Genomic DNA, 41,729 nt, shown 5'->3' on the forward strand with positions numbered 1-41,729 from the left:
TACGCCTCGGAAGCCTATACCCGCTTCACCGTGGCGAACGACACGGGTATCGTCGGCATCATCGAAACGCTCAGCGACGTTTTCTGGGACAAGGAGCAGGGGATGCGCGAACTGATCAAATCGCGGCGGCAAACCACGAACCTTTCCGCAGACCTGACGAGCGACCTCGAAGGGATACTGCTCATGGCCAACCTCTATGACGACGATATTCCTCTGCTGGAATTCAATTTCATGGGCGTAACGCACCCGGACGCGCTCGACACATATCGCTTCTCTCTGCAGGGCACACGCCTCATGGACGACCGCCTTGTATATGACATTACGGTTGCGCCGAAAAGCCGGCTTAGCACCGCCTTTGCCGGAGAAATATCGGTCCTTGCCGACGAATGCGCCCTGCTTGAGGTCGCGCTCGAACCGGGGGAAGCTTTTTTGTTGCCTCGGCCGTTTAGCCACAGAGGCATGACGCTCTACCAGCAGTATGATTCCTTTGACGGAAGCGCATGGCTCCCGGTCGATTATCGGGCCGAGTTCGGGTTGGACGTATCCTTTGGTCCACTCTTGTACTTTCCCACATTCAAGGCGAAGCAACTCTCCCGCATAACCGATTACGAGATAGAGGCAACACTGCCGGATTCCCTCTATGCCGAAGGGAAACGCCTCGGCATAGATCAGGAAGCCATTGCCGCCGACACGCTGCTGGACCGTGCAGGCATTGCCGTGCCGCTCGAAGAACCGGAGCGGGTAGCATACGCCGGATTAGACAGCACCATGACGCTCGAAAAAGCGTTCGAGCCCAAAGGTATTCTGGCGCGCCGAGTCATCAGGATGGGCGACAGCGAAAACAGGGATGGAAAAAGAACCGGCGTCCTTGCGAGAATAAGCGAACCCATACCGGGCCTGCGCTCGCGGTTCCGCTTCAACCGCGCGGAAGGATTCGCTCCGGGGGCAGCCGTGAAAATCGAACGGGGGCGCCTGAATCTCGAGGGCCACGGCAGGTGGAGCCATGGACGCTGGAACCACAAACTCGGACAACCATGGACCTATGGAATCAGGGGGAGCATCGGCCTGGGACCCGAGAAACGAAAGACGCTCGGCGTATCGTACTTTGACGGGATCGAAAACCGCTGGGGAGGCGAAACCGGATACTCGGAGGTTATATCCCTACCGACCATATCCAGTCTCTTCGGGATCGGGAATTATTACGACCACTTCCACAACCAGCGCATAAGCGCGTTCGGAAGGTACCGCAAGGAACGTTTCAGCATCGGGCTCTCCGCATCACGCGAGATGCCTGCTCCGGTCGAGGCAATCACGGCCTACGATCTTTTCGCCCAGCCGGGCGCTCCCCGACCGAATCCACCGGTTTCCGAGCGCAGGTTGCATTCGGTTACGCTGACCGGCTCTTATTCTTTCTCCCACATAACAGACTCCATCCTCCCCCGTTTTATGAGGCGCGGCGCTTCTTTTGGGATCGAATACGGCAAGCTGGAAGGCATGGAGGATGCCTATGTACGACTTAGCGGCAATATCTCCGGAAACTTCGACACCTTTTTCTCGCGGCGTCCCCGGCCGAACACCCTCACTATCGACCTGAGAGGAGGCGCCCGCTTCGGAGAACTCCCCATCCATCGTTTCGGGGCGATACACGGTAGTATTGGGATCGTGCGCTTGCCCAACTCATTACATACGCTGGCCGGACGTCCGTACGAAGGAGACCGGTATGTCGGATTCTTCTGGGAACAGAATTTCCGAACGATACCCTTTGAATTGCTCGGCCTGCATGGCCTGGCGCGGCGGGGCTACGGCATCATCGTCGGCGGAGGCCATGCCCAAACCTGGATATCTCCTTCCCCCCTCGTCGAACAACCCGATCTGCATCTCTCTCCAGATGGAATGCACCACGAACTAACCGTTTCGCTGGACGGCATTCTGGGCTTCTTGCGCGTGAACTTTGCCCGCCGGCTCGACAGATCAGGCCATAGCGTGGGTATTGGCATAGGCGGATCTATTTTATAGACCGCTAAAGATTTCCTCGAACCTCGTCGAACAGAGACGGTTCGGTTTGACTGGACAGATTTTCTATTCCTCTTCCCCCTCGCTTTCCCGCATCTCTTCCACCTCGATGGTCAATGTCCATTCGGGATGCGTGGAGGGCGCCGTAACCACATTGAGCACCTCGAAAACGAGTTCGTATCGAAACCCCCGTTCGCCGGTTTTTACATGCAACCATGTAACGGCATGCGGCTTGACGACAATCAGGTCCGTCGCGGCGGCAAAGGTGTATTCCGACCGGCTGCGCAGCGTAAATGGCGCATCGGATATGTTTTTGATGGCCACGTGGAGCAAGGAAGTGCCCTCCTCGTATTCCGCGGTCTTTACCGAGAGCGATGCCTCGATCAGCGGCTGCACATGCTCCGGCCTGCCGATCAGGATGTCCTTGTACCATACCGCTGTGCGGCGCATCCGTAAGGCCTCTCCGATGCCCTCAAGAGAACGATCCGCTGCAAAAACGAGCGTGACGGGCCGGTGGCCGCCTCCAGGCACATCGTACTCCCAGTCCACCAGACCATGAATGTCGGAGGTGCCAAGGATGGCGAGATTATGGTCGAGGGCGATCTGGAGTGCGTTGTCCGAATACCAGAATTCGTTGACCACTTCGATTCCATGGAACAGTCCCTCGTCGAGAAGCTGGCGATGCATGTCGGTGAGTTCTGTGATCGCATCCGGCTTTTGCGCCGGCCAACTTGGATGATTCCAGAACACGAACGCTCCTTGCCGGTTGGCCTCGCGGATTGCCTCCGTAGCATCGTCCACCATAACGGGATTGACGTCTTCCAGCAAGACGGCGTTCAAGTGCCCCGGCGGCATGGACCGCGTGATTTCCGCTCCCCGCAGGACGAGAAGGGGCTCGTTTTCCGCTTCCTCTCCGTCCGCTTCTTCGGTTTCCGCCTGTTCCTGCGCGTCCTCCACCATTCTTTCGGCCACTTGCGCAGCCAGATCGTAACTCCGGTTTCGATCCGGGTGCGGAATGTCTTCGATATGCGGCTGGTATTCGATGTGATCGGTAATCGCAAGACAATCGAGCCCGTCGCGTATCGCTTCCTGCACACGAATATCAGGCCAGACACTCCCGTCGGAGAACGCCGTGTGGGTGTGGAGGTCGCAAGTCAGCGTATGGTACCCCGGCACGTCGGGAAACTCAATGATGCGCCGTTCGGCGAGATCATGTGCATGTTGGGCGCCGGCGCCGGGAACGGTCAGCAGTAGCAGGGCGGAGAGATAGAAAAGGCAGCGCATGGGATACAGTATGGTTGTGGGTATAAAACGGTATGGAGGCAGGTGGCATCTGAGTCAGTCGCGGATCGAGAGCAGGGTCGGCAAATTCAAGCGTTGTCCTTGTCAAAAGAGCACTGCAGGGTCAGCGTATGTACGCCGTCCTCTGTCCGGCTGATTTCCATTTTGCCGCCGAGACCGGCCAACTCGCCGGTGCCCGATCCGGGCACTACATTCCCGAATGAATGAGGCGCCACACCCGGTCCCATGATACCTCCGTGCTGCAGGACGAAGGTGCCGGTTCGTCCGGCAAGGGTTCCCGTCACTTTTTCCGAAACGACATATCCCGCACCCGCTTCCGGATCGCTCAGTCCGCAAAAAAGCCCTTCGCCGGTGCTTTCCCCATCGAGGTCTCCCTGGAATTTTTTCCGAATGGTCACGCGGGTCAATTCGGGGCCTTCTTCGGGGCGGTCATAGGACGAGGCGTCCCATCCGGTGACGTCGAAAGTGGCGTGGGCTTCCATGAGATTATTTTCGGGTGTGTGTCGGCACGAGAAGGATACGTTCTGGAGAAATCATCTTATGCTATCATTATAAGTATCCGTGTCCGTTCCGCCAACCCCCACCGTTTATTGCTCTGCACAAGGTATATTGCCCGGTATGGCGCGCGAAACAGATTCAAACACATCTCCGGAAACCAATCCGTACCGGTTCTCGCCGGATAAGGTAAAAGAACCGCCGGCCACCTTCGCCGGGCGGCTTCGTTATCTTGGGCCGGGCTTTATCCTGTCGGCGTCCATTGTCGGCTCCGGCGAATTGATCGCGACCACGCGGCTGGGAGCCGAAGCCGGATTCGTAATGTTCTGGATCATCCTCGTCAGCTGCCTCGTGAAGGTGGCTGTTCAGGTGGAGTTCGGCAAGCACGCCATCTATTCCGGCCAATCCACGATGGAGGCGCTGAACAGCCTGCCGGGCCCCCGGTTCGGGAAGGCCAGCTGGACCATCTGGACCTGGCTTACCCTGATGGTGCTCAAGACGATGCAGGTCGGCGGCGTAATCGGAGGCACGGCGCTCGTACTGGCCCTCGTTTTTCCGCAAGTCCCGGTGGTGGTCTGGTGTCTTGCGGCCAGCGTAGCCGTATCGATCATTATCCAGCACGGCCGGTATGCCCCTATCGAGAAACTTTCCCTGGTGCTGATCGGCCTGTTCACGTTGCTGACCGTGTTTTGCGTCGTCGCCGTGCAGTACACGCCGTTCGGGTTTTCCACAGGGGATATTCTGGGGGGATTCGGTTTTCAGCTCCCGCCCGAGGTAGTGCTCATTGCGATCGGCGCGTTCGGTATCACGGGCGTTGGCGGCGACGAGATTCTGGCCTACAATTACTGGCTCATCGAGAAGGGGTACGCGGCGCATACCGGCCCGTACGAAGCGACCCCCGCCTGGATACGGCGGGCAAAGGGCTGGATCCGCGTCCTGTACCTGGATGCCATAGCGGCAATGATCGTATACACGGTCACCACCGCAGCGTTCTATCTGCTGGGTGCGGCGATCCTGTATCGACAGGGCCTTCTGCCCGAAGGCATGGAACTGGTGAGCACGCTTTCGCGGATGTATACGCAGAGCCTCGGGGACTGGGCAGGCGCGCTTTTCCTTGCGGGTGCGTTCACGGTGCTCTTTTCCACGTTGTTCGGCGCACTTGCCATCTGGACGCGCCTGTTCGCGGACGCTTTCGGGCAAATAGGGTGGTTCGATTTCAAGGAAACAAGGGCGCGCCGGAACGCCATCGGATGGCTGGCCTGGATCATTCCTCTGGTCTGGGCCGCGCTTTTCCTGCTCATCAAGCTCCCGGCCATCATGGTCGCCATCGGCGGAGCCATCACCACGGTCATCCTGCTGCTTGTGGTTTTCGCCGTGCTGCATTTCCGCTACCGCAATCTCCCCGAGGCGCTCAGGCCGGGGCGTGCCTATGACACGCTGTTCTGGATCAGTGTCGTTTCCATCGTGATGGTAGCGCTTTACGGCCTGATTCGCGTATTCTGAACCCATTACCCATTCCACCCCCCTCCAGGCTCCACACACACATGTCCGCCTTCCCAAAATCCGTTTCCCCAATCTATTCCCTCCGTCGAGGCTATTTCCGTTTTCTTTCTTCGGCGCTGCTTGTCGCCGCCTTCCTGTTCGGGGGCCGCTCCGCGACCGCGCAGGAAACGTGTTCCGATCTCGCCACCCTGCGCCTTCCTGACGTACGGATCGTCGAGGCTGCGGTCATAGAACCCGGCGGACAAGGCAATGAAACGGGCGATGCGCCGCATTGCCGGGTGGAAGGAGTCATAGGCCGGGAGATTCGCTTTGAACTCCTCCTGCCGGAGACCTGGAACGGACGGTTCGCGATGGGCGGCGGAGGAGGCTTTGTGGGCTCCATTCAGAATGCGGCCCGGTGGTCGGTGCATTCAGGATACGCCACAGTGGGAACCGATACCGGGCATGAAGGAGGCGGTACGGACGCCTCGTGGGCGCTCCACCACCCGGAACGCCAGATCAACTTCGGGCATCTGGCTGTGCACCGCACGGCGGAAACGGCGAAAGCGATCATCCGCGCCCATTACGGGTCGGACATCGACTATTCGTACTTCCTCGGTTGCTCGCGGGGCGGCGGGCAGGCTCTTATGGAAGCGCAGCGGTATCCGGGAGATTTCGACGGGATATCGTCCGGCGCCCCGGCCTTCGACTGGACCGGCATTATGGCGGAAAACTTCCAGAATATGCAGAAACTCTATCCCGATCCTACCCGGACCGGGACGCCGCCCCTGTCGCCGGACCACCTCTACTTTCTGGAAAAGGCCGTGCTGGACGAATGCGATGCGCTCGACGGCGTGCGTGACAGGGTTATGGAAGACCCTCGCATGTGCCCGTTCGACATCGCCTCCCTGCCGACATGTACAGGCGATGCGGACGAAGGCGCATCGCTTTGCTTTACCGGGGAGCAACTGGAAGCCTTACGGACCGTATATGCACCGCCCGTCAACGAGGAGGGACCGTTGTACGTGGGCTTCCCCTTTGGCGGAGAAGGAACTCCAGCGGGCTGGATAAACTGGATCACCGGAAAATTCGAGGGTTTGTACCGGGATTCGGGAGAAACCGCGCCGAGCCTGCAATGGGCATTCGCAATGAACTACGCGAAGTACCTTGTCTTCGCAGACCCGGACTGGGATTACGCGGGCTACGATTTCTCATCGTGGGAGCAGGACGCTTCCTACGCCTCGGCGTTCATGGACGCCACGGATCCGGACCTGAGCGACTTTGCCGGCAAAGGACACAAGTTGGTCCTGTGGCACGGTTGGTCCGACGCTGCGCTAAGCGCCCTGGCCAGTATCCGGTACTTCGAGGAAGCGGAGCGCCTCGATCCCGATGTGCGCGATTATTTCCGCCTCTTCATGATGCCCGGCGTCCTTCACTGTGGCGGCGGCCCCGGACCTGCAGAAGTGAACTGGCTGACGGTGCTGACGGACTGGGTGGAAGAGGGCAAGGCGCCCGAACGTATCGTAGCGCTGAAAAGGAATTTCGACCGGGAAGTCGTTCGGAGCCGCCCCCTGTGTCCCTGGCCGCAACGCGCCGTCTACGACGGAGAGGGCGATACCGACGACGCGGACAGCTTTGCGTGTGCGGCGCCATAGGAAACGCCGGAACGGTCCTCGCCCCGGCGTTGCTGAAAAGTGGGCCCGGTAGGGTTCGAACCTACGACCAATGGATTATGAGTCCACTGCTCTAACCACTGAGCTACGGGCCCGGACAAGGATTGCACGGCATCCTACTGCCCGACGACGCATTACGATCCGGCTACGCCCCGAACGCATTGCGCAATAACGCCAGACTCTTCGGAATCGCTACGCCAGGGTCTTCCTTCCCCTCGAATTCCAGCGAGACATACCCCCGAAAACCGGCGTCGCGCATGATCTGCGCGATGCGGTCGTAGTCCAGATCAAGCGTATACCATGTGCCTCCGCCGTAATACGTCTTGGCCTGTACGAGCACGGTGTACGGCGCCAGCATGGCCAGCTTATCGTAAGGATCCTCCAGAAAGTTGCCCGTATCCAGGGTGACCTGAAGCCAGGGCGAGTCAATGGCCTGAACGATGCGGAGCACTCCTTCGGGCGTACGCCCGAGGCCCCAATGATTCTCCAGCCCCAGGACGACCCCTTTCTCCGCAGCGTGATCGATACAGGAACCGATGGCGTCGATTACCCAATCGAAGGCTTCCTCGTCCGTATATCCTTCGAGCGGCGGTTCGATGCCCCGGTTGGCCATCAATGCATTGAATGATTCGCTCGTACCCCAGCGCCCGGTGTTTATGCGCATGGTGGGAATCCCCAATGCGGAAGCTACATCGATCTGGTGCTTTGTCCTGTCCACATTTTCCTGGCGCCTCGCTGCATCCGGCGATACAAATCCCTGATGGGTCGAAAACCCCATCAGGTCCAATCCCAACTCGATGGCCTTGCGCTTGAGCATCTGCAAATGGGCATTCTCCTCGGAACCCATCTGGACGTGGAGGATCTCCACCCCGTCAAAACCCATATCCGCGGCCTGTTCGATACAGGAAGCGATCGGGTAGTCCTCCCTCTCCCCTGCGAAACGCCAGAACGAATAGGTGGATACACCGATCCGGTTACCGGGCCCACGTCCCAACTCCATCATCGGCGCCAGCGCCTTTGCAGGAGCGGCAGCCCCCATTCCAAGAAGTCCTCCTGCGGCCGCCGCGCGGCGGACAAAATCTCTGCGGTGCATGACATTCCCCTGGCTAATTGCTCATAAAGCGAGTCGTTATATATCCCGCATGGGTACGTTTGGATACCCTGCATGTTCGCATGCAACGCGAACCCATCATCACCCGTCACCTCTCGACGAACGCAAATCCGGCCCTGTATGCAAAAAATGGGTTAAAAATCTAATTTTATGGATGCATTCTTGCATCTTTTCCTAAATTAGTTAATAAACTGGTGCGAAACTTACAGCAAAGATCATGGAAGGATCGCTGCCAAAATCCTACCCCCCAACAACGTCATGCACCGAATCGACGACATCGATGTCACCATCCTTGAACTGCTACAGGATAGCGGACGGATGAAACGCAACGCCATCGCGGAAATCGTAGGGCTTTCCGTGCCCTCCGTGAGCGATCGCATGCGCAAACTCGAAGAACGGGGAGTGATCACCGGCTATCACGCCGTGGTCGCCCCGAAGCGATTTCACATGGACATCACCTCCTTCATTCGCGTAATCGTGGACGGATCCACGAATTACGACAATTTCGTGAATGAAGTCCTTGTTTTCCCGGAAGTGCAGGAAGTGCATTCGATTACCGGGGAAGGATCTCACATACTGAAGGTGCGCTCCCGCAACACGACCACCCTCGAACAAATCCTGTCGAAAATCCAGGCATTGCCCGGAGTGCACAGCACCTCGACGAGCATTGTGCTGAGCACCTTCAAGGAAACGAGGAAAATCAAGCCGTTTACCACCGAGTTGACGGAACAATAACCCCATTTGCCCCACGCAAGCGCGAAGTCGCGCTGCGGATACCCGGCGACCATCTGACACCACCCTGTATCACACCCCCTGACGTTACCACCAAACGCTTCACACCATGTCCAAGTTGATTGACGATTATAACGTAAAGGCCGCAACCAAATTCGTGCCTGACATCAAGACTCCGATTCTTCCCATAGATATCGAGAAAATCTTTGGGGAGAATACGTTTGGTCTGGAAGCCATGAAAAGCCGTCTTCCGAAGAAAATCTACGAGCGGCTTCTCGCCACCATCGAAAACAATGAGCCGGTCGATTCGACGGTTGCGGATACCGTAGCGACGGCCATGAAAGAGTGGGCCAAGGAGCGGGGTGGAACGCACTTTACGCACTGGTTCCAACCCTTGACCGGCTCGACGGCCGAAAAGCACGACAGTTTCATCACCCCGAACAAGGGTGGAGGCGCCATTGCAGAGTTCTCCGGGAGTGACCTGATCCAGGGGGAACCGGATGCATCGAGTTTCCCGAGCGGCGGCGTGCGCGCCACCTTCGAGGCCCGAGGCTATACGGCATGGGACCCCACTTCGCCCGCGTTCCTCATCGAGAACAAAAACGGGGCCTATCTGGCAATCCCCACGGCGTTCACTTCCTGGACCGGGGAGGCGCTGGACTACAAGATCCCCCTGCTTCGCTCCGTAGCGGCGCTGGATGGCGCAGCCCGGCGCGTTCTTGAGCTCTTCGGCGTGGAGGGCGTACAGAACGTGTACTCCACCGTCGGTTCCGAGCAGGAATACTTCCTGATCGACGAGGAATATTATTACCGCCGGCCGGACCTCGTGACCACGGGGCGGACGCTCATCGGCGCCAAACCGCCGAAGGGGCACGAGCTGGACGATCATTATTTCGGAGCGATCGAAGACCGGATTCTGTCGTGCATGCTCGAAACGGAACGGGAGTTGTACCGCCTCGGAGTGCCCGTCAAAACACGCCACAACGAAGTGGCCCCGAGCCAGTACGAAATCGCGCCGATTTTCGAAAACTCGAACGTGGGCGCCGATCACCAGCACCTGATCATGCTCATGCTGCAGAAGATAGCCCGCAAGTACGGCCTCGTCTGCCTGCTGCATGAGAAACCGTTCGACGGACTGAACGGATCGGGCAAGCACAACAACTGGTCGATATCCACGAATACAGGCCTGAACCTGCTCGATCCGGGAGACGATCCTTCCCAGAACCTGCGGTTCCTGTTCTTCTGCGCCGCCGTGATCCGCGCGGTGTTCAAACATCAGGACGTGTTGCGAATCGCCGTGGCGACGGCCGGAAACGACCACCGGCTGGGCGCAAACGAAGCGCCTCCGGCCATTTTGAGCGTTTTCCTCGGCGAGGCCCTGTACGGCATCTTCAACCAGATCGCGGAAGGCTCCGCCACGTCGAACAAAGAGGGCGGTTTCCTTGGCCTTGGCAGCCCGGTCCTTCCGCATCTGCCGCGCCACTCGGGCGACCGTAATCGTACGTCTCCGTTCGCTTTCACGGGAAACAAGTTCGAATTCCGCGCGGTCGGCTCCAATCAGACGATCTCGTTTTCGAACACCGTGCTCAACGTAATCATGGCGGACACGCTGGACGAACTGGCCACGAGCCTGGAAGCCAAAATAGGCGACGGGATGGCTTTCGAAGACGCCGTGGCCAGCGTGCTTCAGGAATCCGCGCAGGAAACGAAACCCATCCTTTTCGAAGGAGACAACTACACGGAAGAATGGCATGCGGAAGCCGAACAACGCGGTCTGCTGAACCTGCGTACGACCGTCGATGCGCTCGAAAAAATGCTCGACGAGAAAAACGTGTCGCTTTTCGAGAAGACCAATGTCCTTTCGAAGACGGAACTCGAAAGCCGGTACGAAACGTGGCTCGAGCAGTACATCATCACGGTCAATATCGAAGCGGAAACCACGCAGGCCATAGCCGAAACGATGGTGCTCCCCGCAGCAGCGAAGTACTTCGGTGAGTTAACGAACACCGTTGTGCAAGCCAACCAGATCGGCGCTCCTTCCGGAGGCACGCAGGCTACGGCTGCCGCCACAGGCGCTCTCATCGACGAGCTGCGTGGAGCGGTCGACCAGTTGAAGGCTGCGAATATGACCCATATCGACGATGGGCATGCGCACGCCGTACACATGCGCGATCAGGTCATTCCGGCGATGAACGCCGTACGTCTTGCGTGCGACAAACTCGAGCGGGTCGTGCCGAACGAACTGTGGCCGATACCGACCTACCGGGAAATACTGTTCATCAGGTAGTCAGCAGTGTGTAAAAGGCCGGATCCTTGCGCCATCGCAGGGATCCGGCCCGGACACTACGGCACGCGCGCGCGGGCATCGACAGGCAGGGAATCGATCACTTCCTCCCCATCGACAAGCCACGCGGTTTCGTGCAGATGCATGCATACGCAGGCATGATTCGGCACGAGCCGGATACGGTCTCCCACTTCAAGGGTAGAGCCGCCCGATACATCGATCCAGGCATGTTCTTCGGAAAGCGCGGCGATACGGGCGTGCGGCAGGCGCTCCATGCGAAGCCCGTCGTACAGCAACTGCCCATAACCGTCCGTGCCTGCCCCCTGGTCGGAGGTGACGGTTTTCGAACCTGCATCGGCAAACAGCCGCTCCCTCCCCGATGCCGTGCGATGGCGGCTGACCACAGTCGTCAGTACGGTGAGCGCACAATCGGTTAACGCCACGGAGCCCAGAGCCACCTGCATGGCGTCGTGGAGGACATAGTTTCCGGGACGTATTTCGGTAATGCGGAAGCCCCCCTCCTCCCTGTTCTCGAACACGTGCATCGTGGGCGTCGAGCCGATGCTGATTTCGAAGGCGCCCGGTTCGGCAAGCCCTGCCTCCCTGAGCCGCCCGGCAAATCGGAGCATGGCGTCCCGTTCGTGCCGGGAAACAATCCGGATAGCTTCTTCCTTCGAAACCCCCTCCGGCGGCCCCTTGTAGACCTGTCCGGCGTGCGTAAGGATACCGGCAAGACGTATTCCGGGAGATTCAGCCACCGTGCGGGCAAGCGCTGCGGAACGTGCATCCTCCGGATCGACGCCGCAACGATTCTGACCCACGTTTACCTCGATCAATACCTCGGCGGAGACGCCGCGCGACGCAAAAAAATCAGAGGCGGCTCGAACGCCGGGGAGGGTATCGACACAGAAAGAAAGACGTGTATCGGCGTACAGATCGGCTACGCGTTCCAGCCGGTCCCGCCCGATCACAGGATACGCGATGCGTATATCGTCGAAACCGGCACGCACGAAGTGCTCGGCTTCCCCTACGGTCGCCACCGTAATGCCGCGCGCACCCGCCTGCTGTTGCATGCGGGCCAGCACCGTGGACTTGTGTGTTTTGATGTGGGGGCGCAAGCGCACTCCCTGCGCGTCGGCACGGGCCTGCATCGCTGAAATATTCGCCGCAAGGCGAGACCGCTCAATCAGCAGACAGGGGGTCGGGAGGTCGCTCAGCGTGGCCATGGATCATGCCGAAGCCGTTCTGCCGATACGCCCCATCGCCATGCGTAGCCGGTTGCGGGCCCGCTCGAGGGCTCGCCCGGCACGAAGCCGGTCAATATCTTCCCCAGTCGATTGCAACCGGCTCAACGCTCGTTCTTCGGCTGCTTTCGCCCGTTGCGTATCTATTTTGGAAACCGGCTCAGCCGTGTCCGCGAGTACCGTAACCCGGTTGTCGATCACCTCGAGAAAGCCCCCGCTCGAAGCAAAAAAGACCTGCTCTCCGTCGGAAGCCGTAACGCGTATCGCGCCAATGTCGAACGCGGCGATCATGGGAGCATGATTGAAGAGCACCTCGAACGAACCAAACCGGCCAGGCGCCTGGACCCCCCGCGCCTCTCCCTGAAAGACGCGCCGGTCCGGGGCAACGATTTCAACCTGAAGATGGGCCATAGGGACGGGGTATTATACAATCAGACCTTATACGATCAGACGCATGCGACCGGACCTTGTACGAAGCGCCGAAAAACCCGGTTGCTTGCGAGCACGCGTCCATGCCTATGCGGTCTCCTCCGCGAGCATCTTCTCGCCGGCTTCCGCAACCTCTTCGATGGAACCCTTCAGATTGAAGGCGCTTTCGGGGTATTGGTCCATCTCTCCTTCCAGAATGGCCCGGAACCCGCGAATCGAATCCTCCACCTTGACGTACTTGCCTTCAATGCCGGTGAATTGCTGGGCCACAAAAAACGGCTGGCTCATGAATCGCTGGGCGCGGCGGGCCCGCTGCACCACAAGCTTGTCTTCGTCGGACAACTCGTCCATGCCGAGAATGGCAATGATGTCCTGCAATTCCTTGTACCGTTGAAGGAGTTCCTTCACCTCCTGAGCCGTCCGGTAATGTTCCTCGCCGACGATGCGCGCATCCAGAATGCGGCTTGTCGAATCCAGCGGGTCGATAGCCGGATAAATCCCTAACGAGGCAATCTGGCGGGAAAGCACCGTCGTAGCGTCGAGGTGCGCAAAAGTGGTGGCCGGCGCGGGATCCGTAAGGTCGTCCGCCGGAACGTAAATAGCCTGGAAAGAGGTAATGGCGCCGTCCCGGGTCGAGGTGATGCGCTCCTGCAGCTCGCCCATCTCGGTGGCAAGCGTCGGCTGGTACCCTACTGCGCTCGGCATCCGACCAAGCAACGCCGAAACCTCCGAACCGGCTTGCGTGAAGCGGAAAATGTTGTCCACGAAGAGAAGTACGTCCCGGCCGCCCAGATCGCGAAAATATTCCGCGACGGTCAGGCCGGCCAGGGCTACGCGAGCACGGGCGCCGGGCGGTTCATTCATCTGCCCGAAAACAAGCGTAATGTTGGACTGCCGGAGCGCTTCGTCATCCACCTGGCTCAAATCCCAGCCCCCTTCTTCCATCGTCTGGCGAAATTCCTCGCCGTAACTCATGACGCCGGATTCAAGCATCTCGCGCAACAGATCGTTTCCCTCGCGGGTGCGTTCCCCGACCCCGGCAAAGACGGAAAGGCCCTCATGCGCCTTGGCGATATTGTTGATGAGTTCCTGGATGAGCACCGTCTTGCCCACACCGGCGCCGCCGAACAAGCCCACCTTGCCGCCCCGCGCCACCGGCTGAATAAGATCGATCACCTTGATGCCCGTTTCCAGCATCTCGATGCTGGTCTGAAGCTCCTCGAAGGCAGGCGCCTCCCGATGAATCGGGCGCCACTCGCTCACCTCAGGTTGGGGGAAGCCATCGATGGCGCGCCCCACGACATTCAGCAGCCGTCCACGAATCTCTTCGCCGACAGGCATGGCGATCGCACGGCCCGTATTCACGACCTCCGTCCCACGCGTAAGCCCGTCCGTGGAATCCATGGCGATCGTACGAACGCGATTTTCCCCGAGGTGCTGCTGCACTTCCAGGACCAGATCGTCTCCCTGATCCCGTCCGATCGTCAACGCAGAAAGAATCTCGGGGACATCGCCGGATGGAAATTCCGCGTCCACGACAGGTCCGATTATCTGAACGATCTTACCGTTCGCCATAGTGCTTGTCCGCATTAGAAATAGTATCAGCGCAAAAAACCCAAACGTATTTTACTCCTTGCGGGGATTATAGATCGCAAAGAATATGCGAAACCGAACGGGAAAGAGCGCAACAGCGCCGGGGCCTGCCGTACTGCTTCGTCATTCCTCGCCAGCGCACCCCTCGCAGCTTCTGAGCTTTGCGGACATAGGGCGTCATGAAAAAAAGGGGAGGGATTAGCTAATCCCTCCCCTTTTGGTGATGCGATGTACTTCGCCGTGGCTTACTCCCAGTCGAAGTTATACCGGATGCGAGCGTAGTAGAAGGCTCCGTTGAAGCCGAACGGGGTGAACTGGCCGTAGGTATTACCCACGCCGGCTGCGGCGCCGGGATATTCCTCCGGGAAGGTATTCAGCACGTTCTGGGCTCCGAGCGTAAACGCCAGGTAGTCCGTGAAGGAATGGGTGGCCTCGACATCGAAAAGCGTACGAGCCGGATAGTCGATCGTATTGCCGGGATCGGACTCGTAATAGGGCTGCTCGCCGTCGTAATAGCCGCCCCAGTAACTGGCGCGCACCAGGACGCTCGTTTTCTCGTTCGCGAAAGCGTGATTCACCGTCACATTCCCGCGTATGTTGGGAAGCCCTTCCTGCAGAATCCGGATCCGGGTATCGCTCAGGGTGCTGGAGTTGAAATCGGTCACCTTGGTAGAAGTCCAGTTCCAGGCGGCGCTAAACGTGGTGGTGGCGCCCGCCTGACCCTCCATCCGGTAGGAACCCACGACATCAAGGCCGCGCGTGCGCGTCTCGAAGTCGTTGATGAAGAAACGGAACCTCGCGAGCACGCCGCCGGGCCGGATGATGCCCTCTTGCAGCAGACGCTGCACATCGGCCGGACTGAGTGTGAAGTTCTGGCTCGTCGTGAGACGATCCGTCAGAGTGATCTGGAAAAAGTCCGCCGAGAGAATAAAGGGACCTTTTTCGAATACCGTGCCGAGCGCCTTGTTAACGGATTTCTCGGGCCCCAGCGGCCTGCCGCCATACTGCTCGGCCAACAACGAGGTCGAGGGAATCGTACCGTTGTTGGTAAGGTCCATGATCTCGGGATCGTAGATCGTCGAGATATTGAACGCGTTCTGCTGCCCCGGCGTGGGCGCGCGGAACCCCGTGCTTAAACTGGCGCGCAAGGCGAATGACTCGGTGAACCCTATACGCCCCGCGACTTTCCCGTTGATCGTCCTGCCGAAGTCCGAGAAATTCTCGATCCGTCCCGCGACGCTCAAGTTCCGGTCAAGCTCCAGATCCCGGTATTCGACATCCCCGTAGCCGGCGAAATTGCTGCGTGCCCAGTCGCCGACCGTAAGGGGGCCAAAGCCCGTGAAACCGTTCGATCCGGGCGTGAAGCCCTGGGTTGCGAGCGGGCCCTCGACCCAGGACGGCTCATCGCCCTGTTCGATCTCGAAGCGCTCCTGACGCCACTCGCCGCCGCCCGCGAGGTTGATCTTGTCGCTCAGGGGATAAGAGAGATCCAGGTTAAAGTTTATCTCCTGCTGGTCGTATATCCCGGGATGGAAGTACGGCGTACACTCCTGGTCGGGAACGTGCGGAGAAGCGCCCTCGTTGCTGCAGGGCTGATTGGGCCCCAGCGAAGAGTTGACCGTATTGTACATGTAGAAGTCCATGTTGGACTTGCCCCAGCTTGCGCTCGCGTCCCAGTTCATATTACCCCGGGTTCCCCGCACACCCGCCACAGCGGAGGCGTCGAGGACGTTGGCGCCGAACTGCGGGGTGAAGCCCCCCGGCAGTATCTTCTGGAAGGTGAAGCAGTTGGGATTGTTGAGCACCTCGTTCCAGGCCGCCTGATCCGACACGACGCCGTTTTCGACCCGGACTTCGGGGCAGCCGGCCGATCCGTCGAGTACGCCGTCTTGCGCATCCAGCAAGTCGCCGACCAGGAGGATGTCTTCGTCATCGGCGTTCGTGGTCCCGTACACGCCGCTGCGGGTGTTCGGATTACGGAAATAGAACCCGCCTTCGACCTGCTTGGTCACGTAGTTCCCGTGGCCGTAGGTCTCCATCTGGTCGTTGATGGGATGTCCTGCGTTGACCCACAACTTGATCTCGTTGGACACTTCGGGCGAGCCCCAGATCTGCGCGGGTTCGCGCACACGGGTATTGCCAGACGCAATGAGCCGGTTTGCGTCGTTGCGCTGAACGCTGCGGTCGGTTGGAAGCGTGTTGCCGAACTCGCCGGTCAGGTTGACAAATCCCTCCTCGCCGAGCGGAAGCCCGACGTTGGCCGATATGCTGTACATGTCTCCGTCTCCCGGCAGTACCCCGCGGTCGACCCGGTTGCTCGTATCACCCAAAAGGTTTCCGCCCGTCTTGACCTCGACGGAACCGCCGGACCGATCGTCCTTAAGCACAAAATTCATCACCCCTGCAATGGCGTCCGAACCGTACTGGGCGGCCGCACCGTCGCGCAGCACCTCGGCCTGTTCCAGGGCCAGGCCGGGAATGAGCGCGATGTCCGGGCCCTGGGAGCCGTCGGCGAGGCCGTTGCCGTACCAGGTAATCACCGCGGTGCGATGGCGGCGTTTACCATTGATCAGGACCAGGGTATGATCAGGAGCGAGGCTGCGCAGGTTCGCCGGGCGCGCAAACGTCGCCGCGTCACTGATCGGCTGAATGTTGACGTTGAACGACGGCACCACGTTGCGCAGCAGGTTGGCGAAATCCGTATCTCCCTGATCGGTGATATCGCTGCTGCGAATGATGTCGATAGGCACCATCGATTCGGTCACCGTACGAGGTTGCGCACGACTACCGACTACAGCCACTGCCTCGAGGAGAATCACGGCCTCATTCATAGTTGCATCAAGCCGGACCGTTTCTCCATCCGTCACGGTGGCTTGCATAGACACCGGCTCGTACCCGATAAGGCGAAAATCCACCATATGGGTTCCTGCAGGCACCTGCTCGATCGTATAGTTACCATCGGCGTCGGTAAGATCGCCAATATTCAATGCCGTAATGGCCACCTGCACATCGGGCAACGGCATTCCGTTCTCATCGCTTACGGTCCCTTCCAGCGAGCCCTGCGCCAAAACGGACGGGGGGGCAAGCGCCAGAAGCGCGAAGGATGCAAATGCGAGTATTATCCGGGTTTTCATGGGGAAAGGACGGATGATGTAAGAAAATTCTTCCGCAGGGGGATTTCAGGTTGAGGAATGTCCTGCATGCTTCGCTCATTAGCGCCGACCTGCACACTACGCCTTGGCATTCTTCGCAAAGAAGGACTTCTTCCTGAAACCAGCCGTATTGATAAGGTATTATGCATTTCGCACTCTATCAAGTGCATATTTGTCGAAGTTATCCCCAGCGATACGCGAGACGAAGGTAGTAGTAGCCTCCGTTGTAACTGAAGGGCGTCGACCGACTGTAGAGATTCCCTGAGACGGCTGCAGCGTCAGGGTTTCTTTCCGGATAATGATTCAGGGCGTTACGCGCACCCAGCGTCAGCGTGAGCACTTCGCCAAAATCATAAGCAGCTTCTATATCGATCAGGGCGTCTCCGCCATAGTGCCGGTCATCCGCGGCGTCGAACCAGCCGGCGTAATAGTTCAAGCGGCCCAGAAACTGCAAACGCCCCGAAATGTACCTTCCCGAGACGTTCCATCTCGTCCGGGGTAATCCCTGCTCCAGTTGCCGAATGCGCCTGTCATCGAGCACATCGGCATTCCATGAGACCACGCTGGTGATCGTGCGGTTGAAAACGAAACTGAATGTCGCCTGTCCGCGCAGAGCCATTGGGACATACGTGGCGACAATATCCATACCCTGCGTACGGGTGGAGAAATCGTTGGTGAAAAAGCGGAAATTCGCCAGGTTGCCCGCGCTGGCGATCCCCTCGGCGACAAGCGCGTCCACCTCCTCCGGAGCCAGCGCAAACACCTGGGTCAGCGCAATCCGGTCCGAAACATCGATACGAAAATAATCGGCGGTCAGATTGAAGGCTGTCCCGTCCAGCACCAGACCGACCGTGTAGTTCATGGACGTTTCAGGATCGAGCGGTCGACCGCCTCGCAATGCAGCAACCTGCGAGGTGGAAGGAATCGTACCGTTATTGACCAACCTCTTCAGATCCGGATCAAACTGGGTGGACACATTGAACGCATTCTGCTGGCCCGGGGTGGGAGCGCGAAAACCCGTACTGAAACCGGCGCGCAATGCAAGAGCATGCGCCAGTTCGTACCGACCGCTCAATTTCCCGTTCAGCGTGCCGCCGAAATCGGAAAAGTTTTCGAACCGGACGGCCCCGTCAAGACCCCATGATCTGCCTTCGCCTCCTTCTATCCCGGCATCGCCGTAGATCGCCACGTTGCTTCGATTCCACGCCCCCGAAGCAATGTCTCCAAAGCCCGGAAACCCGTTGGAGGCGCCGCTGAATCCCTGGGCGGCGTACGGACCGATCTGATACGATTCCACCTGCCCAAGGCCGATCTCGAACCGCTCGTCGCGCCATTCGGCGCCTCCGGCAAGATGCACCATATCGTTGACAGGCCAGGTCAGATCAAGATTCAGATTGATATCCTGCTGGCTGTACAGACCCGGATCGAACTCGGTAGGCGTTGCGGCGCCAAGCGACGCATTGACCGTGTTGCGGATGAAAAAGTCCACGGTGTTCATGCCGTACGACCCACTCAAATCCCAGGTAAATCCGCTGTCGGTATGTCCGCGTAAACCGGCCACGACCGACCCGTCCACAAGATCGCCGCCGAATTGGGGCGTGAATCCGCCGGGGAACCGGCTGTAGAGAGTGAAACAGTCCGGATTGTTCTCGACCGCTTCGAGGGCCGCCGCGTCGGGTACGTTGGCGATGATCGGGATCGCAGGGCAACCGCCGGCGCCGACCACGCCGGTTTCCGCCCAAACCGCGTCGCCTACGAGGAGCGAGGGAATGCCCCGCTGTCCCAGGAGACTTGCGACCTCGCCGTTCGCATCGTAGACGATGGCGTCGCGTTGCCCGGGATCATCGGGATCGGGAAAGTTCACAAGCCCGCCGTCGGCGCCGTATACATTGAGGCGGGAGACCGGATGCAGGGTATACCCCTTGAAAACCCCGACGCGGGTGTGCGGATTGCGATAGAAAAATCCGCCGGTTACCGACTTGGCGGCATAATTGGCGTGCCCGTAGAGCATGGCGCTGCGGTGAACGGGATAGCCGAAATGACTCCACACTTTCACATCGTCTTCCACGCGGGAGCGCCCCGATATCTGGGCCGGATTTTTTATATGCGTGTTGCCTGAGGCGATAAGCAGGGCGGCGTCGTCGCGTTGCACGCTTCGGCTGGTGGGCCTTGTATTGCCGTATTCGGCGCTGAAATTGAGGAACCCGGTTTCCCCCAGCGGCAAGCCGGTATGACCCGAAATCATGTACGTTTCGCCGTCGCCTTCCCCGTACCCGCCGGCATGCACTTCGACGCTGCCCCCGGAACGATCCTCTCTGAGCGCGAAGTTCATTACCCCGGCGATCGCATCGGAACCGTACTGGGCCGACGCACCGTCGCGCAACACTTCGACCTGACGCAAGGCGATGGCCGGAATCGACGAAATATCGGGCCCCTGCGCTCCGTCGGCGACGCCGTTCCCTAACCAGGTAATGATGGCCGCGCGGTGGCGGCGTTTGCCGTTGACCAGCACCAGGGTATGATCGGGGGCCAGACCGCGCAAACTGGCAGGGCGCACGATCCTCGCAGCATCGCCCACGGCCTGCGGATTCACATTGAACGACGGCGCCATCGTCCGGAGTTGATCTCCCGCATTGACATGCCCCTGGGATCGAAGCGCATCGCTGGCGATGATGTCAATGGGAACCATCGACTCGGTTACGGTACGCTGGCGCGTGCGGCTGCCGACCACGGCGACTTCATCCAACTGGAAAGGGGTCTCGACCAGATGCACATCGAGCCGGACCGTCGCGCCGTCCGTGATGAGGACCTCCGCAAATTCCGTGCGATACCCGAGGAGGCGCACTTCAACGAGATGCGAGTCGGCCGGAATACGCTCAATCCGGTAGAATCCCTCAGGGTCCGTACTGTCGCCCAGGTACAGGTCCGGCAGGACCACCTGCACATCGGCCAGCGGTGCATCCGTATCCGCGGCGCGCACGGTTCCTTCAAGCGCGCCTTGCGCCCACACCGGCAGGGGCAGAAAAAACGACAGGGCGACCACGGTTTGCCAAAATCTGTATCTCACAACCAAATTCCTTTTGCTGGTGAAATGACGTGTTCGGGTTGGGGCCTGGTTCACGAGGTGTCCCCTGCGCCAAAATGTTCGTATCCCCCTTGCTCAAGCGACAATAGCTCACCGTTCGGCATCCGCACCATCACGTCGGTCCCGGCCGTGCACCGGCCGATCACGTGACATGTTTCGGAATCCATAAGGCCCACCTCCTCGCGAGACGCAGCAAAAAGCAACTCGTAATCTTCTCCGCCAAAGAGCGCAAACACCCCGACATCCTCTCCCAATTCCTCGGCTGCGGCATACGTTTCCGGGGCGATGGTCAGGGCGTCGAGATGCAACTCGGCGCCGCATCCGCTTGCGCGGCAGATATGCCGCAGATCCGATCCGATGCCGTCCGAAAGGTCGATGAGCGCGTTCGGCCTGACGCCGCGCGCCGCCCAGTCCCGAACCACATCGAGTCTGGCGCGCGGCACAAGCTGCCGCTGAATTACATACCGGTATTTGTCGATATCCGGCGCAAAATCCTCCCCTTTTTCCTGAAGTTGCCGACGCTGTTCCAGCAGAATCCGGAGACCGGCGTAGGCGCCTCCCAGTTCGCCTGTCGTACATAGCAAATCTCCCGGAACGGCGCCCCGCCGATGCACGATGCGGGATGCTGCGGCCTCGCCGACGATCGTCACGGAAACGGTCAAACGGGCGGCCGCCGTCGTATCGCCGCCCACGACCTGCACGCCGTAGAGATCGCATGCCTTCCGCACGCCCTGGTAAAACTCCTCGATCTGCTCGACAAAAACGTTTTCCGGAAGACCCAGCCCGATCGTCGCGTACCGCGGCTCGGCATTCATGGCCGCAACGTCGCTCACACTGACGGCCATCGCCTTCGATCCCAGGTATTCCATGGGCATGACGAGGCGGTCGAAATGGACGCCCTCGACCAGCATATCGGTGGTGATCACATGTGCGCGGTCTCCTTCGATGCGATACACGGCCGCATCGTCTGAAATGCCGGTAAGCAACTCCCCGCCGGAGACTTCTCCGAGGATCCGGCGCATGGCGTCGATGAGTCCGAACTCACCGTATTCTCGAAGGGGCGTTAAAGACGAATCCCGGGCCATGAGACTATGCGGGTATGCAGAATTTACCGAGCGTCGTGGCGCGGGAGGCGCCGGTCACCGAGGGCAGATTCGTCTCCGCTCCATTCACGGCCTCGTGCGCCAACACGGCGAAACAAAGCGCCTCCTTGGCGTCGGAACGAATGCCGTACTCCCCGATCGCGCGGACGGGTATGGGGGCAAACACATTGGCGAGACGATCCATCAGATAGTGATTGCGGACGCCTCCGCCGGAAACAATGAGCGCATCCAGCGTGCAGGAATCCCGGACGAAGCGGGCATACGCCTGGTAGACGGACAGCACGGTCAGCATCGTCCCCACGGCAAGGATATCCTCCGGACCGGGGTCGTTCATTTCTTCCCGACATCGCCTGACAAGTTGTTCGGCAAACGGCTCGCCGAAATACTCGCGTCCGGTGGATTTTGGGGGTTCCCGGACAAAATACGCATCTTCCAGCAGGGCGGCCATCACCGAGTCGTCGGTGCGGCCCCTTGCGGCGCAGCGGCCCCCATCGTCGTACGGTTCACCCAATAACATGGCCGCAAGGGCGTCGATGACCATGTTGCCGGGGCCCGTATCGAAAGCGAACACGTCGCTGCGACCTGCGCCGGCAGGAAGTATCGTCATATTCGCAATCCCGCCCAGATTGAGCAACCCGCGGTTCTCCTTTTCGTCGCGAAAGCATACATAATCGAAATACGGCACGAGGGGAGCGCCTTGCCCGCCCAGCGCCATATCCGCCACCCGAAAATCGCCTACGACGGGAACCTGCAAAAGATTGGCCAGCACCGACGGGTCACCCACCTGAAGCGTGGAAGTGATATCACTGCCGGCGCAATCCACCGGAAATGGGACATGGTGGATGGTCTGGCCATGCGAACCCACCAGATCAATGTCGGATACGGCATGTCCGGCAGCGGCGGCAACGCGCTCGACAGCCTCCGCATACGCATGCGCAATGCGGACATTCAACTGGGAAATGTCGAACACGGTCGAATGCTCCGGCGTCGAGTTGGCGAGAATCAGCCGACGCAGCGCATCGGGCCAGGGCATATGATCGAACCCGAGTATGTCGAACGTGATATTCTCCCCGGCGCCTTCGAGGCGCGCCAGTACGGCGTCCACGCCGTCCAGCGACGTACCGCTCATCAAACCGACGACCATGCGGGATTTTCCTGCCTGTAATTGCCGAAGTCGCTGCATAGCCGTCAATCCTCCGCGGCTCCGGATCGCAGACGGGACGCTTTTTCCCTGAATGCCGCCGCTTGTTCAGGGCGCCGCTCGGCAAGCACATCGTAGATGCGCGCGGCTTCCTTGTACCGGTGCTGGGATGCATAAATCGCCGCAAGGGTCTCGCTGGCCACATCGTCGATATCATCGTCGAGATCCGGGACCGGTACACTCGCTGCATCGGGACGGGGCACAATCTTCGCCGACTCCAGACTGGCAATCAGACGGTCGATATCCGTGAAGGCATTCCGTTCGGGCTTCGCCGGTTCGTGCGCCATCGGATGCGCCTTCCGCGCGGCACGTTCGAGTCCGCGCAAGACCACAGGACTGGTCGGTACAAGGCGCACCGCTTCGCGCCACGCATGCAGCGCACGATCCCACTCCTCCAATGCCTCCCGGGCCTGCGCCAGCAATACGTGCGCCGTCGCATGCTCCGGCATGCGTTCGATCATATCCTGAAGGAAAGAAGCAGCCTGCCCGGCATCGCCTTCCTTGAGATATGCAACGGCTTTCTGAATGTCCGGCATCATATCGACGGTATGAAAGGCGTTAGCTGACGGACTTCCTGCGTGCTTCCCGGAATGTCCCCACAGCGACAAGCACGAAACCGACCGCAAAAAACAGCTGAAAGGCCACGGCGTCCCATTGTCCCGTACCCAGAAGATACGCCACGCCCGCCGTCGAGTAGACTCCCATGGCGAATTCCAGCGGATACGCTATACGGAGCGCAACCGACCCGGCAGGGCGCCGTCCGGCGAAACCCCCCGGCGAAACACGGCGTCCGGGGGCAGCGCCGAACTTGGGCGTACGTACGAAAGGCGTGGAGACCCCCGCAAAAGCTTCCACCACGGCGATGGTGTTACGAATGGACATGCCGACCGTACCGGCCATAAAAATCGGAAGAATGCCAAGGCGGCGCGGCCAGTCGGCGTACAACCGCCGCTGCGCAAAAATCTGCGCCAGGCTAAATCCTGCGAATCCGATCAGCCCGAGCGCCATCCATCCGAAATAGGCCTTGCCCGGGCCCACGCCGGCATGCGCCGCAGCCTGCAAGGGAACATGGAGCAATCCGGCGATCAGTACAAAGGGAAAGACCAGATGACCCGTCATGTGAAATGTACCCTGCACCTTGCGCCGGAAGGATTCCCGGGAAGTCCACAAGGTGCGCAGCAATTTGCGGGCGGTCTCGACAGACCCTTTCGTCCAGCGAAACTGCTGGGTCCGCAATCCTTCGATGGTCGAGGGGAGTTCCGCAGGCACTTCGACATCCCCCATAAATTCGATGCCCCACCCGGCAAGCTGCGCCCGGTAACTCAGATCGAGATCCTCCGCAATGGTATCGGCCTGCCACCCGCCGGCATCTACAATAGCAGCGCGCCGCCACACGCCCGCCGTACCGTTAAAATTCAAAAAGCAGTCTGCGCGGCGGCGTGCGAGTTGCTCCACCGCGAAATGGGTATCCAGGCCCACGGCCTGAATGCGCGTAAGCAATGAAGCATCCTGATTGAGATGCCCCCATCGCGCCTGTACGGCCCCAAGACGCTCATCGGCGAAGGCGGGGATGAGCCGGCGCAAAAAATCGGGGCGGGGCACAAAATCGGCGTCGAACACGGCAATGAAATCCCCCTGCGCCTGCGTCAGCCCGTATTGCAGGGCGCCTGCCTTGTATCCCTCCCGGTTCGGACGGCGAAGATGCGCGATCCGCACCCCCCGGGATGCCCCCGCGGCAATACAACGGGCAACAAGCCGCGGCGTACCGTCCGTCGAGTCGTCGAGCACCTGTATTTCGAACCGGTCCCGCGGGTAATCGAGTTGCACACAGGCGTCGATCAACCGTTCGACCACGAGCGGTTCGTTGAAAATCGGCAGCTGGACCGTCACGAACGGCCAGGGAAAAGAAGGATCGCGGGGAGGACCGGACGATGCATCCGGAATCAGGCGGCCCGCGCCTGCAGAACGCCTGCACAACCACAACAGGTTGGCGCCGTACAGGGTCAATACGGCAATCGCTATTGCATACAGAAGCGCCATGCCGGATGCAGTTTCGTGAACGAGGAAACGGCTACCAGTTGGATGTAGCCGCCTGAAAAATGTCGTCGGCGATATTGTCGAGCGCTTCGTTTGCGGCTTCTTCCTCGCCGGTAAAATCGGCCGGATCGTATTCGAACGAGGCGGAAAAACTGCGCTGGAACACTTCCTGTCCCTCCACGCGGTCCGCGTAGCCGGCGGAAACAGTAATCGAAAGCTGGTTCAGCGCCGCCCGGTACTCGCCGCCTACCGCGGCAGGACGCACGGAATACTGCCGGATTTCCGTGGTGAGTACGGCATCGGCCTGTGTTTCGTCGGTAGCCAGTTCCAGGCGGGTCTGGCGAACGAAGCGCTGTACCAGCCGCTCGGTCAACAGGCCGCCGAGATCCGGAATCGGATTGGACGTAGCGTCTTCGGTAAGCGGAATGGCGACCCTCCCGATATGCTCGGGAATGGAAGCGCCGGTGAAGCTATAGTGCCCGCAACCGGTGGACAGCAAGGCAAGCAACACACCGACGCATGCGGCGGGCATACCCATGCGGGCGCGCACAGCAACGGCGAAGTTCACAAATCCTCCTCGAATTCTTTCAGCTTACGGTAAAGGGTCCGCTCCGAAATACCAAGCGTTCTCGCCGTTTGCCTGCGGTTCCCGTTGAATGTTTTCAGGGCACGGGTGATAAGCTGGCGTTCCGCATCCTCCAGCGTGGGAAACGTCTCTTCCTCCTCTGCAACCGCCTCTTCCGGCTCGTCACGGACCCTTTCCGGCTCCTGCACATCCTGTTTGCCGTTTCCGACGTTTTCGCTGCTTCGCAGGCCCACTTCCTCATCTCCCTCGATCTCGTAGGCCACATCCTCGATCAGCGGAGGATATTCTTCCGGTTCCTCGCCGGGCACGGGGCCCCGTCTCTTCATCTCCTCCCACATCCGGCGCACTTGCGAACGAAGTTCGAGCAGCGCGCGATAGATCATCTCGCGCTCGCGGGCATCCGCCGAATCCCCCGATGTGCTGCGCACGACGGGCAACAATTCCGAACGGTCCTGCTCCGTACGCACGCCGCGCAGATACGGACGGATATCTCCGGCGGTAACCTCTTTGTCCCGGATGAGCACTTCGATCTGCTCCGCGACATTGCGCAACTCACGCACGTTCCCGGGCCAGCGATAGCGCAAGAGCAACTCGCGGGCATCATCGGAGAGATGCTTCACCGGACTGTCGTACTTCTGCGCGAAGCGGTGCAGAAACGTTTCCAGAAGCGGCAAAATGTCCCCCGAACGTTGCCGGAGCGGCGGAATCTCGACGAGCACGGTGCTGAGCCGGTAATACAGGTCCTCGCGGAATCGTCCGGCGCGCACTTCATGAGCCAGGTCCTTGTTCGTGGCCGCCACGATGCGCACATCGACCTTGTGCTCCTTCGAAGCCCCTACACGCGTGAACTTGCCGGTTTCCAGCACACGAAGAAGACGGATCTGTGCAGCGGGAGGCATTTCGCCGATCTCGTCCAGGAAAATGGTGCCGCGATCAGACTGCTCGAAGTATCCGGTGCGCCGCTCGACCGCCCCGGTGTAAGCTCCCTTCTCCGCGCCGAACAACTCCGACTCGATGAGCCCCTCCGGGATGGCGCCGCAGTTGACGATGATGAACGACTGGTGACGCCGGGCGCTGAGTCCATGGATTGCCTCTGCGATAAGCTCCTTGCCCGTGCCGCTCTCACCCTGAATGAGCACGGTGATGTCGGTCCCGGCCACCTGCCGCACGCGGTCAATGACGTTTTTCAGCGCCATCGACCGGCCGACAATGCCAAATCGCTCCTGTATCGCTTCCCGGTCCATGTGATTACGCAGCGGCGGATGCGGCAAATTCGAACAACGTCGTGCGGCCGAGCGGATCGGCAAGCAAGGTAGCGGACGTGCAGCCGGTGATGCGCACGCGCACGTATTCGCCCGGCTCGTACGTTTCCCGATCGAATACGACCATCTTGTTCGTATCCGTACGGCCGCAGAGTTGTCGGGTACTGCGTTTGCTTTCCCCCTCGACGAGCACCACATGCTCCCGGCCGACCTCCTCCCGGTTTCTTTCGAGGGAAATACGCTGTTGCAGGGCGATGATCTCGCCCAGACGCCGTTTTTTGACCTCTTCGGGGATATCGTCCTCGTACTTCCGCGCAGCGTACGTGTCCGGGCGCTCGGAATACATGAACGTATAGGCGTAATCGTACCGCACCTGCTCCATCAGCGAGAGCGTGTCCCGATGCTGTGTTTCGGTCTCGCCGCAAAAACCGGCAATGATATCCGTAGAAAGTGAAATCCCCGGCGCCAGCGTACGCGCCCGTTCGATGAGACGCAGATATTCATCCCGGGAATACGTGCGGCGCATCCGCTCGAGCACTTCCGTGTTTCCGTGTTGCACGGGAAGATGGATGTAGTTGCACACGTTGGGGCGCTCGCGATGCAGATGCAGCAAATCGTCGCTGCAATCCTTCGGATGACTGGTCGAATAACGTATCCGTAATTCCGGCGAAACGAAACTGATCCGCTGGAGCAATTCGGCAAAATCAACCGTCATGCCGTCCTGCTCGAAACGATAGGAATTCACGTTCTGTCCCAGCACGGTCACCTCCTTGTACCCCGCCTCGACCAACCGGGCGCACTCGGAGAGAATGCTCGACACCGGACGGCTGCGCTCGCGTCCTCTCGTGAAGGGCACAACGCAGAAGGAACACATGTTGTCGCAACCCCGCATGATGGACACGAATGCCGAAACGCCGTTCGTATCGTAGCGAACCGGCGCAATGTCGGCGTACGTCTCCTCGCGGGAAAGGTGTACATTGACGGCTGCCTGCCCGGTTTCGTCCGTTTCGCGGAGAAGGCGGGGCAGGTCGCGGTAGGCATCCGGCCCCACCACGAGATCGACGAGTTGCTCCTGCTCCAAGAGTCTGGTGCGCAGGCGCTCGGCCATGCATCCGAGCACACCAAGCCGAACGGGAGACGAACCTGATCCGTGGCCGTTCGAGGAGAGGCCTCTTCCGGCGCGTTTACGCCCCTGGAAATCCCGCAAGCGGCGGCGCACCTTCTGCTCCGCGTTTTCCCGGATGGCGCACGTGTTCAGCAGAACCACATCCGCCTCTGCTTCATTCCGGGTAAGCCCGAACCCGCTTTGCCGGAGCACGGACGCCACAATCTCGGAATCCGAGACATTCATCTGACACCCGTACGTCTCGATATATACCCGGCGATGCCCCTCGACCTCGACAGCGGTCGTACGCGCCTTGTCGATATCCTCGCCGGCCCGGGACGCAGCGGCCCGGGAAGCGGACATATGCTCCCTGCCGGGCGTCTTGCCCGGATCATCCAGAATTTCGATATCGGAAATCAGATCCATGGCCGCTTTCTACAGGGCGGGTGAGCGCAAAAAAACGACAGAACGGTCAAACGCCGAAACAAAAGGATGGTTCGAAAAGCGCCTGTCAGGAAATGCGGCGCAGCTACCGGTTTCGACCCGTTTCCAGCCCCCTCGCGATATATTTGCCGACCATATCGAACTCCAGATTGACCCGACCGCCCACTTCCCAGGATCCCGCATTGGTCAGTTCGGACGTATGCGGGATAACCGACACGGTAAAGGTTTCTTCGTCAAGACGCGCCACCGTGAGCGAAATGCCGTCCACGGCCACGGATCCGGCAGGAACAAGCAGGTGCGCACAGGCCGGATCGAATGCGATACGACACAAAAAACTGTCGGGCCGGCGTTCGATGGACACAACCGTTCCTGTCCCGTCCACATGCCCCTGCACCATATGCCCGTCGAGGCGCTGGTCCGGCTGCAGGGCGCGTTCGAGATTGACGCTGCTGCCCGGAACCAGTGCGCCGAGGGTGGTTTTGGCAAGAGTTTCCTCGACCGCCGTGGCCTCGAACGTTCCGTCGCCGACCCGGGTTACGGTCAGGCAAGCCCCGTTGACCGACACGCTCTGATCGACCCGGAGTTCGCCGGCGAACGAACAGGCGATGGTGAGCCGCCTCCCGCCTTCAAGAGGCTCCACAGCCTGGAGATGTCCCTGTTCCTCGATGATCCCCGTGTACATAACCTGATTCGAGTTTTCGATAGTGCGGCGATGACCGTAAGGGCGCCGCTGTATAGTGTTAACAGGCCCTAATCTTCCGGCGGCGCGTCGAGCGATCGCCGGTATCCCTTGAACACCATGTCCTCCCCGACGGATTCCCACGCGTGCTCCACGAAGGTCAACGCTTTTTCAAGGTCTTCGCGACCGATCCCCTCAATCGAAACAGGACCCGCCCCCAGCACCTTCGGCGCAAGAAACAGAAACAGGCGGTCCACGAGGTCCTCCCGCAGGAGGGATGCGGCAAGTGCAGCGCCCCCTTCGACGAGCAGGGACTGAAGCGGAAGTCCTTCGCGGCCCGCATCGCGGCCCAGCGCTTCGAGCATGGCGCCGAGTTCCAAAACGCCGTCCCGCTCCGCTACGCGCATCACGCGCCCCCCGGACCCGACCAGTGCTTCCTCATAGGGAATACGGGCCGATTCGGCTACTACCACGATCGTCTTTTCGGCCTGATCATCCGTAAAAAGTTTCAGATCGCCGGGAAGACGCCCGGTGCGGTCCAGCACGATGCGCGCGGGATGGCGCCCTTCGACATGCCGCACGGTCAGGGAAGGATTGTCTTGCCGGGCCGTCTCCGTGCCCACGAGGACGCCATCGGAGGTGGCTCGCCAGTGATGCACCAGCCGGCGGGAAGAATCGCCCGATATCCATCGGGAGGCGCCTGATGCGCCGGCGATCCGGGCATCGAGCGTCTGGGCCATCTTCAAGGTAATCAGGGGACGCTTCGTCCGGATATGGTGCATGAACGCCTCATTGAGCCGCTTGCATTCGGCCTCCAGCACGCCTTCAATCACCTCTACGCCCTGTTCGCGCAGGCGGTCTACGCTACTGCCGGCCGCCTTCAAATTCAAAAACGGGTCTCGCGCCCCGACCACTACACAGGGAATGCGTTTTTCGAGAATGAGATCGACGCACGGCGGTGTTTTCCCGTGGTGCGAACACGGCTCCAGGTTGACGTACAGGATGGCGTGCTCCAGCGCATCGCTGCCGTAGCGCCGCTCGGCGTCCCGGATAGCGTATACCTCTGCATGGGGACCACCATATTCGTGGTGCAGCCCCTGGCCAAGCAGCGTGCCGTCGGTCCCGACAAGCACCGCGCCCACCATAGGATTGGGGCTGACGAGCCCGGCGCCCTGCCGGGCCAGTTCCAGGCAGGTGGTCATCCACGTTTCGTGTGTAGGATCCGTCATATCGCTTCGGATTCGTGGCGCAACCGGCTACCCCTTGTCATGAGACGCGAGGCAACCGTGCATGGCTGAATATACGGGTGAAACGGAACCGCAGGGGAGCGGAAGCATTGACGCATGAGAATTTGCAGATCGTGGTGCAGGATCCGAATCCGATGGGGCGCACCGTATCCTACTCCGGCAGGTTCCCGCGCCTGCCCAACCCGTAGTAACAGGTCCGCAAAACCACACCCTGCCCTGTAGCTCAATTGGCAGAGCACCTGACTCTGGATCAGGGGGTTCCAGGTTCGAATCCTGGCAGGGCAGCAGAAAACTCACCGCACCGCTTCGTGCACGATCCGGGCAATCCCGGCCCCGACCTGCGAAGCAACGGCGTGGTCGTCGAATCCTTCCGTCAGAATGACCAGCACATACGACGGGGCATGCTCCGGATAGACGATCGCCGCGTCGTGGACGATGCCCGTAATCCAGCCTGTCTTGTGGGCAACCCGCGCCGTGCCCGGCAGTCCCGCCGGAATCATCTCATTGAATTCCTGATCCAGCAGGATATCCCTCATCGCTTCGCTGGCTGCGGGTGAAACCGCCTCGTTGCGGCGTATGGCGTCGAGCAGCACGGCGAGGTCCGAGGCGGTGGCCGTATTATTCAGCCCCTGTTCGAACGCCTTGATGTCTTCCACACCGCGCAGCACGCGCATCGTCCGCGTCCCCATGCCCTCCATGGTGCGCTGCACCGAGTCGGCCTGCACCAGTTCGATGATCAGGTTCGTGGCAAGGTTCGAGGACACCGTGATCATACGCTCGGCAAGATCACGGATCGGCAGCGAGCGCCCGAGGTGTTCGTAAAGCGCGTCGTCGGAGTCGTCCACGATGCGGAACGGCGAACCGTCCACGATCGACGTAAAATCGTTTTCGACCCGTAGGGAATCATCAAGAGAAAACCGGTCCTCCGCAGCCTGCCGGTACACCTCGATCAGCACGGGTACCTTCATGGTGCTTGCGGCATGAAAAACCCGGTCGCCCTGTATCGAAAAGCGCGTGCCGGTTTCCGGATCGATCAGCGCCACGGCGATCTCCGCCTCCGGCCAGGCGGAAACGAACGATTCGATCTGTGCTTGCAGGGCCTCGGAAGAGGGGCGCATGTTCTGATCCTGTTGGATACATCCCGACGCCGTCACGCACAGCGCGGCGAGAAGCGTGTGTGCGAGGAAAACGGTAAACGGACCGGCATGGGGGTGCATGGTCATCAAAAATATTTCTGCACCACTTCCTCGGGCTGGTGCCGGTCCGGGGTGCGGACGATATCCGAGTAATCGAACTCCATCGGCATACGGGTTTCGGCGGTCAGGGGGTGCGGGTCGCCGGCTTCCTGTTGCGCAGTCTCGAGAAGCCTCATCAGGCGCGTCTGCTCCTCGGCGTACGCCGGATCGTCCGCAAGATTGCGCAGCTCGTACGGGTCCGCATGCAAGTTGAAAAGCTGCGTATAGTGAATTCGGGGATAACGGATCAGCTTCCATCGATCTTCCACCACGGCCCGGTGCAGATCCTCATAGGCCAGAAAAAGATGGTCCCGCGCAGACGCATCCTCCCCCTTCCACAAGGCGGATAAATCCTGCGCATCCACCCCGGCGGGCGCCTCGACGCCGGCCATGCCCAGCACGGTGGCGAACAGATCGTGCAAATACACGAGCTCGTGGGTTTCCCCCTGCGGAATACCGGGGCCCTGCACGACAAGCGGCGTCTTTGCGCTGTGCTCGTACAGGTTCTGTTTGCCGAGCAGACCGTGCTGTCCCACTGCAAGGCCGTGATCGGACGTAAACACGATCATGGTGTTTTCGGCAAGGCCCTGCGCATCCAGTTCGCTCAGGATCCGCCCGATTTCCTCGTCCATGTGCGTAATGAGCCCGTAGTACTCGGCAAGCTGGTCGCGTATCACGTCCGGGCGCCGGGGCCACCCCGCAAGCACCTCATCCCGAACGGTCATTCTTCCGTTATGGAACGGATGGACCGGCAGGTAATTGGGAGGCAGCGGCATGCTCGTTCCTGCATAGTCCGCCGCATGGCTGGCAGGCGGCGTCCGGGGATCGTGAGGTACGGTGAAAGACACATAGGCCAGAAAGGGAGTAGCCCGATCCGATGCGCCGTAATCCTTCAGAAAATCCACGGCCGCATCGGCGAACCGCGTCGTGGAAAAGCTCTGCGTTACGGGTTCCGTGAAGCTCCTGTCCGCCTGCAGATGCTCCAGCGGTACATTGAAATGATCGGCCATTCCCCCAAAGAACACGGCGTTGCCCTCCCCGAAACTTCGCGCGAACGACGAACGGCTCTGGTGCCATTTGCCCGTGCCGAATGTCCGGTAGTCCGCCTCCCGGAGGATTTCCGGGAACGTGCGTACGGAATCCAGATTGTCGTAGACACGGAACAGGCTGCGCCCGCTCATCAGCATCGCCCGGCTGGGCGCGCATACCGCGCCGTGGTGGGCGCCCATGTTGTAGGCCCGGCGGAACGAATACCCATCCTCGACGAGGCGATCCAGGTTCGGAGTACGGATATAGCCGTTGCCGTACGCGCCGATGGCGTCGGCCTGCAGATCGTCGGCGAAGAGAAACAGGATGTTAGGGGCGGAAGCATCCGGAGCGGTATCTACCGAACAGGCCGCGGCGAAAACGGCACAGAAAGCGAAAACGCCGAGGCGCAAAAAGAAACGGTTCATGTCAGTATGCGGGCAGGTCCCGGAAAGCGGGCATCTCCTGTCAGGGATGCAGGAAGGACTAAAATATGGGAATTATATACAAAAGTGCCGGAGCGTCAAGAAATGAAGCCGCATCCGAGCAATCCGAAACCGGGCCATCACTATCTGCCGAACCGGCGTGGAAAAACGGCGCGCGCAGACAACTGACCGTGCGAAACCGCTCAACATACTAAAACACACACAAATAACACTAATTAAGGTTAGTACTCACTACATATACACAATGATATATGTATATACAGTGAGTGTCGTGCTAAACCACTACGGGATGAGCGTTACGGGGGCTTACCGAAGTAGCCACCCACCACATATCCGGGTTTCCTGCGAAATACAAGAGCGCTCCCCGCGCGAATACGCAGGCAGGTTCCCTTTACAGAGTTTCCTGCGGGAAAGCCCGGATTCCTGACACGCTCAACTTCCGAGCGTCGGTCAGGTAATTCCCATAAAATTGTCTACCTCACCTCGATATGCCCGGTTATCCGGCCCAGCAGTTTGGCCGCGTACCACCCGGTCCGCTGCTGCAGCATTACCGTGTCGTCGGGACCGCCGAGCCGCAGGCACATATCCGTAAGCCGGCTTGCGGCGGAAACCTCTCCTTCGTAGGGATTGGCGGCGATCCAGTAGAGCACCTTGATCAATTCGTCTTCGGGATGCGCATTCGCCAGATGCTCGAATACGGCGTGCGGCACCCAGCGTTCGATCCCGCTCATCTGGTACATGTCCGGAACCGCCGCCACGAACAGCACATTGCGCGCCCGCTGCACAGGGTCCCCCGTCCAGGCCGGCGGCCATACCTCCAGATCGTAGACGATGCACCGTATCGTTTCCTCGATATCCGGATACACGGGCTCGTCCAGCGCGGCCACCGGGGCCTCCAGTCCCTGATCGTAGGGAAGGGCATCGAACCGGATGTCCCGGTCGATGTCCTCCATCGTCACCTCTTCCCAGGAATCGGGGTAGTCGATGGGCGGAGGGGGCGGGGGCGCCTCGACCACTTCTTCAGATACAGCATCTGCGGTTTCGGCGGCGATGGGCGGGACGGACGCTTCCGGCGCCGAATCCTCCGGTTCTGCTCCGACACCGACAGAATCCGCCACATCCTCCGCAACCGTAACCGAATCCGCCTGCGCCCCGTACACGTCAGAGGAGTCGTTCGTTTCTGCGCCGGAGGAACGAAGCACATCGGTCAGCGACGCTACCCCGTCGGCAGGCAATCGTCCCTGCGGCAGCGCGCGGCCCGTACCTTCCGCCAGCACGCCGACCAGCACCCATGCCGCAAGGGCAGCGCCCGCCCATACCTTGCCGCGCGGCGTACCGCCTCGCTCCCGCGTATCCCATCGAAACATCTTTGCCGAGGCAAGGCACCCGGCGGCGCCGATCAGCAGCAGGGCCAGCAGGCTGAAGCCCGCCTCGCCCAGGCCGCTTCCGTTCACCGTCACCTGTATCGCCTCGACCGCATAGCGACCAGGGAAAAAAGCGGACAGATGCTGCGCCCATTCGGGCAGGCTTTCAATACGCACGGCCACCCCGCCAATGATCAGCATCGGCAGGAAAATGGACTGCCCCAGCGCCTGTACGGCCGGCACCGTGTCGGCAAGCATGGCAATGACGAGGCCCAGCCCGAGAAAAGCGAAGGACACGAACGTGAAGGCGACCCACAGCCCGGCAACATGGTCAGGAAACGGCATGCCAATTACCATGGCCGGCACAAGCTGAAGAAGGGCGGCGGAAAGCAGGACCAGGTACCGGGCCGCAACCGTCGTCAGCACCAGGTGCAGCGTGGAAACGGGCGTTGCCCGGTACCGCCGCCAGACCCCCCGCTCCCGCTCGCCCACCATGGACGTGGGCAGGCCGAAGCAGGCCCCGCCAAGCGCCGTCACGGTAAGCAGTTCTCCCATGTGGTTCACAAGAGGCACCGGTTCGTGCCGGTAGAGCACAAGGAAGGCGACCAGAAAAATCAGCGGAAAAAGATAGCCGTAGATCAGGGCCATCCTGTTCCGGTAATAGAGGCGCAGTTCGATCAGAAAAGCGTACGTCATGCCAACGGCCCTCCATGCGATCCGCCCGGCGCATCGTCTTCTTCCTGCGTCAACTCGATAAGCACCTCCTCCAGCGTCGCCCGCCGGACATGCAGTTCGACGATCCCGACGCCCGCCGTTTCCAGCCGCTTCGTCAACTCGGAGAGGGCCCCGTGTACATCCTCCGACCGGAACCGGACCGTGCAGCCCGTCTGCTCCGGATCGCGCACGCCCTCGATCCCTGCGAAGGTCTCCGGGGGCAGCGGGGCGGACGTTTCCAAATGGACCGAAGGCGCCGTGCCAAGGCTGCCCATCAGGTCGCGGGGAGCGCCCTGCGCAACGAGTCTGCCGCGGTTCATGATCGCCACGCGGTCGCACAGGGTTTCCGCTTCTTCCATGTAATGCGTCGTGAGCAGCACGGTCCGCCCCTCCGCTTTCATGTCCAGAATACGGCGGTGCAGATCGCGGCGCGAAGAGGGATCCAGACCGGTTGTGGGTTCGTCCAGCAACACCACCGCAGGCCGGTTAACGAACGCCAGCGCCAGCGCCAGCCGCCGGCGCTGCCCCCCCGACAGGGTGTGAAAGGCCGCATCGGCCTGATCCTCCAGCGCGAACCGCTGCAAGAGCACACCGGCCTCTTCCGCCACCCGGTAAAAAGAGCCGAAGAGCCGGAGCGCTTCCCGGGGCGTTATTTTTTCCTGCAAGGCGTTCGTCTGAAGCGTCGCCCCGATGTGCTGCTGCATGTCGCGCGGATCTTGCCGGGCATCGATCCCGCCTATTTGCACCACGCCCCGATCCGGCTGCCGCAATCCCAGCATGCACTCGACCGTGGTGGTCTTGCCTGCGCCGTTCGGCCCCAGCAGGCCGAAAATCTCGCCCGGGGCCACATCGAACGTCACCCCGCAGGCGGCCTGTACGCTGCCGTACGCCTTCCAGAGGTCATGAACATGTACCTGGGCGGACATCGGGGGAAACGAAGGGATGTTATAAAGAGGAACGAAACGCAGCAACGATTTGCATACCTTTCCTCCCGCCGGGATGTTCTCAGGAAAGACGTGCATACGAGGCGCTCCGCGGATGCAACCGATTGAAAATATGCCGCTCCGTTCGTATCAAGTACCCTGGTCATTATCCCCGGTATCGTATTGTCCGCCCGCACCGACTCCATGCATCATTCGTTTTTCGCCCACGCACAGGCCCTGCTGATTGCGCTGGCGGCGACGGCGGTTTCCGTCCTTCCCGCCCATGCCGACCCCCTTGACGATCCACCGGAGGAACGCCGTCCGCCCAACCTCATCTTCATCCTGGCCGACGATCTCGGCTACGGCGACCTGAGCGTCTACGGACAGAAACGCTTTACCACGCCCCGGCTGGACCGCATGGCCGAAGAAGGCACCCTATTCTCCGCATTTTATGCGGGGAATACGGTGTGCGCCCCTTCCCGCTGGTCGCTCATGACCGGCACGCACATGGGGAGCGCCCTCGTGCGGGGAAATGCGGGCGCCTCGCTGCGGGAAGAGGACCCGACCCTGCCCAAAGCACTGAAACAGGCCGGATACGCCACGGGCATGTTCGGCAAGTGGGGACTGGCCGAAGACAACGAATCCGGTTTGCCGCACCTCCAAGGCTTCGACGCCTTCCTCGGGTATTTGCGGCATGTCCATGCGCATTCCTACTACACGGATCATCTGTTCGCCATACAGAACGGCGGCACGGAGCGCATCGACGTGGATACGACCCAGTATACCCATGAGCTTTTCGTGGAAGGAGCGCTTGATTTCATCGAGGCGAACCAGGAGCAGCCGTTCTTCCTGTACCTGCCGTTTGCCCTCGTGCATGCGGAATTGCTCGTGCCGGAAGAGGATATTGCGCCGTTCCGGGACGAAAACGGGCGCAGCCGCATGGCACCGGATCCGCCCTTCCCGTGCTGCGGCGTCATCGGGACGTACCGGGGGCAGCCGACGCCGCACGCCGCGCACGCCGCCATGGTCACTCGCCTCGATAAGGACATCGGGCGTATTCTGGACCGGATCGAGGAACTGGGGCTGGGCGAGGATACCATCGTGCTCTTCACCAGCGATAACGGCCCGCACGGCGAAGGCGGGGCAGACCCCGGCTACTTCGAATCCAACGGCCCCCTCCGGGGCATCAAGCGGGACCTGTACGAAGGCGGCATCCGTGTACCGATGATCGCATGGGGGCCGGGCTATGTGCCGTCCGGGGCGGTCAGCGACCACCCCTGGGGCATGTGGGATATCTTCCCCACGCTTGCCGAGTTCGCCGGGGCGGACACGCCGCCCATGGACGGCCTTTCCATGACGGGCCTGCTCACGAATGCCGGTCCCGTTCCCATGCATCGCGCGCTCTACTGGGAGCACCGCAACAACATGGAGGCGAGATACTCCCAGGCCATTCGGCAGGGCGACTGGAAACTGCTTCGCGTCTGGACTCCGGAGCGCCAGGTGACCGAATTGTACGACCTGAGCCGCGACATTGGGGAATACCACGATCTCTCCGAACGATATCCGGATGTGGTGCAGCGCCTCGAAGCATTGATCGAGGAGGTTCGAACGGAACCGGAGATGGACGTATTCAAAAATCCCTACGAATGACAGACGGAACATTGCGCGCGGCGGGCTGGACCGCAGCGGCATTTCTTACGGCAGGAATTTTGGGCGCTTCGGTTACCGGGGCGGGCGGGATACCGCCGGATCGCCCTCTTCAAAAAAATCCCCGGAGCGACGACCGGCCCAATATCGTCCTCGTCATGGTGGACGACATGGGTTTCTCGGACCTTGGATCGTACGGCGGAGAAATCGCCACCCCGCACCTCGACCGCCTCGCGGAGGAGGGCCTGCGATTCACCCAGTTCTATAACACGAGCAAATGCTTCCCCACCAGAGCCTCCCTCATGACCGGCCTGTACGCCCACCAGGTCGGCATGGGCGAGCGGATCGACACGCTGCGGAACGGGGTGACCATTGCGGAAGTGCTGCGCGAAGCGGGTTACCGCACCTATATGACCGGGAAGTGGCACGGCCTGGAAAATCCGTTCGACCGGGGCTTCGACCGCTACTACGGACTCGTGGACGGCGCCGTCAATCATTTCAATCCCGGAGAGCAACGGCCCGGCGAGCCGCCGCCTGCACGAAAAACACCGGGGCATGTGCGCACCTGGGCAATCGACGGTCAGGTATTTCGCCCGTACACCCCCGACGATCCGGATTTCTATTCGACGGACGCCTACACGGAAAAAGCGCTCGACTACCTGAACCGGCACGAAAGCGAACACGCCGAAAAGCCTTTCTTTCTCTATATCGCCTACCAGGCTCCGCACGACCCCCTGCAAGCCCGCTCCGAGGACATCGAAAAATACCGGGGGAAATACATGGACGGATGGGATGTGCTGCGCCGCCGGCGCCATGAGCGGCAGGTTGAAATGGGTATTGTCGATCCGGAATGGACCTTGCCGGAATACGGAACCATCCTCGAACACTGGCAGCGCACCTCGACCTTCACCACCCGCTACTGGGACGACCACCTGCGCATTCTTCCCTGGGAGGAGGTCGAAGGCAAAGCGGACTGGGACCTGAAAATGGCGGTGTACGCCGCCATGGTCGACCGCGTGGACCAGCAAATGGGCCGTCTGCTGGACAAAATCCGCGAAATGGGCGAAGAGGAAAACACGCTGGTGATGTTTCTTTCCGACAACGGCGGCTCCGCGGAGATGGTGCATAACCAGCAGAACCGTGAATACCCGCCGGTCGATCCGCCGGGATCCATGGCCGCCTGGCACAGTGTGGACGCCCCGTGGGCGTTCCTGAGCAACACCCCCTTCCGGCATTACAAGAACTGGAGCCATGAGGGAGGTATCGCCACGCCGTTCATCGCCTGGTGGCCCGAGCGTATCGGGGCGGGCGGAATTACCCCTGAGATCGCACACCTTATCGATGTGATGGCGACTGCCGTAGACGCCGCCGATGCCGAATACCCGGAAATCTGGCGCAACGAACGCATTCACCCCCTTGAAGGAAAATCCCTGCTGCCCGTCTTCGAAGAGGGGGTGCGGGAAGGGCACGACGCCCTGTTCTTCGAATGGAACGGCGGAAAAGTTGTGCGCAGCGGCCGCTGGAAACTCGTCGATGCGCGGGGAGCGGATACGCACTGGGAGTTATACGATATGGAGACGGACCGCACGGAAACCCGCAATCTGGCGGCGGTCCATCCGGAGCGGGTGGAAACCCTGACAGCGATGTGGGAAGCCTGGGCAAAACGAGTGGGCGTAACGCACTAACCGGTACAAGAGATGACCAACCCCCTGAAAATCATGAAGCATATGTTCCGCCTGGCGCTCCTGCCGGCCCTGTTATGCCTGCCGGCGTTTTTCACGCATGCGGACGCCCTTGGACAAGCGCCGGAGGCGCCCCCGAACATCATCGTGCTGTTCGCCGACGACCTGGGATACGGAGACCTGAGCAGTTACGGGAATCCGACCATCCGCACGCCGCAACTCGACCGCATGGCCGACGAAGGAATCCGCCTGACCTCCTTCTATGTGACTGCGGCAGTCTGCACGCCGTCCCGGGGCGGCCTGCTCACGGGCCGCTACCCGATCCGCCACCTCCCGCATAATCTCGGGCCGGATTCGAAAAACGGGTTGCCGCTCGAAGAAACGCTGATCGGGGAACCGCTGCAGGAACACGGGTACCGGACCATGATGGTCGGAAAATGGCACCTCGGGCATGCAGAGAACGCCTACATGCCTGTCTCGCGGGGCTTCGATCATTACTACGGCCTGCGCTACAGCAACGACATGATCCGCCCGTGGGTGCAGACCGACGTGCCGCTGTACCTATTCAGGGATTTGGAGCCGATTCGCGAACCCCTGAACCAGGACACGCTGACCGTTACGTACACGAAGGAAGCCATCCGGTTCATCGAGGAAGCGGGGCCGGAGCCCTTCTTCCTGTATCTGGCGTACGGAATGCCGCATGTGCCCGTCTACGCGGCTCCGCACCGGGACGGGCGCTCCCGAAAGGGGCGGTACGGAGACGTGATCGAAACCATCGACTGGAGCGTGGGAGAGATTCTGGCTACACTCAGGGCCCAGGGGCTGGACAAGCGCACCCTGGTCATCTTCACCAGCGACAACGGTCCGTGGCAGGCCATGCCGGACCGCATGTTCCAGACCGATATGATGCCGCTGCACGAGCCCGTCAAGCCGTGGCACAGCGGATCGGCGGGGCCTTTGCGCGGATACAAGGGGACGACGTTCGAGGGCGGCTTCCGGGTGCCGTTCATTGCCCGCTGGCCGGGGCGGATACCGGCAGGCCGCGTCTCCGCGGACATGCTGGCCTCGCTTGATATCTTCCCGACGCTGCTGGATGCGGCAGGCATTGCGGCGCCGGACAATCTGGACGGAAACAGTGCGTTGCCTTTCCTGACGACGCGGGCCGTTTCGTCTCCAAGGGAAGTCTTCTACTATTACCTTGGGGCCCGGATCGAAGGCGTGCGGGAGGGACCCTGGAAATTGCGGATTCCGGGGCTGCCCGAAGGGGCGACGGGAGAACCCGCGCTGTATCATCTGGACGAGGACCCCGAGGAGAAATATGACCGGGCGGATATGTACCCGGACCTGGTAGCCCGCCTGCAGGCCGCCATGGAAGCGTTCGACGCGGAAGCGAGGCGGTGAGTTCTCTCAACTGAAGGAAGGCATCTCATCCAAGGGACTTCCGTTGCAACGATTCGCTTTCCGCGGCAACGGCCTTCGTCTTCTGGACGAGATCCGGTTGAGCAGAACTTGGGGAGGGATGCGCCAGATGGGTTGCCCGATACACCTTCGGAGAAGAGCCCACATTTTGGGCAAACGCCTTGGAGAAAGCGGAAAGCGAGTTGTATCCAACCAGCAGGGCAATGCCTCCTATCTTCAGGGAAGAATGGGAAAGCAGATATTTTGCCATGACCAGCCGATGCCATCGGATATATTCGGTCACATGCATACGAGTGAAGAAGTAAAACTTCTGTGTGTACATATTGGGCGGAATATTTAATTCATTCCTGATCCAGTTTACATTGAGATTGAAATCGAACGGATTATCGTTTATCAGTGCAATCATCTCTCGCACATCTCTGAACCATGTACGATCAGGACCTGGCAATACGGAGCGGTACGCATCGATTACTTGTTGCGCATTCGGAAATTGTCCGTTTCCTCCCGTTGGGTAGGGAGGCAAATCTTCGAGAAAGTGTTTTACTTTCTCCTTCAGAATGAATATCCACAGACGATCATGCTCTTCCGTCCTGAACTGTTTTCGAAGCGTCTCGGCGGATATGCCCAGCAGGTCGGCGACATCGTCGGGATCGTCGATTATCTGTATGTGCTGGCGAATACGATTCTTGATTTCCGAGATACTCATCGGCATACTACCATCAAAGTTCATAAACACCACTTACCCTAACAAAAATATTATCAAGAACTTTACCTCGACCATGCACATTACGAAAACCACCACCAAGGCGAATAAGTAAGTTATCATCCAAACGTATTTCACCACCAAGTTCAACCTCCGTGGCGAAATTATTAAGGAATATAGAAGATTGATTATCATCACGTGATAAAATAGTAACTTCCTGACCCTCAAATGTAAAATCAGTATATATATGTCTATTGGGAATTATATATTTAACTTGACAAACCCGTATCTATCCCCTATATTATGGTAAG

29 protein-coding genes and 2 tRNA genes are annotated in these 41,729 nt (G+C 60.2%); 8 read left to right on the top strand and 23 right to left on the bottom strand.

All coding sequences use genetic code 11. The annotated features are described in order from the left end of the window. Window positions 1-2,079: 2,079 nt before the first annotated feature. Both F4Y00_02120 and F4Y00_02125 read right to left on the bottom strand, forming a co-directional pair. Entirely contained in the window at window positions 2,080-3,297 is a 1,218-nt protein-coding gene (locus F4Y00_02120) for a PHP domain-containing protein (protein ID MYE03760.1), read from the bottom strand. Between the two features lie 86 nt (window positions 3,298-3,383). Further along, on the bottom strand, window positions 3,384-3,797 hold the full coding sequence (locus F4Y00_02125; protein MYE03761.1) for a DUF3224 domain-containing protein: 414 nt from the start codon (window positions 3,795-3,797) through the stop codon (window positions 3,384-3,386). Between the two features lie 136 nt (window positions 3,798-3,933). On the opposite strand from F4Y00_02125, the gene F4Y00_02130 reads away from it, so the two are divergent. Both F4Y00_02130 and F4Y00_02135 read left to right on the top strand, forming a co-directional pair. Then, the gene (locus tag F4Y00_02130) at window positions 3,934-5,313 is read left to right on the top strand and encodes a divalent metal cation transporter (protein ID MYE03762.1); all 1,380 of its coding nucleotides are present in this window, start codon (window positions 3,934-3,936) and stop codon (window positions 5,311-5,313) included. Between the two features lie 41 nt (window positions 5,314-5,354). Next, the gene (locus F4Y00_02135) at window positions 5,355-6,947 is read left to right on the top strand and encodes a tannase/feruloyl esterase family alpha/beta hydrolase (GenBank protein MYE03763.1); all 1,593 of its coding nucleotides are present in this window, start codon (window positions 5,355-5,357) and stop codon (window positions 6,945-6,947) included. 40 nt (window positions 6,948-6,987) lie between these two features. Here the strand turns inward: F4Y00_02135 and F4Y00_02140 are convergent. Together F4Y00_02140 and F4Y00_02145 are read right to left on the bottom strand one after the other, a co-directional pair. Continuing rightward, window positions 6,988-7,060 (bottom strand) — tRNA-Ile (locus F4Y00_02140). A 50-nt stretch (window positions 7,061-7,110) separates the two neighbouring features. Then, a complete protein-coding gene (locus F4Y00_02145) occupies window positions 7,111-8,058 on the bottom strand; it encodes a sugar phosphate isomerase/epimerase (GenBank protein MYE03764.1) in 948 nt (315 codons plus the stop codon). A 276-nt stretch (window positions 8,059-8,334) separates the two neighbouring features. Between F4Y00_02145 and F4Y00_02150 the strand changes: the two genes are divergently transcribed. Together F4Y00_02150 and F4Y00_02155 are read left to right on the top strand one after the other, a co-directional pair. Then, window positions 8,335-8,811 carry an Lrp/AsnC family transcriptional regulator gene (locus tag F4Y00_02150; GenBank protein ID MYE03765.1) on the top strand — a complete coding sequence of 159 codons (477 nt, stop codon included), beginning with the start codon at window positions 8,335-8,337 and terminating at the stop codon, window positions 8,809-8,811. 106 nt (window positions 8,812-8,917) lie between these two features. Continuing rightward, window positions 8,918-11,095 (top strand): glutamine synthetase type III, encoded by a 2,178-nt coding sequence (locus F4Y00_02155; protein ID MYE03766.1) that lies wholly within the window; start codon window positions 8,918-8,920, stop codon window positions 11,093-11,095. A gap of 56 nt (window positions 11,096-11,151) precedes the next feature. On the opposite strand, the gene F4Y00_02160 is transcribed toward F4Y00_02155, so the two are convergent. The 14 genes from F4Y00_02160 to ribD all read right to left on the bottom strand — a co-directional run bounded on the left by F4Y00_02160 (window position 11,152) and on the right by ribD (window position 30,214). Beyond that, window positions 11,152-12,318, bottom strand: coding sequence for a hypothetical protein (locus F4Y00_02160; GenBank protein MYE03767.1), 1,167 nt, complete (start codon window positions 12,316-12,318; stop codon window positions 11,152-11,154). 3 nt (window positions 12,319-12,321) lie between these two features. Then, window positions 12,322-12,747, bottom strand: coding sequence for a F0F1 ATP synthase subunit epsilon (locus F4Y00_02165; GenBank protein ID MYE03768.1), 426 nt, complete (start codon window positions 12,745-12,747; stop codon window positions 12,322-12,324). Window positions 12,748-12,852: 105 nt separating this feature from the next. After that, on the bottom strand, window positions 12,853-14,340 hold the full coding sequence (locus F4Y00_02170; GenBank protein MYE03769.1) for a F0F1 ATP synthase subunit beta: 1,488 nt from the start codon (window positions 14,338-14,340) through the stop codon (window positions 12,853-12,855). Window positions 14,341-14,603: 263 nt separating this feature from the next. After that, window positions 14,604-17,492 (bottom strand): TonB-dependent receptor, encoded by a 2,889-nt coding sequence (locus tag F4Y00_02175; GenBank protein MYE03770.1) that lies wholly within the window; start codon window positions 17,490-17,492, stop codon window positions 14,604-14,606. Between the two features lie 199 nt (window positions 17,493-17,691). Beyond that, complete coding sequence (locus F4Y00_02180) at window positions 17,692-20,577, bottom strand: TonB-dependent receptor (GenBank protein MYE03771.1); 2,886 nt, start codon at window positions 20,575-20,577, stop codon at window positions 17,692-17,694. 50 nt (window positions 20,578-20,627) lie between these two features. Continuing rightward, window positions 20,628-21,680, bottom strand: coding sequence for a thiamine-phosphate kinase (thiL, locus tag F4Y00_02185; GenBank protein MYE03772.1), 1,053 nt, complete (start codon window positions 21,678-21,680; stop codon window positions 20,628-20,630). Between the two features lie 4 nt (window positions 21,681-21,684). Beyond that, window positions 21,685-22,881 carry an anhydro-N-acetylmuramic acid kinase gene (locus F4Y00_02190; GenBank protein MYE03773.1) on the bottom strand — a complete coding sequence of 399 codons (1,197 nt, stop codon included), beginning with the start codon at window positions 22,879-22,881 and terminating at the stop codon, window positions 21,685-21,687. Window positions 22,882-22,886: 5 nt separating this feature from the next. After that, window positions 22,887-23,438 carry a tetratricopeptide repeat protein gene (locus tag F4Y00_02195; GenBank protein MYE03774.1) on the bottom strand — a complete coding sequence of 184 codons (552 nt, stop codon included), beginning with the start codon at window positions 23,436-23,438 and terminating at the stop codon, window positions 22,887-22,889. A 19-nt stretch (window positions 23,439-23,457) separates the two neighbouring features. Beyond that, a complete protein-coding gene (locus F4Y00_02200; protein ID MYE03775.1) occupies window positions 23,458-24,939 on the bottom strand; it encodes a glycosyltransferase in 1,482 nt (493 codons plus the stop codon). A gap of 31 nt (window positions 24,940-24,970) precedes the next feature. Further along, window positions 24,971-25,474 (bottom strand): hypothetical protein, encoded by a 504-nt coding sequence (locus F4Y00_02205; protein ID MYE03776.1) that lies wholly within the window; start codon window positions 25,472-25,474, stop codon window positions 24,971-24,973. A 26-nt stretch (window positions 25,475-25,500) separates the two neighbouring features. Further along, the gene (locus F4Y00_02210; protein MYE03777.1) at window positions 25,501-26,766 is read right to left on the bottom strand and encodes a sigma-54-dependent Fis family transcriptional regulator; all 1,266 of its coding nucleotides are present in this window, start codon (window positions 26,764-26,766) and stop codon (window positions 25,501-25,503) included. A gap of 4 nt (window positions 26,767-26,770) precedes the next feature. Then, window positions 26,771-28,315: a tRNA (N6-isopentenyl adenosine(37)-C2)-methylthiotransferase MiaB gene (gene miaB / locus F4Y00_02215; GenBank protein MYE03778.1), complete on the bottom strand. Its 1,545-nt coding sequence runs from the start codon at window positions 28,313-28,315 to the stop codon at window positions 26,771-26,773. A gap of 103 nt (window positions 28,316-28,418) precedes the next feature. Next, the gene (locus F4Y00_02220) at window positions 28,419-29,015 is read right to left on the bottom strand and encodes a riboflavin synthase (GenBank protein MYE03779.1); all 597 of its coding nucleotides are present in this window, start codon (window positions 29,013-29,015) and stop codon (window positions 28,419-28,421) included. A gap of 68 nt (window positions 29,016-29,083) precedes the next feature. After that, the gene (gene ribD / locus F4Y00_02225) at window positions 29,084-30,214 is read right to left on the bottom strand and encodes a bifunctional diaminohydroxyphosphoribosylaminopyrimidine deaminase/5-amino-6-(5-phosphoribosylamino)uracil reductase RibD (GenBank protein MYE03780.1); all 1,131 of its coding nucleotides are present in this window, start codon (window positions 30,212-30,214) and stop codon (window positions 29,084-29,086) included. Between the two features lie 257 nt (window positions 30,215-30,471). Here ribD and F4Y00_02230 point away from each other — a divergent pair. Further along, window positions 30,472-30,544 (top strand) — tRNA-Gln (locus F4Y00_02230). Between the two features lie 8 nt (window positions 30,545-30,552). Here the strand turns inward: F4Y00_02230 and F4Y00_02235 are convergent. The 4 genes from F4Y00_02235 to F4Y00_02250 all read right to left on the bottom strand — a co-directional run bounded on the left by F4Y00_02235 (window position 30,553) and on the right by F4Y00_02250 (window position 36,066). Beyond that, the gene (locus F4Y00_02235; GenBank protein ID MYE03781.1) at window positions 30,553-31,377 is read right to left on the bottom strand and encodes a serine hydrolase; all 825 of its coding nucleotides are present in this window, start codon (window positions 31,375-31,377) and stop codon (window positions 30,553-30,555) included. A gap of 104 nt (window positions 31,378-31,481) precedes the next feature. Beyond that, the gene (locus F4Y00_02240) at window positions 31,482-32,948 is read right to left on the bottom strand and encodes a sulfatase-like hydrolase/transferase (GenBank protein MYE03782.1); all 1,467 of its coding nucleotides are present in this window, start codon (window positions 32,946-32,948) and stop codon (window positions 31,482-31,484) included. A 491-nt stretch (window positions 32,949-33,439) separates the two neighbouring features. Further along, complete coding sequence (locus tag F4Y00_02245) at window positions 33,440-35,026, bottom strand: ABC transporter permease (protein MYE03783.1); 1,587 nt, start codon at window positions 35,024-35,026, stop codon at window positions 33,440-33,442. Next, window positions 35,023-36,066 (bottom strand): ABC transporter ATP-binding protein, encoded by a 1,044-nt coding sequence (locus F4Y00_02250; protein ID MYE03784.1) that lies wholly within the window; start codon window positions 36,064-36,066, stop codon window positions 35,023-35,025. The genes F4Y00_02245 and F4Y00_02250 overlap by 4 nt, the downstream gene beginning before the upstream one ends. Before the next feature lie 105 nt (window positions 36,067-36,171). On the opposite strand from F4Y00_02250, the gene F4Y00_02255 reads away from it, so the two are divergent. Genes F4Y00_02255 through F4Y00_02265 form a run of 3 tightly spaced genes read left to right on the top strand, consistent with a single transcriptional unit; the run spans window position 36,172 to window position 40,697 of the window. Then, window positions 36,172-37,617, top strand: coding sequence for an arylsulfatase (locus tag F4Y00_02255; protein ID MYE03785.1), 1,446 nt, complete (start codon window positions 36,172-36,174; stop codon window positions 37,615-37,617). Continuing rightward, entirely contained in the window at window positions 37,614-39,299 is a 1,686-nt protein-coding gene (locus F4Y00_02260; GenBank protein ID MYE03786.1) for an arylsulfatase, read from the top strand. The genes F4Y00_02255 and F4Y00_02260 overlap by 4 nt, the downstream gene beginning before the upstream one ends. A gap of 12 nt (window positions 39,300-39,311) precedes the next feature. Then, a complete protein-coding gene (locus F4Y00_02265) occupies window positions 39,312-40,697 on the top strand; it encodes a sulfatase (protein MYE03787.1) in 1,386 nt (461 codons plus the stop codon). Window positions 40,698-40,722: 25 nt separating this feature from the next. On the opposite strand, the gene F4Y00_02270 is transcribed toward F4Y00_02265, so the two are convergent. Next, window positions 40,723-41,445, bottom strand: coding sequence for a helix-turn-helix transcriptional regulator (locus F4Y00_02270; protein ID MYE03788.1), 723 nt, complete (start codon window positions 41,443-41,445; stop codon window positions 40,723-40,725). Window positions 41,446-41,729 lie beyond the last annotated feature (284 nt).

It is taken from the genome of Bacteroidetes bacterium SB0662_bin_6, from assembly GCA_009839485.1.
GTDB lineage: Bacteria > Bacteroidota > Rhodothermia > Rhodothermales > VXPQ01 > VXPQ01.

Excerpts from the sequence above, each read along its gene's own strand:
- F4Y00_02120 (MYE03760.1), bottom strand. The coding sequence starts at position 3,297 with ATGCGCTGCCTTTTCTATCTCTCCGCCCTGCTACTGCTGACCGTTCCC.
- F4Y00_02125 (MYE03761.1), bottom strand. The coding sequence starts at position 3,797 with ATGGAAGCCCACGCCACTTTCGACGTCACCGGATGGGACGCCTCGTCC.
- F4Y00_02130 (MYE03762.1), top strand. The coding sequence starts at position 3,934 with ATGGCGCGCGAAACAGATTCAAACACATCTCCGGAAACCAATCCGTAC.
- F4Y00_02135 (MYE03763.1), top strand. The coding sequence starts at position 5,355 with ATGTCCGCCTTCCCAAAATCCGTTTCCCCAATCTATTCCCTCCGTCGA.
- F4Y00_02145 (MYE03764.1), bottom strand. The coding sequence starts at position 8,058 with ATGCACCGCAGAGATTTTGTCCGCCGCGCGGCGGCCGCAGGAGGACTT.
- F4Y00_02150 (MYE03765.1), top strand. The coding sequence starts at position 8,335 with ATGCACCGAATCGACGACATCGATGTCACCATCCTTGAACTGCTACAG.
- F4Y00_02155 (MYE03766.1), top strand. The coding sequence starts at position 8,918 with ATGTCCAAGTTGATTGACGATTATAACGTAAAGGCCGCAACCAAATTC.
- F4Y00_02160 (MYE03767.1), bottom strand. The coding sequence starts at position 12,318 with ATGGCCACGCTGAGCGACCTCCCGACCCCCTGTCTGCTGATTGAGCGG.
- F4Y00_02165 (MYE03768.1), bottom strand. The coding sequence starts at position 12,747 with ATGGCCCATCTTCAGGTTGAAATCGTTGCCCCGGACCGGCGCGTCTTT.
- F4Y00_02170 (MYE03769.1), bottom strand. The coding sequence starts at position 14,340 with ATGGCGAACGGTAAGATCGTTCAGATAATCGGACCTGTCGTGGACGCG.
- F4Y00_02175 (MYE03770.1), bottom strand. The coding sequence starts at position 17,492 with ATGAAAACCCGGATAATACTCGCATTTGCATCCTTCGCGCTTCTGGCG.
- thiL (MYE03772.1), bottom strand. The coding sequence starts at position 21,680 with ATGGCCCGGGATTCGTCTTTAACGCCCCTTCGAGAATACGGTGAGTTC.
- F4Y00_02190 (MYE03773.1), bottom strand. The coding sequence starts at position 22,881 with ATGCAGCGACTTCGGCAATTACAGGCAGGAAAATCCCGCATGGTCGTC.
- F4Y00_02195 (MYE03774.1), bottom strand. The coding sequence starts at position 23,438 with ATGATGCCGGACATTCAGAAAGCCGTTGCATATCTCAAGGAAGGCGAT.
- F4Y00_02200 (MYE03775.1), bottom strand. The coding sequence starts at position 24,939 with ATGGCGCTTCTGTATGCAATAGCGATTGCCGTATTGACCCTGTACGGC.
- F4Y00_02205 (MYE03776.1), bottom strand. The coding sequence starts at position 25,474 with ATGGGTATGCCCGCCGCATGCGTCGGTGTGTTGCTTGCCTTGCTGTCC.
- F4Y00_02210 (MYE03777.1), bottom strand. The coding sequence starts at position 26,766 with ATGGACCGGGAAGCGATACAGGAGCGATTTGGCATTGTCGGCCGGTCG.
- miaB (MYE03778.1), bottom strand. The coding sequence starts at position 28,315 with ATGGATCTGATTTCCGATATCGAAATTCTGGATGATCCGGGCAAGACG.
- F4Y00_02220 (MYE03779.1), bottom strand. The coding sequence starts at position 29,015 with ATGTACACGGGGATCATCGAGGAACAGGGACATCTCCAGGCTGTGGAG.
- ribD (MYE03780.1), bottom strand. The coding sequence starts at position 30,214 with ATGACCACCTGCCTGGAACTGGCCCGGCAGGGCGCCGGGCTCGTCAGC.
- F4Y00_02235 (MYE03781.1), bottom strand. The coding sequence starts at position 31,377 with ATGCGCCCCTCTTCCGAGGCCCTGCAAGCACAGATCGAATCGTTCGTT.
- F4Y00_02240 (MYE03782.1), bottom strand. The coding sequence starts at position 32,948 with ATGAACCGTTTCTTTTTGCGCCTCGGCGTTTTCGCTTTCTGTGCCGTT.
- F4Y00_02245 (MYE03783.1), bottom strand. The coding sequence starts at position 35,026 with ATGACGTACGCTTTTCTGATCGAACTGCGCCTCTATTACCGGAACAGG.
- F4Y00_02250 (MYE03784.1), bottom strand. The coding sequence starts at position 36,066 with ATGCACGTCTTTCCTGAGAACATCCCGGCGGGAGGAAAGGTATGCAAA.
- F4Y00_02255 (MYE03785.1), top strand. The coding sequence starts at position 36,172 with ATGCATCATTCGTTTTTCGCCCACGCACAGGCCCTGCTGATTGCGCTG.
- F4Y00_02260 (MYE03786.1), top strand. The coding sequence starts at position 37,614 with ATGACAGACGGAACATTGCGCGCGGCGGGCTGGACCGCAGCGGCATTT.
- F4Y00_02265 (MYE03787.1), top strand. The coding sequence starts at position 39,312 with ATGACCAACCCCCTGAAAATCATGAAGCATATGTTCCGCCTGGCGCTC.
- F4Y00_02270 (MYE03788.1), bottom strand. The coding sequence starts at position 41,445 with ATGAACTTTGATGGTAGTATGCCGATGAGTATCTCGGAAATCAAGAAT.